This window comes from Pantoea sp. CS_6, from assembly GCF_041954745.1.
In the GTDB taxonomy this organism is placed as follows: Bacteria; Pseudomonadota; Gammaproteobacteria; order Enterobacterales; family Enterobacteriaceae; genus Pantoea; species Pantoea stewartii.
Genome location: NZ_JAVAYG010000001.1, coordinates 401,289 through 458,959 on the forward strand (window position 1 = coordinate 401,289; position 57,671 = coordinate 458,959).

Sequence of the window (57,671 nt, forward strand, 5' to 3'; positions counted from 1 at the left end):
CGGTGTAAATCTCAGCCAGTTTCAGGGCCGTCAGCGGTGTGACCTCGCTGGGTTTGAAAATCATGGCATTGCCTGCGGCGAGGGCCGGGGCAGATTTCCAAAGGGCAATCTGAATCGGGTAATTCCACGCGCCAATACCGGCGACCACGCCTAAGGGTTCACGGCGGGTATACACAAACGCGGTATCACGCAGAGGAATTTGCTGGCCTTCCAGCGCAGGGATCAGCCCAGCGTAATACTCCAGCACATCGGCACCGGTAACGATGTCGACGCTGGCGGTTTCACTGAACGGCTTACCGGTATCAAGCATTTCCAGTTCAGCCAGCTCATCATTGCGCTCGCGCAGAATATCTACGGCCCGACGCAGAATGCGTGAGCGTTCCATGGCGGTCATGGCTGCCCAGATTTTTTGCCCTTTTCTGGCCGCCGCCACAGCGCGATCGACATCCTCGCGCCCGGCAATCTGGACATCAGCCAGTACTTCGCCGTTGACCGGATTAATCGTCTGGAAGGTTTCTCCAGACGTCGCGGCAACATAAGTACCATTGATGTAGAGGTGTTGTTCGGTGAATCGGGACATAATTTCTCCTGGTTCCGTTACGCGTGTTCGCCTGCTAACTGCTGGCGAATAAATTGAGTGGTCAGTGTCCGTGCTGTCGTCGGGTCAAAGGGCTTGCCGCTTAATGCTGCGCGTAGCCACAGGCCATCAATCATGGCGGCCAGCCCGTGAGCGGCAAGCCTGGCCCTGTCCCTCGGCAACTGGCGGCGGAACTCCACGGCCAGCGATGAAAAAAGACGGCGATGACTGACCCGTTCCAGACGTTGAAGCTGAGGCTGGTGCATACTGCTTGACCAAAAGTCCAGCCAGGCTTTCATCACTGCGCGTTCGACCTGACTTTCGTCGAAGTTTCCCTCAACGATTGCGCGCAGTCGTTCTTCGGCGGGGGCGTTGGCTAACGGCTGCAGGCGACGGGCAACTGCCTCACGTAGTTGCCGGGTGACGTCGCGCATCGTGGCTTCCAGCAATCCGTTCTTGTCCTTGAAATAGTGGCTGATGATGCCGGTTGACACGCCCGCGCGTCGGGCAATCTGAGCAATGGTGGCATCATTAATACCTACGTCATTTATCGTTGCCAGCGTCGCATCGATCAACTGTCGACGTCGTATTGGCTGCATCCCTACCTTTGGCATTGCGTTCGCTCCCACCCAAAATCAGTCCCCTATTTAATCTTTTTTTGATTGGATGTTCAATATAAATAGAAACCTTGTTAGGATGCTGTGTCTTAAAAGTTGAGTAAGTGAAGCGGTAAGTGTGGCAGATTCGTTAGTTTTGACCAGAATGTAACGGCAGGAAACGAAGCGTAAAAAACACTTACCCCTCGGGACACCGGATGTTTTTACCGGTTTGAACTCTTGCAAAATTGATAAGCCAACAACCAGAGGTAAACGATGATGAGTCCACCAGCGAGTGAAAAAGACAGAATCAACCCCGTGGTGTTCTACACCTCCGCAGGATTGATTCTGACCTTTTCACTCATCACTATTTTATTCAGCAGCGAAGCCGCCAACTGGATACTGAGGGCGGTAAACTGGGTGTCCGAAGCGTTTGGCTGGTATTACATGTTGGCCGCCACGCTTTATATCGTGTTCGTTGTGTATATCGCCTGTTCCCGTTTTGGCTCCATTAAACTCGGGCCTGAGCAGTCGAAACCGGAATTCAGCATACTGAGCTGGTCGGCAATGCTGTTTGCCGCCGGTATCGGGATAGACCTGATGTTTTTTTCGGTGGCGGAACCGGTTTCGCAGTATATGCAGCCGCCGGAAGGGACAGGGCAAACGCTTGAAGCGGCCCGTCAGGCGATGGTCTGGACCCTGTTCCACTATGGCTTAACCGGCTGGTCAATGTACGCCCTGATGGGGATTGCCCTTGGCTATTTCAGCTACCGCTACAATCTGCCCTTAACCATCCGTTCCGCCCTGTATCCCATTTTTGGTAAACGCATTAACGGTCCCATCGGCCACAGCGTAGACATTGCCGCGGTAATTGGGACGATCTTTGGTATCGCTACCACGCTGGGAATTGGTGTGGTGCAGTTAAACTATGGGCTGAAGGTCCTGTTCGATATTCCGGAAGGATTAACGGCACAGACGGCATTGATTATTCTGTCGGTGATCATTGCCACCATTTCCGTGACGTCGGGCGTTGACAAAGGCATTCGTATTTTATCGGAACTGAATGTGGCGCTGGCTCTCGGCCTGATTCTGTTCGTCCTGTTCGCTGGCAATACCGGCTTCCTGCTTAACGCACTGGTGCTCAACGTAGGTGATTACATCAATCGCTTTATGGGCATGACGCTGAATACGTTTGCCTTTGACCGGCCAACAGAGTGGATGAACAGCTGGACCCTGTTTTTCTGGGCCTGGTGGGTGGCCTGGTCGCCGTTCGTGGGCCTGTTTCTGGCACGTATCTCCCGTGGCCGTACCATCCGTGAGTTTGTGCTCGGTACGCTGGTGATTCCTTTTACCTTTACGCTGCTGTGGCTGTCGGTCTTTGGTAACGCGGCCCTGTATGAAATCCTTCATGGCGATGCAGGTTTTGCACAGGAAGTGATGGGCCATGCGGAACGCGGTTTCTACAGTCTTTTGGCGCAGTACCCGGCCTTCAAGCTGAGTGCTTCCGTCGCGACCATTACCGGTATGTTGTTCTATGTGACCTCGGCGGATTCCGGTTCGCTGGTGCTGGGTAATTTCACCTCCAAACTGAAAGACATCAACAGTGATGCGCCGAACTGGCTGCGTATATTCTGGTCAGTCGCCATCGGCGTCCTGACGCTGAGTATGCTGATGACTAACGGCATTACGGCGCTGCAAAATACCACGGTCATCATGGGGCTGCCGTTCAGTTTCGTCATCTTCTTCGTGATGGCAGGGCTGTATAAATCGCTCAAGGTGGAAGATTATCGCCGCGTGAGTGCGACGCGGGATACGGCACCTTATCTGGCACATGCTACTGACCGCCTGACCTGGAAAAAACGGCTGTCGCGTCTGATGAACTATCCTGGCTCGCGCTACACCCTGAAAATGATGGATGACACGATCTTTCCCGCCATGGAGGACGTGGCAAAAGAGCTGGAGCTGCGTGGCGCGCGCGTCACGCTGGACCGCGTGGCCGCCGACGGGGAGCATCCTCTGGGTTATCTGGACCTGCGCGTACAACTGGGCGAGGAGCAGGATTTCCTCTATCAGGTCTGGCCACAGCAGTATTCCATCCCGGGCTTCACCTACCGCGCGCGCAGCGGGAAATCTACCTATTACCGGCTGGAGACGTTCCTGCTGGAGGGCAGTCAGGGTAATGACCTGATGGATTACAGCAAAGAGCAGGTGATCATCGATATACTCGATCAGTATGAGCGCCACTTGAACTTTATTCATCTGCATCGAGAGGCACCGGGCAGCAACATTACGTTCCCCAGCGCCTGATCCCACAGCCCGTTAGCCGCCAGGTTAACGGGTTTTTTATGGCTGACGGAAAACCCGGCCGCGTAAACATGGTCCACAGCCAGTCAGGTTTTGCCGAAGGCCTACGATACATCCGGGGACAGGGAAATGTGTCATCACTGCCGTCCACGTGACAACGGGAGTTTACTGTCGGAATTGTCCCGACCTAAAGCGGGGCAAATTCAACTATCTTTAAACTTTACAGGACACCAATGACTGTTGTGGACAGGGAGTCGTATGCGAAAAATTCTCAGAACATTTCTGCCGCTTTACACCACCACGTTGTTGATGCTGTTGGGCTCAGGGTTACTCACTACCTACGTGTCACTGCGTCTGGCCCATGATCAGGTTAATGGTGCGCTGATTGGGGCCATCATTGCGGCAAACTATATTGGCCTGGTGATCGGTGGCAAGGTGGGCCACAACCTGATTGCGCGCGTCGGTCATATTCGTGCCTATGTAGCCTGTGCCGGCATTATTACGGCGTCAGTGATCGGACACGGGCTGACAGATTTTATCCCCCTCTGGGTTTTCCTGCGCCTGATCATCGGGCTGTGCATGATGTGCCAGTACATGGTGCTGGAAAGCTGGCTTAACGACCAGGCGGAATCGTCACAGCGTGGGCTAATCTTTGGCTTCTATATGGTGGCGACCTACCTTGGCTTAAGTAGCGGTCAGGTGGTGCTGACCTTACAAAGTGACTTTGGTCTTCAGACGTTGTTAATCGTGGCGCTCTGTTTTGCCCTCTGTCTGGTGCCGATTGCGCTGACGACGCGCACGCATGTTCGCGCGATGTCACCTGCGCCGATGGAGCTGGGCTACTTTCTTCGCACCATTCCTAAATTGCTCAGCACCACCTTATTAACCGGTATGGTCGTCGGCGCCTTTTATGGCCTGGCGCCGGTGTATGCCAGCAGCAAGGGATTCAGCGATGCGCAGACCGGTATTTTTATGAGCCTGACGATCTTTGCCGGGCTGGTATCGCAGTTTCCTTTAAGCTGGCTGTCCGACCGTTACGATCGTCAGCGGCTGCTGTTTTATATTGCGGCGCTGCTGGCGCTGGCCTGTTTGCCGCTGGTGTTGCTGCCCAGGCTGTCATTTCACTGGGTGCTCGGCATCGCCTTTCTTGCCAGCATGGTGCAGTTTGCCCTCTATCCTTTGCAGGTGGCGCTGGCAAACGATCAGGTGGCGGCGGAGCAGCGCGTTTCACTGACGGCCTGTCTGCTGATGGCGTTTGGTATCGGAGCCAGTATCGGCCCGTTGCTGGTGGGCTCGCTGATGCAGCCTTTCGGCAGTAACATGCTTTATCTGTTCTTCACGGTGTGCACCCTGTTGATTGCTGTGCTGAGCTATGTGAAGAAAGCGCCGCTTCCGTTACCGACTACCGAGGTACCTTTGCCCCACGTGGTGTTACCGGACAGCCTGGCTACCTCGCCTTTAGGCGCGGCGCTTAACCCGGTGCTGGAAGACGAGGCGATTCAGGCGGCGATGGTCACCAGTGATGAGGAGGGCGCAGAGGACGAGGGTGAGAATGAGGACGAAGGCGACGTGACCCAGGCGCGCGACGATGGAAGCCGCAGCAGGGCCACGTCAGGTTCCACATCTTCTGACGGATAAGCGTTACGGGCGATGAAAATCCTCGACAAGCAGCATGGGTTTTGCCACGCTGAAAGCCGTCACCGCAAGGGGGAATGTCATGCTAGAACTGCGCCCAAACTGTGAACGTTGTGATATCGATCTGCCTGCGGCATCGCGTGATGCGCGCATCTGTTCGTTCGAATGTACCTTCTGCGCGACCTGCGCTGAGCAGCATCTGCAGGGGCATTGTCCCAACTGCGGGGGAGAATTAGTGCGACGGCCCATCCGGCCCGCCGCCAAATTGCTGACCCATCCGGCGAAAGCGCGCACCGCCTGAGTTATCGCCGGGCATCGCGCCAGAATGCGCAGGCGCGATGCCTGCCGCTTGTGCAGGTCCGTCCGCGCTGAACGACGGTTCTGGCGCTGCTATCAGCAAAACAGCGCCGCATGCGTGACAGTGTCACTTGCAGGATGTGACGGCTTAACGGAACAGCCGACCGTCGCGCACCAGTTCGCGCGGATAGTTGTTTTTAATCCGGCTGCCAACCCGTTTTGCCAGCCCCAGCGGCTGAGCCTGATAGGTCACAATCATCTCATCAACGGTGGGCGGGTTTTCAGGGTAGATATCGCGACCGCGAAACCATGCTTCCGCTTCCGCCTCATTCAGTTCTACTGTCTGCGCTGGACGTGGTGACGCCAGCGCGACAACGGCCTCATGTTGCCAGCGATAACCCTTCGCAAAGGTTTCAGCCAGTTTCAGGCCAATCCGCGAAAAACGGACCTGCCCTAACAGCGGAACGATGTCGGCGGGAAACAGCCAAATTTCTTTATCGCGTTGCCACAGTTGCAGGCGCTCATCCCACTGAAGCGCCACCTTCGCGGCCGCCTGAACAATATCGTTTTCCAGTTTGCGATTTACGGGGGTAAACGGGAGCTTGCCGACTTTGTATGTCGGCGCAGGCAGCCGCTCAACAGAGGCGGTTTTGCGTAACCGCGCGACAAAGAAGCCTTCACTGTCAAACAGCTGAGGAAAGACGTGCAGGTAACCTTCGGGCGTGGCTGCCTGTTCTGCGCCTGGAAACAGCGTCGTCAGCGGCGCAACCTCGACGGCTGCGGGGTAGCGCGCCATCAGCCAGGCCACAACCTGTTGGTTTTCGATCGGATTGAGTGTGCAGGTGGAATACACCAGCGTACCGCCAGGCTTCAGGGCATGAAACGCGCTGTCAATCAGATCGCGTTGGGTCTGGGCGATATCGTGGGTGCTGGCAAGCGACCAGTTTTTCAGCGCATCCGCATCTTTACGTATCACGCCTTCGCCAGAGCAGGGCGCATCCAGCAGGATCGCATCGAACTGTTCCGGCAGCGCAGGCCCAAAGACGCGGGCGTCAAAGTGAGTCAGCGCGGTATTGGTCACGCCACAGCGGGTAATGTTCGCGTGCAGCACTTTTACCCGGCTGGAAGAGAACTCATTAGCAAGGACAATTCCCTGGTTGTGCATTCGGGCGGCAATCTGTGTTGTTTTCGAGCCGGGGGCGGCCGCCATATCCATGACATGCTGTGCATCGGGACAGGCATCAAACAGCGCCGTCACCGGCAGCATTGAGCTGGCTTCCTGAATATAAAACAGGCCACTCAGATGCTCTGCCACGCTACCCAACGGTAAACTTTCATCCTCCCGGCTGATCCAGAAGCCGTCTTCACACCACGGCACCGGCGTAAGCTGCCAGCCGTAGTGAGCCGTTTGGGCCAGAAACGCGCTGACGCTGATTTTTAACGTATTGACTCGGAGGCTGCGGCGTAACGGCTGCTGGCTAATGTCGATAAACTGCTGCAGGCTGGCCTCATCGGGCAGGCTCTGGCGCATAAGGTCAAGGAAATCGGCAGGAAAACGTGAAGCGGCGTCGGACACGGATATGTTCTCTTTGAGGCAAAGGCGGGAGTGTAACACGCGGAAAGAAAACGGGCAGCCTGGCTGCCCGTTTTGGAAGGATTAAGGTTGGTTCGGGTCAGGAATGGCCGTACCCCAGTTACGCCACTCTTTCGGCGGTTCGTCCTGCAGCAGGAAGTGCTTGTTCGCATTCGCCTGCGGGGCCAGCGGGACCGTCGGTGGCGTAGCAAACTGAATGCCGCCGCGGATAAATTGCTGGAAGGTACCGGTTTTCACCACACCGCCAATCAGCCCAAAGTCCAGGTTATAGCCGGAGGCGAGCCAGAACACCGAGTTATTACGTACCAGATGCTGATATTTCTTACTGATGCGCAGGGCGATTTGCACGCGATCCGCCATATTACCCAACGAGGTGCCGGTCACGGTACCGACTTCGACGCCACGGAACAGGACCGGCGTCCCTAATGACAGAGAACCCGCTTCGGTGGCATCCACATAGATGTTCAGGCCGTTGAGGTAACGCGAGTCGGTGATGGTGCTTTCCTGCAGCTCAAAGGTCCGCGCGCCGCGTCCTTTACCCGGGTCAACGTTAACGTAAGGCTGCAGGATCGTTTCCAGATGATTCACCCCGGCGGCCGAAATCTCGGGCGACACCACGGAGAAACGACTGTCAATGCGCGCGAAGTTCTGCACGTATTCCGGGTAAAGTACGGCTTTGGCCACCACCTGATTATTGTCATCACTCAGTGACAGCGATTCGATCTGACCCACGTTAATGCCCAGATAGCGAATCGGCATGCCCGCGGACAGTTTGCTGGCATCATAGGTGTGCAGGGTAATCTGGCTGCCCACCGCGCGAGCGGCCGTTTCGGACGGATAAAGCACGCGTTTTACGCCTTTATCCACTTTCGCCCCGGTCAGGTTGTCAAAGCTGATCGCGCCTTTTAAAGCCCGGTTCAGCGGGGAGGCCTGCACCGTTAATCCGCTGCCGTTAAGCTGCACGCGTGCGCCGCCTTCCGCCCAGAAGACACTTTCGTTGGTGAGGAGCTTACGGTATTCCGGTTTGATATGAACGGCGATATCAAACGCATCCGCGCGCGGTGTGACTTTCGTGATTTCGCCCACCTGGAACTTGCGGTACAGCACGACAGATCCCGCCTGAACATCCGGCAGACTTTTCGCGGTCAGCATCAGCGTGGTCGACGGACCGTCACCCACAATACCTTCCTCCGCACGTTCCGCATCCGCAAACAGTGGATAGGCGGCTTTTGGCGCACCGCGCTTGCCGGGATCCAGACGAATACCGCCATCGACCCATTCACGTGCGCTGGCACCCAATACCTGCATGCCGTCCAGACCGAATTTCACATCAAGACGACTGTTCACGATGAATTTACTGTCGCTGTGCACCAGTTGCCGGTGGTCAGGATTAATTGCCACAACAAAATTCACCCCATTTTCATCCAGATCGCGCGAGATGACCTGGCCGATTTTCATACCGTATAACATCAGCGGTTGCCCCGCATCGATGCCATAGCTCTCCGGCGCGCTGAGTTTTACGGTGAGCACATTGGGTTGCTGCAGCAGCGTTTTGTCAGGCGCAACCACGGTAAAATGCTGTGCGGGTGGACCGTCGCCGGGCACCAGTTCAAAGGTATTGCCGGTCAGCAGACTGCTCAGGTTGGTGTCAGTCAGGCTGAGTTTCGGACTGTGCATTTCAATGCGTGTGCCTTCGCGCATCAGGCCGACCACAGACGGATCAACCGTCATCTCGCCGGTGACTTTGCCGCCGTCCTGCAGATTCAGTTTGGTAAGCGTACCGACTTCCAGACCCTGGTACATCAGCGGCGTTCGGTTAGCCGACAGGTTATCGCCGTTGGGCAGATCGAGGCTAATCAGCACACCGCGCTGGCTGTGAGCCAGGTCAGGATAAAGGGTGTAATTCTGATCGCTCTTTGCGGCTTCCGCGCCTTCGGGCGAGTCAAAGGCAATCGCGCCATTGACCAGCGCCGCCAGGCTCTCCAGCTGCACTTTGGCACCGCTCAGGCTGACATCGGCGTTCAGGCCGGACACGTTCCAGAAACGGCTGTTGGTTTTCACCAGGTTGACGAAGCGACGTTCGATAAGCACGTCAATTGACACGCCGTTGTTTTGACCGTTGATACTGTAGTCGTACACGCGGCCTACCGGAATTTTGCGGTAATAGACCAGTGAGCCGGTATTCAGCGAGCCCAGATCCGGTGCATGAAGGTGAATCATCAGCTCGCCGGTATTAACACGGTATTTCGGTTGCGTATCCAGGGCGGTGAAGGTGTCGCTCTCTTTACCATCGCCCGGCATCATGCCGATGTAGTTACCGCCGACCAGCGCATCAAGGCCGGAAACCCCGGCCAGCGAGGCTTTCGGTGTCACCAGCCAGAATTGCGTATTCTCACGCAGGGCATCACGCATATCACTTTTGATGCTGGCTTTGATCTGGATCTTGCGATAGTCGTCGCTCAGGTTGATGCCCTGCACGGTACCGACTTCCACGCCCTGATAGCGCACAGGCGTGCGCCCGGGCACAATCCCATCTGCCGTCTGGAAATTAATGGTGATTGTGGTGCCGCGTTCCTGAAAATTCGTCCATAGCAGCCAGCCCGCAATCAGCATGGCGATAACGGGCAGCAGCCAAAAAGGGGAAATTTTACGCTTATTACGCAGCGTAGCATTAGTCGGTGTAGTCGGCGTTTCCTGTTGCATGTGCATCCCAGAGCAGGCGGCTATCCAGCCACTCAACGGCCATAATGGTCAGGATCACAGCCGCGCCAAAGTAAAACGCGGCAGGTCCCATGGTAAAAGCCAGTAACTGGTCACGATTGACCAGTGACATGGTTAACGAAATGACAAACAGATCCAGCATAGACCAGCGACCGACCCAGGTTACAAAACGCAGGAGACGGATGCGGGTTTTCAGGCCTTGCTCGCAGCGAAAATGAATGCTGAGAAGCAGCGCCAGCATGACCAGAACCTTGGTAAAGGGCACTAAGATACTGGCGATAAAGACGATGGCGGCGACCGGAATATTACCGGATGCCAGGGAAAGAATGCCGGAGAAGATCGTGTCTTCCCGCCGCGAGCCATTGAGGTACACCACTGAAATGGGCAGCAGATTGGCCGGGATCAGCAGCACAATGGAGGCGATGAGCGCAGCCCAGGATTTTTGCAGGCTGTGACGGCGACGGAAGTCGAGCGGTGTATGGCAGCGGGGGCAACGGCCTCGTGCGTCGGGAACATCGGTATAATGGCAGTTGAGACAAACCTGCAGATCCTCCCGTCGCGTCACCTGAGGCTGTTGCGGATAAAAGTGTTCCCATAGCTGCTCAATATTGAGATGAATCAGCGTCATCACGCTCAGGACAGTCAGGGCAATGTAAGCCACCAGACCGTAGCCCATTTCGAGATCGGCGTATTCCTGAACTTTAATCGACGCCACCGCGATGCCAATCAGGAAAATGTCCAGCATGACCCACTCTTTCAGCTTCTCCAGCATCAGCAGAACCGGGCGCAGATTCATGCCCAAACGCTGGCCCAGCGCCAGGTAGCCAATGCCAGCCACAAGCGTGACGGGCGCACCGATAGTGCAGAACGCCACCATGGAGGCCGTTAACACGTTGCCCTGCAGCGTCATCTGCACAATGCCTTCCAGCAGGCTGGCGTTAATGCGCATACCCAGCAGCCGGATATCAATCAACGGCATGCTGAAGGCGAATGGCATCAGGACCAGCATGGTGGCCGCCATCGCCAGCAGACGCGTCATCGACCAGTCATAGCCGCTGACAATTTGCGCATTACAACGGGGGCAATGTGCCGACTGATGCGATTTCACATCTGGTAAGGAAAAAAGGGTATCGCATTGCGGACAACGCTGATAACGTGCGTGGGGCAATGTCTCGCTAATCGCGTGAATTTTCATAAAGAGTGCAGGGTTCGCTTATTGTTATTTACGCAAAGGGTTGTTAAGACATTGCTGTGTACCTGTTTCGGGTATCACGCTTCGATCCACAGAATGTTAAGGTTATAGTAACTAACGCTATGATTCACCTTATGGCTATGGATTTTTAGTGCTTATTTTTAACTGGCGGAGTGGTTAGCCGCCCGGATGTCACTGGTAACGGTTGAATAATGAACAAAACTGCCTTTTACGCCGATTTAGATCGCGATATGCGCGCCTTGCTGGCGGGAGAAACGGCGTTCCTCGCCGCGATGGGTAACTTTAGCGCGCTGTTGTATGAACGTCTCGAAGGCGTGAACTGGGCAGGCTTCTACCTGCTGACGGAAGCAGACACACTGGTGCTTGGCCCGTACCAGGGTAAAATTGCCTGTGTGCGCATCCCCGTGGGTAAAGGTGTCTGTGGTACAGCGCTGGCGCAAAATCAGGTCCAGCGTGTGGATGATGTGCATGCGTTTCCGGGGCACATCGCCTGCGATGCGGCCAGTAATGCTGAAATTGTGATTCCTCTGAAAGTAAACGGTCACGTTGTGGGCGTGCTGGATATCGACAGTGTGGAATACAATCGCTTTGATAGTGATGATGAAAAAGGGCTGGTAGCCTTGACTGACGGGCTTTGCGACGTGCTCGCGAACACGGACTTAGAAAAATATTTGCAGCTGACGCGTAGCTAATCGACTGGATTGCATGGCATTTAGCGATGTTGTCATTATAATGTCGCCTGTTCATGCCTGCTCTGGTCGGCAAACCCGTAGTAATCAGGAAATTTCATGGAAAATCAACCTAAGTTGAATAGCAGTAAAGAAGTCATTAGCTTTCTGGCGGAGCGCTTTCCGCACTGCTTTAGCGCTGAAGGTGAAGCGCGTCCGCTCAAAATCGGTATCTTTCAGGATCTGGTCGAGCGCGTTCAGGGCGAAATGAACCTGAGCAAAACACAGTTACGTTCAGCATTACGTCTTTATACCTCCAGCTGGCGCTATCTGTACGGTATTAAAGCGGGTGCGACCCGCGTGGATCTCGACGGCAATCCGTGCGGTGTTCTCGATGAGCAGCACGTTGAGCATGCCCGCAAGCAGCTGGAAGACGCGAAAGCGCGTGTTCAGGCGCAACGCGATCAGCAGCGGGCCGCGCGTCGTGAAGCCGGTGAGGGGGAAGAAGGGGCCAGCGCGCCACGTCGTCCACGCAAACCTGCTCCGCGTAAAGCCGCAGAGGGTGACGCCGCGCGTAAGCCGCGTCCGCAGTCTGCTGAGCGTCCTACTGCCTCGCAGCATCGCAAACCGGCACCCCGTCCGGAGCAGCAGCAGGCTAAACCCATCACTGATACCTCAACTTTGCAACCCGGCCAGAGTATTAAAGTTAAAGCAGGCAAAAGTGCAATGGACGCGACCGTTCTGGAAGTTTCTAAAGACGGCGTCCGGGTACAGCTCGCTTCCGGCATGGCAATGATTGTGCGCGCAGAACACCTGCAGTTCTGAAACGGAGGCTGACCCCGGCATGAACACCTTGTTAAAAGTTGGATTGATCGCGGGCCTGCTGTTGTCAGGCCCTTCCTTTGCCGCCGAGAACATCACTCGTGCCGATCAAATTCCTCAGTTGCATGAAGATCCCCAGGATCCTACCGTCAGCGAGCGCGTCACCTCACGGTTCACGCGTTCTCACTATCGTCAGTTCGATCTGGACGGGGCGTTTTCCGCCAAAATTTTTGACCGCTACCTCAACATGCTCGACTACAGCCACAACGTGCTGCTGGCGTCGGATGTAGCACAGTTTGCCAGCAAGAAAACACAGCTGGGTGACGAACTGCGTAGCGGTAAGCTGGATATTTTTTACGATCTTTATAATCTGGCCCAGAAACGCCGCTTCGAACGCTATCAGTACGCGCTCACGGTCCTGGCTCGCCCGATGAACTTTACCGGTAATGACACCATCGATATTGACCGTTCCAAAGCGCCCTGGCCGAAAGACCAGAACGAATTAAATGCGCTGTGGGATGCCAAGGTGAAATACGATGAGTTGAGCCTGAAGCTGGCCGGTAAAGACGAAAAAGAAATTCGTGACGTGCTGACCAAACGCTATAACTTCGCCATCCGTCGCCTGGCACAGAGCAACAGCGAAGATGTGTTCCAGCTGGCAATGAATGCATTTGCCCACGAAATCGATCCGCACACCAACTATCTGTCGCCGCGCAATACCGAGCAGTTCAATACTGAAATGAGCCTGTCGCTCGAAGGGATTGGCGCCGTACTGCAGATGGATGACGATTATACCGTGATCAATTCTATGGTCGCGGGTGGCCCGGCGGCGAAAAGTAAAGCCATCACCGTTGGCGATCGTATTGTCGGCGTCGGTGAGCCAGGCAAGCCAATGGAAGATGTGATTGGCTGGCGTCTGGATGATGTCGTCGCCAAAATTAAAGGACCGAAAGGCAGTAAGGTTCGCCTTGAAATCCTGCCTGCCGGTAAAGGTACTAAAACCCGCATTGTGACACTGACGCGTGAGAAAATCCGTCTGGAAGATCGCGCCGTTAAGATGAGTATTCACAATGTGGGCAAACAGAAAGTCGGCGTACTGGATATTCCGGGCTTCTACGTGGGCCTGACCGATGATGTCAAAGTGCAGTTGCAGAAACTGCAAAAGCAGAATGTCGACAGCATCGTGATTGATCTGCGGACCAACGGCGGTGGCGCACTGACCGAGGCGGTCTCACTGTCTGGCCTGTTTATCCCAAGTGGCCCCGTGGTGCAGGTGCGCGACAATAATGGTCGCATCCGTCAGGACAGCGATAACGACGGCATTGTGTACTATAAAGGGCCGCTGGTGGTGCTGGTTGACCGCTTCAGTGCGTCTGCCTCTGAAATCTTTGCGGCGGCGATGCAGGACTATGGGCGTGCGCTGATTGTTGGCGAGCCGACCTTTGGTAAAGGCACCGTTCAGCAGTATCGCTCGCTGAACCGCATTTACGATCAGATGCTGCGTCCGGAATGGCCTGCGCTGGGATCGGTTCAGTACACGATTCAGAAGTTCTACCGTATTAACGGTGGCAGTACACAGCGTAAAGGCGTCACCCCCGATCTGCTGATGCCTACCGGCGTTGAAGCGGCGGAGACAGGCGAGAAGTTTGAAGATAACGCCTTACCGTGGGACAGCATCACGGCTGCCACCTACGCGAAAACCGGAGATGTGAAAGCGCTGGTGCCGCAGTTGACGAAAGAACATGATGAACGTATCGCGAAAGATCGTGAGTTCCAGTACATCATGAAGGACATTGCCCGCTTTAATGCCATGAAGGACAAGCGCAATATCGTGTCGCTCAATCTTGCTCAACGCGAGAAAGAGAACCACGAAGACGATGCGCTGCGTCTGGAACGCATTAATGCGCGCTATCAGGCCGAAGGCAAAAAGCCGCTGAAGAGCCTGGATGACCTGCCTAAGGATTACAAAGAACCCGATCCTTATCTGGATGAAACCGTCAAGATTGCCAACGATCTGGCGCAGCTGGAAAAGACGCTTCCCGACGCGTCCGCAGCGAAAAGCAACTGATACGTTCTGGTTTAATAAAAAGCACCGCACTGCGGTGCTTTTTTTATGATAAGTCTGGCAAGGATGCGTCACGTTAATGTGTTGTACTGCGCGCATTCAGTAGGGTTGCGGTAAAGGTTATGTCATATTGTAAAGTTATGTCTTTTTAGACACTTAAACGTCAAGGTCGCTTGAAAACCCGCACAATGCTCATAGGATATGTATCCGCGCATGAGCGCATGAACTACTGAGGATGATTAACCGTTATGATGCGTATTGCTCTTTTCCTGCTGACCAACCTGGCAGTGATGTTGGTATTCGGGCTGATTCTCAGCCTGACAGGAATTCAGTCAAGCAGTGTTCAGGGCCTGATGATTATGGCAGGTCTGTTTGGCTTCGGCGGTGCGTTTGTCTCACTGCTGATGTCGAAGTGGATGGCGTTGCGTTCGGTCGGCGGTGAAGTGATTGAACAACCACGCAACGAAACCGAGCGCTGGTTGTTAGAGACCATTAGCCAGCAGGCCCGGCAGGTCGGTATTGCGATGCCGCAGGTCGCGATTTACCACGCGCCTGACATCAACGCCTTTGCAACCGGTGCCCGCCGTAATGCGTCACTGGTGGCTGTATCGACCGGGCTGCTGCAAAACATGAGCCGCGACGAGGCTGAAGCGGTGCTGGCGCACGAAGTCGCGCATATTGCCAACGGCGACATGATCACCATGACCCTGATTCAGGGCGTCGTGAACACCTTCGTGATTTTCGTTTCGCGTATTCTGGCGCAGATTGCGGCAGGCTTCATGTCTGGTAACCGCGATGGGGAAGAAAGCAGCAACGGTAATCCGCTGGTGTACTTTGCCGTTTCTATGGTGCTGGAACTGGTGTTTGGTATCCTTGCCAGCATCATTACCATGTGGTTCTCTCGTCACCGTGAGTTCCATGCGGATGCCGGTTCAGCGAAACTGGTGGGCCGCGAGAAGATGATTGCGGCACTGCAGCGCCTGAAAACCAGCTACGAGCCGCAGGAGCCCAGCAGCATGATGGCGTTTTGTATCAACGGTAAAGGGAAGTCATTCAGCGAGCTGTTTATGTCGCATCCCCCGTTAGATAAACGTATTGAAGCGCTGCGTAGCGGCGAATACCTGAAGTAACCCGGCAAAAAGGCGACTGAGAAGTCGCCTTTTTTATCACTGTACGCGCGGTGTTTTTATGCGCGACAGACTGAGCAGGGCCGCTGCGGTTGAGAATCCAGCCGCCAGTAACAGCGCCGCATGGGTGCCGTCATTGCCCAGCCAGTTGAACATCAGCGCTACCAGTGCGGCACCGCTGCTCTGACCCAGCAACCGTGCCGTGCCCAGCATACCGCTGGCACCACCGCTGCGTTGACGCGGAGCGGAGGTAATAATGGTGTGGTTATTCGGGGACTGAAACAGGCCAAAGCCCGCCCCGCACAGCATCATGCGCCAGATAATGTCCATGTCGTCTGGCTTCGCAGGTAAGTTAGCCAGCAGAAAAAGCCCGATGGCAAACAGGGCCAGCCCTAATCCCCCGAGTAAGCCCGCATGCACTCGTTCAATTAAACGTCCCGCGACCGGTGAGAGCAGCATGGTGGCCAGCGGCCACGGCGTAAGCAATAAACCGGTTTCGACCTCTGTACGCCCCATCACGCTTTGCAGGTAGAAGGGCAGTGATACCATCGCCAGCATCTGCGCGCAGAAAGAGCAGACGGAGGTGCACATCGACAGGGCAAAAATAGGGATGCGCAGCAAATCAACCGGCAGCAACGGCACGGCCATCGTCAGCTGGCGTCGGATAAAAAAGTAGCCCACCACAAGCAGCGTGATAAGTTCTCCTGCGATAAGCCAGATCGATTGTCCCTGGGCAAAGCCACCCAGCGCCGAAATAAGCAGGCCGAAAAAGAGCGCATTCATTACCGCACTGGTGACATCAAACTTCTGTGTTTTGGCCCGTTGCGGGTTATCCGGCAGATAACGTAACGCCAGCCAGAGCGTGACAACGCCCAGTGGCAGGTTGATCAGGAACAACCAGCGCCAGCTGGCAAATGAGAGGATGGCTGCCGCAACCGTGGGGCCGGCCGCCGTCGAGATCGCCACCAGCAGGGCGTTGATCGCGATGCCGCGGCCCAGATAACGTGGGGGATAAATGATACGAATCAGAGCGGTGTTAACGCTCATGATCGCCGCACCCCCCAGGCCCTGAAGCACCCGGCCCAGCGTAAGCAGGGGAAGGGAGGGCGAAAGGGCGCAAAACACCGACGTGATGGCAAACACCACCAGCCCTGCCTGGTACACGCGGCGGTAGCCGACGATATCGCCTAAAAAGGACAACGACAGTAGCGAGGCGACAATGGCAATCTGATAAGCATTAATCACCCAGACTGACTGGGCCGGACTGGCCTGTAGCTCACGTGAGATGGTTGGCAGCGCGACATTGGCAATCGATCCATCCAGTACCGCCATGATAAGGCCGATGGCGATCGTCAGAATAGCCCAGTAGCGTTGGGGTACTGCGAGTCCGCCGTCAGAAGAGGAAAGTGACATAGAGGCTAATATTAAAGAGTGTGAATATCATCATGCTAATCAATTGGCCGCCAAATTGCATCGTACCCACGGAAAAAATATATTTTAGAGATGTTTCAAACCCGGAAGATTGCCGGGATCGGCGCTGTCACTCTATACTGCAACTCTGTTCCAGTTTTTTTGAAACACGTATTCAGGGTGACAAATGGCCGCTGACGAAAAGGATAAACAGCCGGATGCCGTCTCTTCGGTGCAAAAAGTATTCGGGATTTTGCAGGCGTTAAGCGAAGAGCGCGATCACGGTATTACCGAGCTGGCACAACGGCTGATTATGTCCAAAAGTACGGTCTACCGATTCCTGCAAACCATGAAAGCATTGGGTTATGTCGCGCAGGAAGGGGAAAGTGAGAAATATTCGCTGACCTTGAAACTGTTTGAGGTGGGATCCAATGCGTTGCAGCATAGCGATCTTATCCGCAGCGCCGATGTACACATGCGCGAGTTATCGCGTCTGACCAAAGAGACAATCCATCTGGGCGCGCTGGATGATGACAGCGTGGTCTATGTGCATAAAATTGACTCGCTGTATAACCTGCGTATGGCCTCACGTATTGGTCACCGCAATCCACTGCACTCCACCGCACTGGGAAAAGTGTTGTTGGCCTGGCGCAATCGGGAGGAGGTGAATGCCATTCTGGAGCGCATGACGTTCACTATTAACACCGCCAACACCTTACCGGACGCAGGCGCGTTACGCGAAGCACTGGGTCAGGTCAAGGCACAGGGTTATGGTGAGGATAACGAAGAACAGGAAGTGGGCGTGCGCTGCATCGCCGTGCCCATTTTTGATCGCTTTGGTGTCGCCGTCGCCGGACTGAGCCTGTCCTTTCCCACGCTGCGCTTTTCTGCCGCGAACAAGCAACAGTACGTGACGCTGTTACGTGAAGCGGGCCAACGTCTTTCGTCAGAGCTGGGCTATACCGGCAATGACGGGGGTTAAAAAAAGCGGGCCAGTTGGCCCGCTCCTCCGTTATCCGTTGTCGACCACTTCGCTACTTTTCTTTAGCAGCGGGCAATCCGTCACGCCCACCACGCCGCTGTCTGTATGCAGATATTGCGCGGTCACCATCCCTCTGGCGGTCAGATAGTTACATTTCAGCCCCAGTCCCGCGGCATTCTTGTTGCTGCCCGCCAGCACGCCGTAACCTGTGAACAGCATAGCCAGCCAGAGGATGCCGATAACGATAATCGCCCGAATGAAGAGTTTCATTGTATCTCCTTATGATACCCACGCAGCGTTCCAGTGACTGCTGCTTAACATGATGTACAGGATTAGCATGCCTCGCTTTCAGGCAGGATGCGATCAGAGATAACTGAAAGCGCAGAAAGCGCTATATCGCTGACGTCACCATTATCTTTTGCGGCGGCGCGGAGTAGAATAGACGGTCGTCCTTTTTTTGTGATTTCATCAGGTATCTTGAGGCAGTTATGAATGAGTTAGCCGCGAATGCGGGACCGGTAATCAGTTACGGCGTTTTTCTGCTGGCGCTGATTGTGGCATTAATGCTGTGGTTTTACGTTAATCGCGCCAGCGTTCGGGCGAACGAACAGGTTGCGTTATTGACGTCATTGTTAGAAGAGCAAAAGAAACAGAATGCACTGCTGCGGCGGATGATTGAGGCGCAGAATGGTGCAGATGAGCCGTCCCCCGGAGCGCCGTCGGAAAACGACGGACTGATTCGTTTAATCCCGGAACGTTAACCCTGCATGGAGGCCGGATGGCCTGGAAAAATCCCTGGTATGACAGCAGTAAACCCCATCACACCGCTGAGGGGTTTCGTAACCCTGAGCCCGACAGCCGCCAGCAAGGTGACCTGCAGCGCTGGCGACGTGAACGCAAAGCCCAGGGATTACCCCATCCGCCTCGTCAGGGCTATGACCAGTTTATTACGCAGTGGTGGCAACCTGCCGATCTGAACGGGGAGGATGACCGTCTCTGGTGGCTGGGCCATGCGGCGCTGCTGATGCGCATAAACCAACACTATATTCTGATTGATCCCGCGCTGTCCCGGCGGGCTTCCCCTTTGCCGTTTATCGGACCTGAACGTAAAACGCCTTCTCCGCTGGCCATTGACCAGTTACCGCGGCTGGATTACGTCCTGATATCCCATAATCATTACGATCATCTGGATAAGCCCACCATCAAACAGATTGTGCGCCGCTTTCCGGACACTATTTTTCTGGTGCCGCTGGGGCTGGCGGAGTGGTGTAAGCGTTATGGGGTCAAACAGGTGCATGAGCTTGACTGGTGGCAACAGAAAGTGTTTGCGGGAATACAGTTTGATGCGGTCCCTGCGCGCCACTGGAGCATGCGCACCGTTACTAATCGCAACCGAACCCTGTGGTGCGGTTGGGTGATCAGGACCGCTTCGCTGCGATTTTGGTTTTCCGGTGACAGCGGCTACAGCGACAGTCTTCTGGCGATTGCGCAGCATTATGGCCCCTTTAATCTGGCCGCTTTGCCGATAGGCGCTTACGCACCGCGCTGGTTTATGGGGGCACAACACATGGATCCCCAGCAGGCGGTGGCGTTGTGGCGCGCGATAGGTCAGCCACTGACCCTTCCCATTCACTGGGGCGTTTTCGAACTGGCGGATGAGTCACTGGATGCGCCCCCGGCTGAACTCCAGCGAGCACTCGCGCAGAGCGGCGAGGGTCAGCAAAATTTTGCGCCCTGGAAAATTGGGGCGAGCCACAGTCTGAGCGATCTCAATCCGACCTAATCCGAAATACGGGGCCCTGTGTTTGTGAAACGGCAAGGCTCCGGCGTATTCGCTTTTTATTTCTTTTACGCGCTCGGGGCAATTCAAACGTCAGCTGTCAAGAAAATGATTAGTGCGGAGGGAAAGTCTCAACTTTTGATTTTACTAATAATAATTTTTATATTTGTACGAAATAATAAAAGCTGTACAAGCTGAAGCCGTCCGGGGTTACCGTTCCCCTTATCCATTCCTTTATTTGGTGCATTATTGCCATATTAGTGCAATGTAATTTATTTATTGTCATACATCATGATAAAAGCAGGAAAAGTAGTACGTTATCCCATCCGGGATGCAGGAAGCCTTTATTTTATCGTGAAGTTATGACGGTCGCTGGGTTTCGGTTCGCAGCATTTTGTACCATAAAGTACATTCTCTGGGAGCTACCCTGCAATTATGCAAAAACTAACGATCGACATATTAAAAATGGCTTGCCATTATTTAGCGGATATGTGATAACAATTCGTGGGTTAAACGAGGTACAGTTCTGTTTATGTATGGCATCTTCAGTAAAGAAGTTACGAGTAAAGACGTTGACGTTGAATACCGCTTCCTTGCCGAACTTTAATCAGTGCCTCATTCAGTAATGTCTCTGTTTTATCTGTAGGTTAGCCTCCGGGCAAATAAACACTTTAAGGAATTAGTAAAATGGCAAAGATTAAAGGTCAGGTTAAGTGGTTCAACGAGTCTAAAGGCTTCGGTTTTATCACTCCAGCTGACGGTAGCAAAGACGTGTTCGTACACTTCTCTGCTATTCAGGGCAACGGCTTCAAAACGCTGGCCGAAGGCCAAAACGTTGAGTTCGAAATTCAGGACGGCCAGAAAGGCCCGGCAGCTGTTAACGTTACTGCTATCTGATTTCGCCTCAGACGGGTGCCCTGCGCCCGGTCTCAGATATTAAAGCCTTGGCCTTCTGGCCGAGGCTTTTTTTACGCTTTCGCTCGTGTTCCCTGTCGAGTACACTGCTGCGCGTCCATAGATGCCGGAGCGCCTTATGTCCTTGATTTGCCCACTTTGTCACTCTTCCCTGAACCTGACCGAACGCAGCTGGTGTTGCGAAAATCGCCATCAGTTCGATCAGGCGAAAGAGGGCTATGTCAATTTGCTGCCCGTTCAACATAAAGGCTCCCGCGAGCCGGGCGACAGCGCGGAGATGATGCAGGCGCGACGTGACTTTCTGCAGGCCGGTTACTATCAGCCCCTGCGGGACAAGGTGGTTGACGTGCTGAATCAGCATCTGCAGGTACCGGCCGCTCAGATCCTGGATACAGGCTGTGGGGAAGGGTACTACACCGGTGCGCTGGCGGATAACTTTGCGCCAGCGGGCAAGGTCTTTGGCCTGGACGTGGCCAAAATGGCCATTCGGCTCGCGGCGAAGCGCTATCCGCAGGTCCTGTTCTGTGTCGCCTCCAGTCAGCGTCTGCCGTTTGCGGACCATTCCCTTGATGCTGTGGTTCGCATCTATGCGCCCTGTAATGAAGCGGAGCTTAATCGCGTCATCAAACCCGGTGGATACCTGTTAACGGTTACGCCGGGCCCGCACCATCTGGCGCAGTTCAAAGCGCTGATCTATCGCGATGTTCAGCTGCACGCACCGGAAGGGAAAGTGTATCAGGGCTTTCAGCAACGTGCCCGGCATGCATTAACCTATCCGATGGCCCTTACCAGACAGGCCGCCACCACATTATTGCAGATGACGCCCTTTGCCTGGCGCGCGCGGCCAGACGTCTGGCAGACGTTAGCCGAAAGCGCGCAGTTTCACTGCGAAGCGGATTTTGTGATAACCCTGTGGCAACGCGACTAACGCGCTTCGACCAGGGTTTGATAAATCCGCTCAAGATCGTCAAGCTGATGCACGGCGATCAGTAAGCGCCGCTGTTCAAGCTGGATGACTAAAATGCCGTCTTCAGACAGATTCATGCTCTGGATACGGGAATAGGCGATCCAGATACCCGCGAAGAACAATCCCTCCCGTTTCATGACCAGCGTAGGACGGCGGAGCCAGAACAGCCAGAAGGACAAAAAGCACATCATCATCAAGAGCGTGGTGGTCAGCACGGGTCCCTGATGCGTGACGTTGTTCCAGAGCAGGATGACCAGTAAACCAATAAAAATCAGGCTGTCGGCTTTATGACGGCGCTGCAGCGGCACACGTAACAACGTCGGGCCTTTACGTCGGGGCAGAATCGCCTCGTCGTAGATCGCAAACACCAGCAGAGCAGCGATGCAGAGGGCGATGATGATGTCCGTCAATGACATGGGGCTTCCTTTCGAGTTTCAGTGGATGTTACCGCCAAAAAAATCGGGAGCCTTGCTCCCGATTGCGTCAGGATTACAGCCCAAGCAGGCCGATCCAGTAGCCGAAGATACCGATAGCAAAGAAACCAACGATGATCCACAGGGCATTGACCTTACGCCGCAGCAGCCACATACAGGCAAAGGTCAACAGGAGCGGGACGATGCCGGGCATTAACTGATCCAGAATCGACTGGACGGTAGTGACTGTGGTCTTGCCGGTCTGGTCGGTAATGCGTGACACCACCAGCGGAATATTGACGTGCGTCCACTTATTGACCAGCGCGCCCATGACAAACAGCCCAAGGATAGAGGCACCTTCGGTCAGTTTTTGCAGGAAGCCACCGCCCATATCGCTGACGATATCAATCCCTTTACGGTAACCGTAGGCCACACCGTAATAACGGGTGAGCAGACGGGCCAGGTTAAACAGGATGAAGAACAGCAATGGACCGAGCAAACTGCCGCTCATTGCGATGCCCGCACCCAGGGCGGCAAACACCGGACGAACCGTTCCCCAGAAAATCGGGTCACCTACGCCAGCCAGCGGCCCCATCAGGCCCACTTTGATGCCGTTTATTGCACCATCATCAATTGCGGCACCATTGGCGCGCTGCTCTTCCATCGCCATGGTCACGCCCAGGACCGGGGCCGCAACATAAGGATGTGTGTTAAAGAACTCAAGGTGACGTTTTATCGCCTGCTTGCGGTCATCGTTGTTTTCAGGATAGAGACGGCGAATCACCGGCACCATAGAAAAACAGAATCCCAGCGCCTGCATACGTTCGAAGTTCCAGGAACCCTGGAACAGGTTTGAGCGTACAAAAACAGCACGGACATCGCCTGGCGTCAGTTTCTTTTCGACTTTTGTTATATCAACCATGTTGTCACCTGTTCCTTAATCGAGTTCGTTGTCAAGATCGTTAGCTGACGGTGAGGCCGCAGGCGCACCGGCGGTACGGTTATATTTCGGACTGAGCTGGATATAAAGCACGGCCATCACCACGCCAATCACCCCCAGCGCAACCAGGTTGAAACTGGTGAAAGCCGCCGTCACGAAACCGAGATAGAAGAACGGCATCAGGTAACCGGCCCGCATCATATTGATGACCATGGCGTAACCCACCACCACAATCATGCCGCCCGCAATGTTGAGTCCGTTCGTCACGACTTCAGGAATCGAACTGAGCAGAGAGTGCACCGCGTCCGTGCCAACCGAAATCGCAACGATCAACGCCGGAATGGCGATGCGCATGGCCTGAAGCAGCAGGGCGGAGACATGGATCCACGAAATGGCCGTAAGATTGCCTTTCTCTGCGGCTTTGTCCGCCGCATGCTGGAATGCCACGGTCAACGTGCGCACGATAATGGTCAGCACCTGGCCGGCGGCAGCGAGCGGAATAGCCAGCGCGATACCGGCACCGACGCTTTGCCCACCTGCAATGACCAGAATGGTGGAGATAATGGACGCCAGCGCCGCATCAGGGGCGACCGCCGCGCCAATGTTCATCCAGCCCAGTGCAATCATCTCCAGCGTCCCGCCGATGATGATACCTGTCTTCATGTCCCCCAGTACGATCCCAATCAGGGTACAGGCCACCAGAGGGCGGTGAAACTGGAACTCATCCAGGATGGATCCCATACCGGCAATACAGGCGATAATAAAGATCAAAATAATTTGAAGTGTGGTTATTTCCATCATACTTCGTGTCCTCTACAGGATAGAAAAGAGTGCTGACCCGTTAAGCGCCTACTTTGGCTATCAGATCCATCATTTTAAGTTTGGGATCACCTGAAACCTTGCGTACCTCAAGCTCAATATTGCGTTCATTGAGCTTTTGGAACGCGGTGATATCTTTCTCATCAACGGACACGGCATTGTTGACCTGCGTTTTGCCCTGCCGGAAGGCCATGCCGCCAATGTTGACGCTTTTGATATCGACGCCCTGTTCCACAACCCGCAAGACATCGGTGGGATTGGTGAACAGCAGCATGACGCGCTCACGGGCATATTTGGGGTTATTCCAGACGCGCACCATTTTATCGACGCCAACCACGTGCGCGGTCACGCCCGGCGGCGCGACCTGGGTTAAGAGTGTCTTGCGCACATTGTCGTTTGCCACCTCATCACTGACGACAATGATGCGGCTGACATTGGTCTCTTTGGTCCAGCGCGTGGCGACCTGGCCATGAATCAGGCGGTCATCAATACGGGCCAGGCAGATAACCATGTGTTCGTCAGGCGAGAGGGGTCTGGCAGCGGCGGGAGTGCGAGGTGGAGTCGGTGCGGCAGCAACGGGCGCGGGTTTGACTTCAGGTTGGGCTTTCAGCGCTTTGACGCCTTCACGACCGGTTTCAACCGCAATCGCCACCAACTCATCGAAGGTCGGATTGTCATCCCGCGCCATCAGGGTTTCCACTAACATGGGAATATTCACCCCGGCCACGACCTCATAGCTGGCGTGATCCATGACCAGCCGACTTGCCGCATTAAAAGGACTTCCGCCCCAGGTATCTACCAGAAAAAGAACCCCTTTAGAGGTGTCCAGTTCGGCCAGCTTTGCCTGATATTTTTCAATCAGCGTTTCTGCATTTTCGCCCGGTACAAAATCAATCCATTTGACGTTTTCCTGTTCGCCTAAAAGCATCTCTGCCGTTTTAAGCAGCTGTTCTGCTGCCCAGCCGTGTGTACCAATGATCAGAGCAATGGTCACGTGCTACCTCCGTTCGCTTGTTGATTCCATAAGGTGAGGAACCGTTAAGAATTATCGCGTTAACAATGCTGACTTCTTTATTGAGCCTGCCGGCCCGATATCCACATTGCAGGGATAACCAACTCACTACGTGCATGCCGGATTTATTTTAGTGACCGAAAAAATAAATTTTGTGATGTCGGTTGGCTATTTACAGCATAAAAGCGTGAAATTACGTTTTAATGGCGCATAAACGAAGTGATGACAGAATGTAAAAATAAGAAAATTTTTTGACCTTGTTGACCGAACTGATACATTAGCGATCTGTTAATTATTCAGGAGTAATGGGCTTCAGCCCCCCCTTATGGACCGTCACCGACGTTGCTTAACCTTGTCTTTGCGCTCCTCAGCGCGTCAATTTACGCCAGACCGCGTTTTCTTTGCTTTTACACCTTGCTCACCGTCACGTCATCAGACGCTGGTACGTTTTAGCGTAATCACATCCTTTTTCAGGAGTCACTAATGGAATTTCTGTTCGACCCCTCAAACTGGGCGGGATTGCTCACGCTCATCGTGCTCGAGATTGTGCTCGGCATTGATAACCTGGTATTTATTGCCATCCTGGCCGATAAGTTACCGCCGAAGCAGCGCGATAAAGCGCGTTTGATTGGCCTCTCGCTGGCGCTGGTTATGCGTCTGGGCCTGCTGTCGCTGATCTCCTGGATGGTCACACTGACGCGGCCGCTGTTTAGCGTGGGCGGGTTTAGTTTCGCCGGACGCGATCTTATTTTGCTGGCGGGCGGTATCTTCCTGCTCTTTAAAGCCACGATGGAACTGCATGAGCGGCTGGAAAACCGTCAGCTGGAAAACAGCGGCAACCGCAGCTATGCCAGCTTCTGGGCCGTTGTGGCACAGATCGTCATACTTGATGCGGTCTTCTCACTGGATGCGGTGATTACGGCCGTGGGGATGGTGAATAACCTGCCGGTCATGATGACGGCGGTCGTGATCGCCATGATTGTGATGTTGCTGGCCTCTAAACCGTTAACAAAATTTGTTAACGCCCATCCTACGGTCGTTGTCCTGTGTCTCAGTTTCCTGCTGATGATCGGTCTGTCGCTGGTGGCGGAAGGGTTTGGCTTCCATATTCCTAAAGGCTATCTGTATGCGGCGATTGGTTTCTCGATCCTGATCGAGCTGTTTAACCAGATTGCGCGTCGCAACTTTCTTCGCCATCAGTCGCATCGTCCTATGCGTGAGCGTACCGCTGAGGCCATTTTGCGCCTGATGGGGGGCCGCAACCGGGTACAGACGGCCCCGGCCAGCACTGAAGAGCAGGCGATAGCCGTCGCGATCCCACAGGAAGCCTTTAAGGATGAAGAGCGCTATATGATTAACGGCGTACTGACGCTGGCTTCCCGTTCAATTCGCAGCATCATGACGCCGCGTGGCGATATCTCCTGGGTGGATGCCAGTCGTCCGGTAGACGAGATTCGTATCCAGTTGCTGGACACACCGCACAGTCTGTTCCCGGTCTGTCGGGGAGAACTGGACGAGATTATCGGCGTTGTCAGGGCCAAAGAGCTGCTGGTCGCACTGGATCATGGTGTGGATGTTGCCACCTTTGCGGCAAACACGCCGATTATCGTGGTGCCGGAAACGCTCGATCCGATTAACCTGCTGGGCGTACTGCGTCGTGCCAAAGGGAGCTTTGTGATCGTCACCAACGAGTTTGGTGTGGTACAGGGACTGATTACCCCGCTGGATGTGCTGGAAGCGATAGCAGGTGAATTCCCGGATGAAGACGAAACGCCGGATATCATCATGGACGGCGACGGCTGGTTAGTGAAGGGGGGAACCGATCTCCACTCGCTCCAGCAGCTGCTTGATTTTCATGAGCTGGTGAAACCGGACGACGATCATGCGTCACTGGCAGGATTGCTGATTGCTCAGAAAGGACAATTACCGAAGCCGGGTGACGTCATTGATATCGCGCCGCTTCACTTCCAAATTATTGAAGCGACCGAATACCGCATTGATCTGGTTCGTGTGACCCGCGATCCGCAGCATGACGAGGACGAAGAAGGTTAACCTCCCCGGAAAACGCAAAACGCATCACACTGTGATGCGTTTTTTTTGCCCCAGGCATGGCACTACAGGTCGCTGATCAGTTGATGTTGCCGTAACCACGCGGGGAAATCCTCCAGCGGCATGGGGCGGGCAAAATAGTAGCCCTGCAGGTGATCCACGCCGCGGTCGCGCAGATAGTCAGCCTGCTCCGGGGTTTCCACGCCTTCCGCCACCAGGCTGATATTCAGCCGTTGCGCCAGTGAGATCACCATATCCGTTACGGTCGCGTTAATCGCATCCGTGCCGATCGAGGCGGTGAAGATTTTATCCAGCTTCAGCACGTCCGGTTGCAGGTCCTTCAGGTAAGACAGTGAACTGTGGCCTGTGCCAAAATCATCAATTGCCAGCCGTACGCCAATCTCATGCAGTTGTGAAATGACCGTTTGATCGACCACCGGCAGCGCATCACGTTCGGTAAGCTCGACGACCAGCTTTGGCACCGGATTGGCAGGCCACCAGATAGTTTGCAGATCTTCCAGAATGGCGCGGTCACGAAAATGACTGGCGGCGACGTTCACAGCAATGTGAAAATCCGGGCTGTGAGGCAGATCCGGCAAGGCTTCGACAACGCGATTTAACACGAAACGGGTTAAAGGCTTAATCAGATTCTGACGCTCAGTCAGCGGAATAAACACATCGGGCGGGATCCAGCCCTGGCGCGGGTTATGCCAGCGCAGCAGGATTTCAATGCCGTCACACTGACCGTTTCGGGCATTGATGAGCGGCTGGCAGTAAACAATAAACTCCCTGGCGGTGATGCCATAGCTGATTTGCCAGCTCAGACTCATGCGGTTGGCGGTTGCCAGCCACATGACATAGCCTATTAACAAACTCAGCATTAGTGCCAGCGGCAACTGAGAAGGCAACGAGGCCAGTGCCAGACGGGATGGGGAAGGGCCATAAAGCGTTACCGTGTAGGGATAACGCAGTGACGCTTCGTTATAGGTGACTTCATCTTCCGAAGGGACCGCCGACTCAATAAGCGGATTGCCGTATTCCAGGCTCTTGCCGTTGACGTTAAAGATGGCGCGTTCCACCCAGGGCGACTGCGGCTCCAGCAGATAACTGCTCATCAGTTCAATATTGATGGCCTGCAGGATGCCTGAGCGGTTATCCAGCGTTGTTGGCGTCCAGAGTAATAAGACCGGCGAACCTTTAAGCAGATAGTCATCTGTAGACAGGATCATGCGCTTATCGTTAAGCGCCAGTTCAGGGTAGGTCTGACTAAAGGTGATATCCCGTGAGCCGAAAATACTGGAGCAGTACAGTAAGTCATCGTTCACCAGCAGAATCGCCCGCACGGTTTGTAAGGACGCAATCTTTTCGATTAAGGGAAAACGCGCGTCCTCACAGGGCATGCCCACTAAACCCAGCGTGTTATTGGCTGCCACATCCAGCGGAGAAAACATGCGATCAAAACGCGTAATCGCGTTATCGGCAAAGCTAATTGCACGCTGCTGAATCCGTGATTTTTCTTCGAAATAGCGCAAAGCCAGCGTTAACGTAAGAACAATAGAAGCAATCACCACAGCAATAAGCAAACGCTTACGTCTGTACTGTCCAACATATTGCTGGGCCATGAACATCAAGAATCACCTTCCCAAAACCAGAAAAATAGATATAGCTGGGTTGTTATCGGCACGGCCTGGAGCAAATTTAGGACCGGTGCGTAAAATGAAAGGCTGTGAAGAACTCGCTAAAGCGACTGTCGGGTCGCTTTAGCGTCGTTAATATTTATATCAGGCAGGACTTGCTAATGCACTGTTTAACGGGCGCAATTTAAAAATAAACAGACTGAATGATTAGTCACATTGAACTTTTATCGCCAGTCCGCCCCGTGATGTCTCGCGGTATTTCGCGTTCATGTCTTTGCCGGTCTCGTACATGGTTTCAATGACCTTATCCAGTGAGACGCGCGGTTCGCTGGTACGGCGCAGGGCCATACGTGCCGCGTTGATCGCTTTCACCGAGGCGATTGCGTTACGTTCAATACAGGGCACCTGAACCTGGCCGGCAACCGGATCGCAGGTCAAACCCAGATTATGTTCCATCCCGATTTCGGCGGCCACGCACACCTGCTCAGGGCTGGCGCCCAGCAGTTCGGCCAGACCTGCCGCAGCCATTGAGCAGGCAACGCCGACTTCCCCCTGACAACCGACCTCCGCGCCGGAAATAGAGGCATTCATTTTATACAAAATGCCAATGGCACCGGAGGCGAGGAAATAGCGAATAAAAATGTCGGGCGTGACGGGTTCAATGAAGTGATCATAGTAAGCCAGGACGGCGGGGACGATACCGCAGGCTCCGTTGGTCGGTGCGGTCACCACCCGACCGCCCGCCGCGTTCTCTTCATTAACCGCCAACGCAAACATGTTGATCCAGTCAATCACCACCATCGGATCGTTAGAGTGTTTGGCTGAGGAGATCAGCAAACGCCGCAGTGACGCCGCCCGGCGCGGTACCCGCAACGGCCCGGGCAGCACACCTTCAGTATTCAGACCGCGGTCAATACAGGCCTGCATGGTTTGCCAGATGGTCGCAAAATATGCATTGATCTCTTCACGTGAGTGCAGTGCCAGCTCGTTTTTCATCACCAGCCCGGACAGGGAAAGTCCGGTCTCGCGACAGTGGGCCAGTAGTTCTTTGGCCGAGTGGAAGGGCCAGGGTACCGTGACTTCGTCCAGGGCCGACTGACCAAAATGCTCTTCATCGACAATAAAGCCGCCGCCGACAGAGTAATAGGTTTTAGACAGCACCAGCAGGTCGCCGGAGAACGCCAGCAGGCGCAGGCCATTTTCGTGCAGGGAGAGATTTTCGCTGCGGAACACCATACCGCCTTCACGCGGAAAATCGACTTCATGCGCGCCTTTGGCAAGGGGCAGGCGTTCACGTTGTTGCACATCCTTAATAAACGCGGGGATGGCGTCGATATCGACGCTGTCAGGCGATTCGCCGGCTAAGCCCATAATAATCGCTATATCCGTATGGTGACCTTTACCGGTCAGCGACAGGGAACCATAGACATCGACCGCAATGCGTGTCACCTCATGCAGCTTGCCTTGTTCAGACAACAACTCCACAAACTGTTTACCCGCTTTCATCGGACCGACCGTATGAGAGCTGGATGGGCCGATGCCCACTTTAAACATGTCAAAAACCGAAATCATGGGTGACACTCCTCACAAAAACTTGCAGACTGCCGTGGCAGTTAATGGCGCTAATAGTAAACGGCGAGGCAGGGTAAACGTGCTGCTTTTCGCATGAAATAAACTAATTAATTCCACCAGAAAAAATTATAGTGTGACATGGCGCAAAAGGCTGAATTCAGGCGCAGAAATGGGCTCGCCCTCAACTAAAATGCAATTTGCTGGCTCAGGGCACGAATAATGCCTGCTGTCATTCCCCACACCAGATAGCCCTGATAATGGGAAAGCCACACCGGGTGGCGAATGCCGGCACGATAATAGTCAAGTTCGGCGTAGCGGCTAAGACGAAGCGCTTCGGTCAGGGGCATTTCGAAGGCGCTCTGAACCTCGTCAGGATTAAGGCGCAATTCGAGGGTTGCAGGCACAATGCCGACCACCGGTGTGACCTGAAAACCTGTGCTGCTGGTCACCGGAGGCAGGCAGCCGAGCACCTCAACCCGATCGGGTGCGATGCCCACTTCCTCCTGCGCTTCTCGCAGCGCTGTCGCCACCAGTGAGCTGTCGTCGTGATCCTGCATCCCGCCGGGAAAGGCCACCTGACCGGCATGTTTACGTAAGGCGTGCGAACGTTGCGTCAGCAGCAAGCCGGGCTGTTGACGGGCAACGACGGGGATTAACACAGCGGCATGTCGCCCCGACAGCGGCTGGGCGTTATGCAGCGGCTGCTGCAGGAGAAAACGGGTGCGAAAATCAGCCAGCGTCAGCGCCATTCAGGCTCCTTTTTCCAGTGCAGGCAGAATGCGACTGACCTTATCCAGCGTTTCCTGATATTCCGAGGCCATATCACTGTCGGCGACCAGGCCGCCGCCCGCAGCGCAGTAAAGATGCTGACGCTCAGCAATCAGCGTACGAATGGTGATGCTGGTATCCATTCTGCCGCAGACACTGAGATAACCAATGCTGCCGCACCAGGCATTGCGGCGGTGAGGCTCCAGTTCATCAATGATCGCCATGGCGCGAATTTTAGGCGCACCGGTAATCGAGCCGCCGGGAAAACAGGCACGCAGCAGATCGCAGGCATGAAGATGATCCGGCAACGTGGCCTGAATAGTGCTGACCAGATGATGGACTGCCGGGAACGGCTCGACCACAAACAGTTCGGGCACGTGCACGGAGCCCGCGACGGCGACCCGACCGATATCGTTGCGCAGCAGGTCGACTATCATCAGGTTTTCTGCGCGGTCCTTCGCCGCCGTGCGCAGACTTTCAGCCTGGGCCGCATCCGCCTCAGGATCGGCCGCACGCGGACGCGTACCCTTGATGGGACGGGTGGTGATAACCTGCTGATCCAGTGCCAGGAAGCGCTCGGGAGACAGGCTCAGAATGGCGCTGTCGGGCAGGCGCAAAAATGCGCTGAACGGGGCGCGATTGGCCTGGTTGAGCATACAAAATGCCCGCCATTCATCCCCCTGATAGCTGGCGCTGAAGCGCTGTGCCAGATTGACCTGATAGCAGTCACCGGCCTGAATATAGGCCTGTACCTTATTAAAACGTTCCGCGTAGTCGTCTATGCTGAGGTTTGACCGCCAGTCACTGGTAAGGGAAAACGCCGCCGCGTCACGTTCGGGCCAGTTTTCCAGCCAGGCAAGGCGCGAGACGATATCGTCCAGGGCGACCAGGGTGAGTTTACCGAGGTGATGGTCGGCAATCAGTGCCCAGTTATAGATGCCCACGGCCATGTCTGCCGTAGTCAGATCGTGAAGGGCGGTGTCGGGCAGCGTTTCAAAGCGTCGCCCCAGATCATAGCCAAACAGCCCCAGCGCCCCGCCCTGAAAGGGCAAATCGGGGTGACGCGGTGGCTTAGCGCCTAGCGCGTCACACTCCTGTTGTAATAAGGAGAGCGGATCGTCAGTACGCATTTCAACGCGATCGCCCTGCTGAATTTCTGTTATGCTGCCACGGGTTGTCAGGGTGGTAAGCGGGTCCGCCGTCAAAATATCAAAACGGTTATCACTGTGACTGGCCTGGCCGGACGAAAGCAGCATCGCCCAGGGTAAATGCGCAATGCGCGAAAAATAGTGGGTGATAGCGTCGGGCGAATAACACAGGTTATGAGTTTGAACGATCATTGAGCACGAAATTTGACATCAGTAAGGCCGTTAGACTGACATATTTTTCCCTGACTGGCACCTGTTTGTTCCCCATGAAATAATGACAGCCCTTAACAGGAGAAAATGATGATGACAGGATTACCCGCACTCTCACACGATCAGCAGCAGCGCGCCGTAGAGCGCATTCAACAGTTAATGGCCGAAGGGATGTCCAGCGGTGAAGCGATTACCGTTGTGGCACAGGAGATACGTGAAAGCCATACAGGTGAAATGATCCGGGCGCGCTTCGAAGAGGACGATGAAGGCTGACGCCCGGGGCTCGGGATCAGCGGGCCGCGATAATTTTTATTTCAACTTTATACTTCGGATTCATCAACCCGGCCTGGACCGTACAGCGAACCGGGGCGTTATCGGGTGAAACCCACGCATCCCAGGCGCGATTCATCGCGGCGAAATCCGCCTTGTCGACCAGAAAAATGGTAGCGTCAAGGATTTTGCTTTTGTCGCTGCCTACGCGCGTTAGCAGGGCATCGATCACCGCTAACGCATTAGCCGTTTGCGCCTCGGCATCAGCGTCGAGGTTTTCGGGCACACTGGTGTAATAAATGGTGTCGTTATGAATAACGGCTTCGGACATACGGTGTTCGGGATCAACGCGCGTAATGCTCATTTTCTTCTCCTGATTTTCTGAACGCCTAGCCTGACATATTCCCGGTACGATTGTCATCCCTTGCAGAAGACGGTCGCCGTCAGTCGCGCAACCGTCAGCGAAAAGTGGTATAAAGCGTCGCTTACTTGTTCAGAACAATCAGGATTAACGCATGGCCAATACGCACTATCTCTTTTGGGTAATGTTCGGGGCACTGACGCTGCTGTTTATTGTGATCGCCACGTTTGTCGGTATGTCGCGTACCGCAAAACACGGTTTTTTTACGCTTGTCGTCCTGATGGCGATACTGGTTGCGGGTGCGCTCTACATCAGCCCGTGACGATAACGGGCGGCCTGGCCCGTCAGACTGACTGAACGCATCCGGTCAGCAGACTTCATGCAGAATACTGCCGTTTGTGATTTCCTTCGGGGCTGCAATGCTGACATAATATACAGTGTTTTCGGCCGTAATTGAGAGGGTACGTGGCAGACGATTTTGCAATTGATGGCGCGCTGGCAAAAGGCATTGCGGGCTTTAAACCGCGTGAGGCCCAGCGTGAAATGGCGCAGGCGGTCACCGAGGCCGTACAGAATCAGGGGGAACTGGTCGTCGAAGCGGGGACCGGCACCGGTAAAACCTATGCTTATCTTGCCCCGGCGCTGCGGGCGAAGAAAAAGGTGATCGTGTCAACGGGCTCAAAAGCCCTGCAGGATCAGCTCTACGCGCGCGATCTTCCCACCATTGCGAAAGCGCTTACGTTTACCGGTAAAACTGCGCTGCTTAAAGGCCGGTCAAACTATCTGTGCCTGGAGCGTATGGAGCAGCAGTCCGCGACCGGGGCCGATATGAGCGTTCAGGCTCTCACGGATTTTGTCACGCTCCGCAACTGGGCCTCGCAAACCCCGGATGGCGATATCAGTACCTGTGCCGGCGTCACCGAAGACAGTCCGCTCTGGCCGCTGGTTACCAGCACCAACGACAACTGTCTGGGCAGCGACTGCCCCCTTTATAAAGACTGTTTCGTCGTTAAAGCACGTAAAAAAGCGATGGACGCCGATGTCGTCGTGGTCAACCACCATCTTTTCCTGGCCGATCTGGTGGTAAAAGAGGGCGGATTCGGGGAACTGATCCCTGAAGCGGACGTCATGATTTTTGATGAAGCGCACCAACTGCCGGATATCGCCAGTCAGTATTTTGGTCAGCAGCTGTCGAGTCGTCAGTTAGCCGATCTCGCCAAAGACATCATTATCGCCTACCGCACGGAAGTGCGGGACGTTCAGCAGTTGCAAAAATCCGCTGACCGTCTGGCCCAGTGTGCCCAGGACTTTCGCCTGACGCTGGGAGAACCGGGCTACCGCGGCAACCTGCGCGACCTCCTCAGCGATAACAACATCATGCGCATGTTTACGCTGCTGGATGATGCGCTGGAACTCTGTTACGACGTGATCAAACTTTCGCTTGGACGTTCTGCCCTGCTGGATGCGGCCTTTGAGCGCGCGGCGCTCTATCGCACGCGACTGAAACGGATTCGTGCCATCAGCGAACCGGGCTTTAGCTACTGGTATGAATGTACATCGCGTCACTTTGTGCTGGCGCTGACGCCTTTGTCGGTTGCCGAACGTTTCCGCGAGGTCATTGATAACCGTAAAGCGGCCTGGATTTTTACCTCTGCCACCCTGGCTGTAGATGAAAAGATGGACCACTTTGCTGAGCGACTGGGCGTCAGTCAGGCAAAAAACCTGATTCTTAACAGCCCGTTTGACTATGCGCGGCAGGCGTTGCTGTGTGTGCCACGCAATCTGCCTGAGCCCAATCGCCCCGGTGGCGCGCGTCAGCTGGCAAAAATGATGAAGCCGCTGATCGAGGCGAACAAAGGCCGCTGCTTCTTTTTATGCACTTCTCATCTGATGATGCGTGAGCTGGCCGCCGAGTTCCGGGCCTCCATGACATTGCCGGTGCTGGTGCAGGGCGAAACCAGCAAAGGACAGTTGCTCAAAGAGTTTATCGATAAAGGGAATGCTTTGCTGGTGGCGACCAGCAGCTTCTGGGAAGGCGTGGATGTGCGGGGAGATGCGCTGTCGCTGGTCATTATCGATAAGCTGCCGTTTACGTCGCCAGAGGACCCGCTGCTTAAGGCCCGGATGGAAGATTGCCGCATCCGCGGCGGCGATCCCTTCAGCGATGTGCAACTGCCGGATGCCGTGATTACGCTAAAACAGGGCGTGGGCCGGTTGATTCGTGATACGGACGACCGCGGCGTTCTGGTCATCTGCGACCAGCGGCTGGTGTCACGGCCCTACGGCGCACTTTTTCTGAGCAGTCTTCCGCCCACACCACGCACGCGTGATCTTGCGCAAGCTATTGCCTTTATTCATCAGCAACCTGGCGCGTAATTGTGTGCTAAGATGCGCGCCGTTTTGAATCTTCAGAGGTCGATATGTCGGTCCGAATTTTAGCGCTGGATACAGCGACAGAAGCCTGTTCTGCGGCATTGCTTAACGGGCAAGAGAGTGACGCACGTTTTGAAATTGCGCCGCGCGATCACACACAGCGCATTTTGCCGCTGGTCGCCGAGCTGCTGCAGGCTCAGCAACTGGAACTCACCGAACTCGATGTGCTGGCCTTTGGTCGCGGGCCCGGCAGTTTTACGGGCGTGCGTATCGGGATTGGTATTGCCCAGGGGCTGGCACTCGGCGCGGCGTTACCGATGGCGGGTATTTCCACCCTGGCCACGCTGGCGCAGGGCGCCTGGCGTCAGCACGGTGCCTGTCGGGTACTCACCGCGATTGATGCGCGCATGGGTGAAGTGTACTGGGCAGAATATCAGCGCGATGAGGACGGTATCTGGCAAGGTGAAGCAACGGAAAGCGTGCTTACGCCCGAGGCCGCGTTGGAGCGCATGCAGGCGCTGAGCGGGGAGTGGTATACCGCCGGTACCGGATGGCAGGCCTGGCCGGTACTGCAGCAGGGCCATGCACTCCAGCTCAAAGACAGCGGCGTTTTGCTGCCAGCGGCTGAGGACATGTTGCCCCTGGCGGCGCGCGCCTTAGCACAGGGGCAAACCGTGTTGCCCGAACAGGCAGAGCCAACCTATCTGCGTAATGAAGTGGCATGGAAAAAACTGCCGGGCCGCTGACAGGCAACGCAACTTATTGTTATCGGGGCACTCTAAACATCAACCTTCAGGAGAATGTCTATGTCAATGTGTCGTAGAGGCGTTGCCGGTGTGATGTTGGTCTGCGCCCTGGTGTTAAGTGGTTGTGTTTCCGTACCGGATACGATTAAAGGTCACTCAGCGTTGCCCCAGCAGGATTTACTGCGGGTGATGAGCAATCCGGCCCTCTATGTCGGCCAGGAGTCGCGCTTTGGCGGTAAAGTGGTCAACGTAATTAACCGCAATGGCAAAACCCGGCTGGAAATTGCGGCCCAGCCGCTGGATGACGGCGCGCGCCCGGTGCTGGGGGCCAGCTCGGTAGGGCGTATCTATGCCGACATTCCCGGTTTTGTTGACCCGACGGATGTCAAAGACCAGTACGTCACCGTTCTCGGCACGATTAAGGGAACGGAGCCCGGTAAAATCGGCGAAGCAAACTACTCGTTTGTGGTCGTTGACGTTCGGGGTTACCAGCGCTGGCATTTGACCCGTCAGATCGTGTCACCGCCAGAGCCTCTCGATCCCTGGATCTGGTATGGCCCCACGCGCCATCGTGGTGGTTACTGGGGGCCGAATCCTTACTGGGGCATGTACAACCCCGGTCCGGCTCAGGTCGAGACCATCCTCACGCAATAGTGTGACATCCGTTTTGAACAGGCCCGGTCGCGGTGCTCGCAACCGGGCTTTTTATTTGCATCATTAACCAACACGAAATTTAGTGATGGGCTTCGCAACCTCAACATGCCAATAAGAGCAAACTGGTACAATCAGTTAAAATATTGTTAACAAATACGATTGTTGAGGCGGCGATGAGTACACAACAAGATTATCGGGGTGAATCCTTGAATAAGGTTTGGCTGAAACGCTACCCGGCAGACGTCCCTGCCGAAATTAATGCTGATCGTTATACGTCTCTGGTCGATTTATTTGAGCAGGCTGTCGTGCGTTACGCCGGACAGCCCGCATTTTACAACATGGGTCAAAAAATGACCTACCGCCAACTGGACGAGAAAAGCCGGGCGTTTGCGGCATATTTGCAACACGAACTCAGGTTACAACCGGGCGCGCGCGTCGCGCTCATGATGCCGAACCTGCTGCAATACCCGGTCGCGCTGTTTGGTGTGCTCCGGGCCGGCATGGTCGTGGTTAACGTCAATCCGCTTTATACCCCGCGTGAACTGAAGCATCAGCTAAATGACAGCGGTGCCAGTGCGATCGTCATCGTGTCGAACTTTGCACATACGCTGGAAAAAGTCGTCGCTGATACGGCGGTCAAACATGTGGTGCTGACCCGGATGGGGGATCAACTGGCACCGGTAAAAGCCACGCTGGTGAATTTTGTGGTGAAGTATGTGAAGCGGCTGGTGCCCAAGTATCATTTGCCGGGGGCGATATCGTTTCGCCATGTGCTGGAAACGGGCGCGTCAATGCCGTATCGACGTCCACAGGTCAGTAATGATGATTTGGCATTCCTGCAATACACGGGCGGGACGACCGGCGTCGCGAAAGGTGCGATGCTGACGCACCGAAACATGCAGGCAAACCTTGAGCAGACCAAGGCGACGTATGGCAAGTTACTCCGCGACGGCAAAGAGTGCGTCGTGACGGCCTTGCCGCTCTACCATATCTTTGCGCTGACCGTGAACGGCTTGCTGTTCGTGGAACTGGGTGGGCAAAACGTATTGATCACCAATCCGCGCGACATCCCCGCTTTTGTGAAAGAAATGGCGAAGTATCCTTTCACGGCGATAACCGGCGTGAACACGCTGTTCAATGCCTTACTCAACGATGATAATTTTAACAAACTTGACTTCTCGACGTTACGTCTGTCCGCGGGCGGGGGGATGGCGGTGCAAAAAGCAGTGGCGGAACGTTGGGAAAAACTGACCGGGCACTATCTGCTGGAAGGCTATGGGCTGACGGAATGTTCCCCACTGGTGTCGGTTAATCCCTACGACATTAACTGCCACACCGGCAGTATTGGTTTGCCGGTTCCCTCAACGGATGTCATTATTCTGGATGAAAACGGTAATGAAGTCCCCACTGGTGAGCCCGGCGAATTATGCATTCGTGGGCCGCAGGTAATGTTGGGTTACTGGCAGCATCCGGAGGCCACGGCAGAGGTCCTGAAAAATGGCTGGCTCCACAGCGGCGATATTGTTACCGTTGATCACGAAGGATTTATCCGCATCGTTGACCGCAAAAAGGATATGATTCTGGTTTCGGGCTTCAACGTCTATCCTAATGAGATAGAAGATGTCCTGATGCAGCATCCGAAAGTGCGTGAAGCGGCAGCCATTGGTGTGCCGAGTGAGTTGTCCGGTGAAGCGGTGAAGGTTTGTGTGGTCAAGAAAGATCAGTCGCTGACCAAAGAAGAGCTGCTGGACCATTGTCGCCGTCAACTGACAGGCTACAAAGTGCCCAGGATTGTTGAGTTTCGTGATGAACTGCCTAAAACGAATGTAGGAAAAATTCTGCGTCGTGAACTGCGCGACGAGGTGAAAACCAGCGCAAGCTGATTCGCCGTCAGGATTCAGGTTGAACGCCGGCACTGTCCGGCGTTTTTATTGCTTTTAACATGGAGCACCGCACGTTGTCAGCTGCGGTGGAAACTGAACGTGAACTATTCTCTGATCGATAACGATGATCACCTGGCCGAGGTGTGTCAAAAAGCACGCCAGCATACGGCTGTCGCCCTGGATACCGAATTTGTCCGTACCCGGACCTACTATCCTCAGCTGGGGTTAATCCAGCTGTTTGATGGCGAGCAGTTAGTCCTGATCGATCCGTTACCTGTCCGTGACTGGTCACCGTTTATTGCGCTCTTAACGGATACCCGCGTGACCAAATTTTTGCACGCCGGGGGGGAAGATCTGGAAGTGTTCCTGCACCGCTTTGGGGTACTGCCACAGCCCATGATCGATACACAGATTCTGGCGGCGTTCAGCGGTCAGCCACTTTCCTGGGGTTTTGCCTCAATGGTGGCGCATTTCACTCAGGTGGAATTAGACAAAAGTGAAGCCCGGACCGACTGGCTGGCCCGTCCGCTGACTGAGCGGCAGTGTCAGTACGCCGCAGCGGATGTGCATTACCTGCTGCCCATTGCGCATCAGCTGATGGCGCAGGTGGAGCAGGTGGGGAACGTGACGGCGGCACTGAGCGAATGTGAAAACCTGTGTCAGCGCCGTTTAGATGTGCTTGATCCCGAGGACGCATGGCGGGACATCACCAACGCCTGGCAACTGCGTCCGCGTCAACTGGCCGCGCTGCAGCGCCTGGCGGCATGGCGGCTTAACGTTGCCCGCGAAAAAGACATGGCGGTCAATTTTGTGGTGCGTGAAGAAAACCTGTGGAAAGTGGCGCGCTTTATGCCGGGCTCGCAAGGGGAGTTAGACCATCTGGGCCTGTCCGGTCACGAGATCCGTTTCCACGGCAGGGCAATGCTGGCGCGGGTTGCTGAAGCCGCCGCGCTGGAGGACAGTGCGTTACCACCGCCGTTAGCGAATCTGGTGGATCACGTGCATTACAAACGGGCTTTTAAAGCGATTAAAGCACTGGTACAGCAGGTCAGTGAACAGAGCGGATTAAGTCAGGAACTGCTGGCATCACGTCGACAGATTAATCAGGTGTTGAGTCAGCACTGGGGATTAAAGCCACAGAACCGTGAGCCCGAACTGCTGGCAGGCTGGCGCGGTGCGCTTCTGAAACCCGGCATTAGCGAGATACTTGCCGAGATATAAAAAAATTCCCCTGCTACTGCGCAGGGGAATCTCAGGAAACCAGACGCGTCATTTCGTTACGTCTTCCGTTTCAGGTAAGGTGACGTTCAGTTCCAGAATCGAGATATCATCTCCTTTCTGATCAAGCTGAACTGTCACCATGTCCGGATCAATCTTCACGTACTTGCAAATCACGTCCAGTATGTCGCGCTTGAGTTGCGGAAGATAGTGGGGCTCACTGTCGCCCCTTCTCCGTTCTGCCACAATAATCTGCAGCCGTTCCTTGGCTATGTTGGCAGTGTTCTTCTTCCGGGATAAAAAGAAATCGAGTAATGCCATGGTTTATCCCCCGAACAGGCGTTTCAGGAAACCCTTCTTCTCTTCTTCAATAAAGCGGAAGGGGCGAACTTCACCGAGCAACCGTTCAACGGTATCGGCATAGGCTTTACCCGCATCGGACTCCGCGTCCAGAATCACGGGTTCACCCTGGTTTGAGGCACGCAGCACAGACTGGTCTTCCGGGATGACGCCGACCAGCGGTATGCGCAGAATTTCCAGCACATCTTCCATGCTCAGCATATCGCCACGGTTAACACGACCCGGGTTATAGCGGGTCAGCAGCAGATGCTCTTTAACCGGCTCCTGGCTGGTTTCCGCACGGCGTGATTTGGACGAAATGATACCGAGAATACGGTCAGAGTCGCGAACCGAAGAGACTTCCGGGTTGGTGGTGATGATGGCTTCATCGGCAAAATAGAGCGCCATTAACGCACCGGTTTCAATGCCCGCAGGGGAGTCACAAACAATGAAATCGAACTCCATCTCCGCAAGGTCATTCAGGACTTTCTCGACGCCTTCGCGGGTCAGCGCGTCTTTGTCACGGGTTTGTGAGGCAGGCAAAATATACAGCTGCTCAGTGCGCTTGTCGCGGATAAGGGCCTGATTCAGCGTGGCATCACCCTGAATAACATTCACGAAATCATAAACAACCCGGCGCTCGCAGCCCATGATCAAATCAAGGTTACGCAGGCCGATATCAAAGTCGATGACAACCGTTTTCTTGCCTTTCTGCGCTAAACCGGTGGCGATGGCCGCGCTTGACGTGGTCTTACCAACGCCCCCTTTACCGGATGTAACTACAATAATGCGTGCCATAAATATTGATTTCCTTAACGAAAGAAAAGGGGCCTAATTAAGTGTCTGGATAGTCAGCGCGCCATCCTGAAGGCAAAGCCGCGCTGCTTTAGCAAAATATTCTTCGGGGATCTGATCCATAATCCAGTACTCCCCGGCGATAGAAACCAACTCTGCGGACAGGTTGGTACAAAAAATCTGGCATTCTCTGTCGCCGCTGGCGCCTGCCAGCGCCCGACCACGCATCATGCCGTAAATATGGATATTGCCGTCAGCGACCAGTTCTGCACCGGCACTGACGCTACTGGTCACAATCAAATCCGCATTACGGGCATAGATTTGCTGGCCTGAACGGACCGGTGTATTGACGATGCGTGTCTTCGCGGCCAGAGGTTCCGCAGCAACCAGTTTGAGTTCAGGTTTTGGCTCCTCACGTTTCTGGCTCTCTTTCCCCTCTGCCAGCACCGGCAGACCGGCACGGGCGATCAGCTTTTTCAACGCCTCGTCTTTGCAGCCACTGACACCGACAATACGCAGTCCCGTAGCGCTTACCGCCTGCAGCATCTGTTTCCAGTTTACGGCGGCATTGAGTGCCGCAACATTCAGCACCACTGGTGCGTTTTTCAGGAAATCGGGTGCCTGGTCAATTTTGTCCTGAAGCGCTTTGCGGATCACCTCTGGCTCATGGTGATGCAAATGAACAACAGACAAGGTAAAACTGCTTCCCTTAAATTCGATTGGCGATTGCGGCATCTGTCCCGACTCAGTCCTGTTTTACTACCCTGTGCTAAGCGATGATAAAAGCATCGTTAAAGCGCGATCGGCGAATATTCGAAGTACTGCAAGCATGTTATAGTTAGCGCTATATTCAAACAAGCCTCAGCGCGGGTTAATTCGAGTAAAAAATATGTTTTGTGTGATCTACAGAAGTCCCGTCCGTGACCAGACTTATCTTTATGTTGAAAAAAAAGACGATTTTTCGCGCGTGCCTGACGCGCTGTTGAAAGGCTTTGGTAAACCGCAGTTGGCCATGGTGATTAACCTTGCCCAACGCGACAAGCTGGCCAACGCCGACATCAATAAAGTTAAGCAGGGGTTAAGCGAGCAGGGATATTATTTGCAAATTCCTCCGCCGATTGAAAGTTTGTTAAAAACCCATCTTGAGGCGGACAAAAAAGATTAACTCGGATTGTTCCGTTAATATTATTGATGTGCGGCAGTGAACGGCAAATTTATATTTTGCACCCGCGCTGAATATTAATTGTGCAGCGCCGCTGTTTTCCCCTCCCCGGTAACCTGCCGCACCGCGTTTTCCTGTACTGACGCACAAATAGCCTGGCGGGCAGGTTGACAATTCCTGCGCATCTGTCAGGTTAAATCATCGCAATGGCTACGCAGGGGAGCGCTGTGCGGTGCTGCCCTGTATGCTTTTTAATCGTCGGAGACTGACCGTCCGGCATCATGAAACAGGGGATTAGCATGTATCAGCATCGTAACTGGCAAGGCGCTTTGTTAGATTATCCCGTCAGCAAAGTGGTTTGCGTGGGCAGCAACTATGCGAAACACATTAAAGAAATGGGCAGTGCGACGCCGACCGAACCGGTTATCTTTATTAAACCGGCTTCGGCCTTGTGCGATCTGCGGCAGCCTTTATCCATTCCTGATGCCTTTGGTGAAGTGCATCATGAAGTCGAGCTGGCGGTGTTGATCGGCACCACGCTAAAACAGGCCAGCGAAGCGCACGTGGCGCAAGCCATTGCCGGTTATGGTGTGGCGCTGGATTTGACGCTGCGCGATCTGCAGGCGGGCTTAAAAAAAGCCGGACAACCCTGGGAAAAAGCAAAAGCGTTTGATAACGCCTGTCCGCTGTCAGGTTTCATACCGGTCGCGGAGTTTGCGGGCGATCCCCAGAATACCGATCTGGAGCTGGTGGTAAACGGGGAAGTCCGTCAGGATGGCAATACGTCAGATATGATTCACAAAATCCTGCCGCTGATTGCCCATATGAGTCAGTATTTTACGCTACATGCTGGCGACGTCATTTTGACCGGTACGCCAGAAGGGGTGGGCCCAATGCGGTCAGGCGACACGCTGGAAGTCTCCTTTGCCGGTCACGGAATCAGTACGCGCGTGTTGTAAAACTTGCATCAGCGTGCTGATCGCTTTATAAGGTGCGGTTTACGCTAAATCTGGACAATCATCATGACTGAAACCCCTTTCTGGCAACACAAACGCCTGGCACAAATGAGCGATGAGGAATGGGAATCCTTGTGTGATGGTTGTGGTCAGTGTTGTCTGAACAAGCTTCAGGACGCGGACACGGATGAAATTTATTTCACGAATGTCGCCTGTAATCAGCTCAACATCAAAACCTGCCAGTGCCGTAACTATGCGCGTCGCTTTGAATATGAAGAAGACTGTATCAAGCTGACGCGCGAAAATCTGACCACCTTTGACTGGTTACCGCGCACCTGTGCCTACCGTTTACTGGGCGAGGGGAAGCCGCTGCCTGCCTGGCATCCGCTGCTGACGGGCTCAAAAAATGCGATGCATGCGCAGCGAATTTCTGTACGTTACATTGCAGTGCGGGAAAGTGAAGTGCGCGACTGGGAAGATCATATTATCGATCGCCCTGACCGGAATGGCTAAGTCCTGACGATAAAGGCTGCCCCTGGCAGCCTTTTAACGGATTAACGACCGAATAAGTCGCGGCGTTTAGGTTTAAACGGCTGAGCAAGCAACACCAGCACACCCACCAGCAGATAAGCCGCGAAGATGCCGATCATCCACTGTGGCATGGCGAGTGATAAGAAGCGCCAGGCCTGTTCCGAACAATCGCCGCTGGCGACAAATACCGATGGCAACCATTTATCCAGCGGCAACCAGGCGGGGAAGCGGGCGGCAAAGTCACAGGTTACAAAGGGATTCGGATGCAGCAGGATCATGGTGTGTTCGTAAGAAAGGCGCAGGCCTTCCCATGCGCTGTATATCCATAACACAATCGCCACCAGTCGAACCGGCGAACGTGGCATCAGGAAGCCAAGGATGCCTACGCCCATCACGCCAAAAAGCGCGCAACGCACGTAAATACACATGACGCAGGGTTTATAGCCCAGACCATGCTGAAACCATAATGCTGTCAGTTCCAACGCCAGAGCGGAAAGGGCCAATAATAACCAGGCACCGCGACCCCGCGAACATTGGTTTAAATATCGCAACATAGTGCATTCCCTGTAAACGTTAATGCCCCGCAGTGTAAACCAAAAGACGCGGCGCGCCATCCTGTGGTAAGAAAAAATCGTGTGCAAACCTAACCTGGCCCTGATCCAGATTAATTCTTTGTTTGTTTGCGAATGCGGCTGGCACCTTCTGCCTCATTCGGCGGATTATTCATCAACGCGCTGCTGCCCGAGGCGGTTTTCAGGGCTTAACCTAAGGCATCCTCGCACGAATGGCGCAGCACGGTAATCTGTCTTATTTTTGTGCTGAACCGCATTTTTAATCGTTGACAAGGCTATATCCGCTATAGGCGCTCTGGTATGATGAGTGCCCATTACGATCCAGAAAGCAATGAGAACACACAGTTATGGTTATTAAGGCGCAGAGTCCAGCCGGATTTGCTGAAGAGTATATTATTGAAAGCATCTGGAACAGCCGTTTTCCACCCGGATCGATCCTTCCTGCCGAACGTGAGCTTTCTGAACTGATTGGCGTAACGCGTACAACGTTACGTGAAGTGTTACAACGCCTGGCGCGAGACGGCTGGTTAACCATCCAGCATGGCAAGCCCACGCGCGTTAACGATTTCTGGGAAACGTCGGGTCTGAACATTCTGGAAACCCTGGCGCGTCTGGACCACGATAGTGTACCGGCTTTGATCGATAACCTGTTGTCGGTGCGCACCAATATTTCTTCTATTTTTATCAGCCGCGCGCTGCGCCACTATCCTGAGAAGGCGCGTGAGGTGCTGCAGGCCGTCGCGCAAACCGACGATCAGGTGGACAGCTATACGGAACTCGATTATCGGGTGTTTCGCGGCCTGGCGTTCGCCTCGGGCAATCCGATTTATGGCCTGATCCTGAATGGGTTGAAAGGGCTGTATACGCGCGTTGGGCGGCATTATTTCTCCAATCCGGAAGCCCGTAAAGTCGCCCGCGAGTTTTATCTGACACTGCTCGACCTGTGTGACAAACAGCCCACTCAGGATGAAATCGTGGAGTGTGTCCGGCACTACGGACGCCAGAGTGGAGATATCTGGCATTCGATGCAAAAGAGTATGCCGAACGACTTAGGCGCTAAGCGCTAAAAAAAACCGGACTGCGCGTCCGGTTTTTTTATGCCTGTTTTAGAGGGGAACATTGCGCGGCGGATTGCGATCCAGCAGTTCGACGCTGCCATCTTCATTCTGCTGTTCCAGAATCACATCAAAGCCCCACAGGCGGTGCACGTGCTTAAGCACCTCCCGACGGCTCTTATCGAGTGGTGCACGGCTTTGTGGCACGTAGCGCAGCGTCAGGGAACGATCACCCCGTAAGTCCACATTGTAAACCTGAATATTGGGCTCCAGATTACTCAGGTTGTACTGTGCCGAAAGCTGCTGCCGAATGGCCCGATAGCCGGACTCGTCGTGGATCGCGGCGATTTCCAGATAATTGTTGCGGTCGTCGTCCAGCACAGTGAACAGCCGGAAGTCACGCATGACCTTAGGCGACAGGAACTGACTGATAAAGCTTTCATCTTTAAATTCACGCATCGCGAAATGCAGGGTTTTCAGCCAGTCAGAACCGGCAATATCCGGGAACCAGTAGCGATCCTCTTCCGTCGGCGACTGACAAATACGTTTAATATCCTGGAACATGGCAAAGCCCAGTGCATACGGATTGATACCGCTGTACCACTGGCTGTTGTAAGGCGGTTGATAGATTACGTTGGTGTGGCTGTGCAGGAACTCCATCATAAAGCGTTCTGATACTTTGCCTTCATCATAGAGGTGATTCAGGATGGTGTAATGCCAGAAGGTCGCCCAGCCTTCATTCATCACCTGAGTTTGTTTCTGCGGATAAAAATACTGGCTCACCTTACGCACAATGCGCAGAATTTCACGCTGCCACGGCTCCAGCAGCGGCGCGTTCTTTTCCATAAAGTAGAGCAGGTTTTCCTGCGGTTCAGAAGGGTAGCGCGCCGCTTCAAAATGCGCGGCTTCTTTTTCACGCCGCGGTAAGGTGCGCCATAAGGTATTGACCTGGCTTTGCAGATACTCTTCGCGGCTTTTTTGCCTGGCCTTCTCTTCCTGCAGGGAAATTTTTTGCGGACGCTTATAGCGGTCCACACCGTAATTCATCAGGGCGTGACATGAATCGAGCAGGCGCTCCACTTCTTCAACGCCATAGCGCTCTTCGCAGTCAGCAATGTAATTTCTGGCAAATAACAGGTAATCCACAATGGAGCTGGCATCGGTCCAGCTGCGGAAGAGGTAGTTATTTTTGAAAAAGGAATTATGCCCATAGCAGGCGTGCGCCATAACCAGCGCCTGCATGGTCATGGTGTTCTCTTCCATCAGATAGGCGATGCAGGGGTTAGAGTTAATCACGATCTCATAAGCCAGACCCTGCTGCCCATGCTTGTAACGTTGCTCAGTCTCAATAAATTTTTTGCCAAACGACCAGTGCGAATAGTTGATGGGCATACCGACGCTGGAGTAGGCGTCCATCATCTGCTCGGAGGTAATCACTTCAATTTGGTGCGGGTAGGTATCCAGACCGTAGTGTTTCGCTACGCGGTCGATTTCAGCGAGATAGACATCCAGTAACTCGAATGTCCAGTCGGGCCCGTCGCTGAGTCGTTTGCTGTCCATGATGGAATCGTCAAAGATTGTTGTCATAGCGCACCTCTGTTTTGGCGAACGGACTCACCCTGACGCGTTGTCCGTTACGATTTATTTAAGGCTCTTCCTGAGAAAGGAACCCAAAAAAACTGAGTGAACAGATCAATGATAGTTCACTGTCGCTTATCCGATCCGGGAACTCAAACGAATTCTTTGGCAGAAAAATCATTTCAGGTTTACCGCGCTGGGATTAAATAGCTCCATACACTGAATATTTGTCACTTTTCAGCATTAAATGCTGACTTTTTTCAGAGGGGGAGATTATGAAGGATTCTCCTGTGAAAGGCATAATTAACCAGAACCGGTGTCATTTATGCCTGATTTTTTAATAAAGGACGCATAATTCTCTGAATTTGAGGGCGTGAAATGATTTTAGTTACCTGTAGGCGCAAAAAGAGGTGAAATGGATGGATTGTGTAAAGGATGTTTCTACTTTGTGAACACTCTGAATGTTAACCGGTGAGTAGTGGATTATGCTTTTTATTTTCGCGGGGGACTTATGCACGTAGTTATTCTTGGTAGTGGCGTTGTGGGCGTAACCAGCGCGTGGTATCTGGCGCGCGCCGGCCATCAGGTCACCGTGATCGATCGTCAGCCTCAACCCGCCATGGAAACCAGCGCGGCAAATGCCGGGCAGATCTCGCCAGGCTATGCGGCGCCCTGGGCTGCACCCGGTGTGCCGCTTAAGGCGATGAAATGGATGTTTCAGCGTCATGCGCCTCTGGCCATCCGGCTGGATGGCAGCCGCTTTCAGCTTGAGTGGATGTGGCATATGCTGCGTAACTGTGACATGCAGCACTACCAGCAGAATAAAAGTCGCATGGTCCGGCTTGCTGAATACAGCCGCGATTGCCTGAAGGCCCTCCGCGCCGAAACGGGCATTGCCTATGAAGGCCGACAGGGCGGCACGCTCCAGCTATTCCGTACGCAACAGCAATTCGAGAGCGCAAGCAAAGACATTGCCGTTCTGCGCGAGGCCGGCGTGCCCTATGAATTACTGGAGTCGCATCAGCTGGCCAGCGTTGAGCCTGCCCTTGCGGCGACGCAGCATAAACTTACCGGCGGTCTGCGGTTACCAAATGATGAAACCGGCGACTGCCAGCTTTTTACCCAGCGTCTGGCCAAAATGGCCGAGGAAGCCGGTGTGGTCTTCCGCTTCAATACACCCATCGATCAGCTGCTGCGCGACGGTAACCGGATTTACGGTGTGAAGTGCGGCGATGAGGTGATTAAAGCCGACAGCTACGTCGTTGCGCTGGGCTCCTGGTCCACCGCGTTGATGAGAAATATTGTGGATATCCCGGTCTACCCTCTGAAAGGCTATTCCTTAACGATTCCGGTGACGAATGCCGATGCGGCACCCGTCTCCACCATCCTGGACGAAACCTACAAAGTGGCCGTCACACGTTTTGATAACCGTATTCGAGTCGGCGGTATGGCAGAAATTGTGGGTTTTAACACCAAACTGCCTGAAGCGCGTCGCGAAACGCTGGAGATGGTGGTTACAGATCTTTATCCTGAAGGGGGTGATGTCAGCCAGGCCAGTTTCTGGACAGGCCTGCGTCCTATGACGCCAGACGGTACGCCGGTTGTCGGGGCGACGCCGCTGTCCAATCTTTATCTGAATACCGGACACGGCACACTGGGCTGGACAATGGCCTGTGGCTCCGGTCAGTTACTAGCTGATGTCATTTCCGGCACGTCGCCAGCGATTGCATCGGACGATCTCACGGTCTTCCGTTATTTGCCTGGTTTTGCGGCCAGCCGATCACCGCTTCGTAACGTTAACGCTACACGTTAAGCCTTCAGGGAGAGGAAGTATGTCACGTCCAATTGTCGCAACCATCAATCAACAGGCGTTGCGACATAACCTGGCCATTGTGCGTCGTGCGGCCCCCGCATCACGTGTCTGGTCTGTGGTGAAAGCCAATGCCTACGGCCATGGCATTGCCCGCGTGTGGGAAAGTCTGTCCAGCACCGATGGCTTCGCGTTACTGAATATGGAAGAAGCCATTCTGCTGCGGGAGCAGGGGTGGAAGAAACCCATCCTGCTGCTTGAAGGCTTTTTTCACCCTGACGATCTGACCTTAATCGATCGTTACCGTCTGACGACCAGCGTGCACAGCAACTGGCAGATTCATGCCCTGGCCAATGCGACGCTCTCGGCGCCTGTCGATATTTACCTGAAGATAAACAGCGGTATGAACCGACTGGGCTTTCGCCCTGAACAGGTAAATGGCATCTGGCATAAACTGCGTGCGCTGGAAAACGTCGGGGATATTACGTTGATGGCGCATTTCGCTGATGCCGAGAATCCCGACGGCATTGTAGCGCCGCTACAGCGAATCGCTGACGCCACCGAAGGGCTGGACAGCCCGGTCTCGCTGTCCAATTCGGCCTGTACGTTGTGGCATCCTGAGGCGCACCGGGACTGGGTGCGACCGGGGATCATTTTGTATGGTGCGTCACCCAGCGGTGACTGGCAGGACGTGGCCAGCAGTGGACTTCAGCCGGTGATGACGCTGTCCAGTGAAATCATTGGTGTGCAGCAGCTTCAGGCCGGAGATGGCGTGGGTTATGGCTATCGCTACCGGGCATCCCAGCCGCAGCGAATAGGTGTTGTCGCCTGTGGCTATGCCGACGGTTATCCTCGCCATGCGCCTAATGGGACGCCGGTTTTTGTTGATGGCGTGCTGACGCAGGTCGTGGGTGCGGTTTCGATGGATATGATTACCGTTGATTTAACACCCTGCCCACAGGCGGGCATTGGTTCACCTGTCGAGCTGTGGGGAAACAATGTCAAAATCGATCAGGTAGCAAAAGCGGCCGGAACGGTAGGTTATGAGCTGATGTGTGCCCTGGCCCCACGCGTTCCGGTGAACGTTATTTAATCGCTGTAATCCGGCTGTGCATGTTTTTACTGCAGCGCCAGGCGAGGAACGCCAGCGCTGCACCCAGCAGCATCATCAACGCCAGCGACATTTTCTCTGCCAGTGGCAGGGCGACAATAAGCAAACTCCCCGCTGCACCGCCTGCCATCTGAATAAAACCCTGTAACGCCGATGCGACACCAGCCTGCTGTTGGTAAGGTTCCAGCGCATAGCTGGTGGCCGGGCCGACGGTGAAGGCCAGTCCGGCTACGGCTACGGCGACAGGGAACATATACAGCGCCCAGTGTGACTGCAGGCTGTCAGGCAGCAGTGTCATACCGGCCAGCAGCAGGCCAGCACCCAGTAGCATGGTCAGGCAACCCATCGCCAGGCAAAATGGCCTGCCCGCCTTACGAATCGCCTTGTTTACCACCACGCTCACCAGCATGATCCAAAAGCCATTCGCGCCAAAGGCAAAAGAGAATGCCAGAGGCGACAGGCCGCCCTCGGTCATCAGAATGTGGGGGGCCAGCGAAACATACGTCAGCACCATGCCCAGTGCGCCCGCATTCGCAAAGGCAAAGGCCAGAAAGCGCGGCTGACGAAAAATGGCGGCATACTGATTAACGGGAAGCCCTTTTACACGCAGCGTATCGGCCGGACGGGTTTCCGGCAGCCAGATAATGACCATCAGCATCACGACGGCGGCATAAGTACACAGGAACCAGAAGGGCGCGCGCCAGTCAAAGGCGCTGGCCAGCAGTCCACCCAGCAACGGTGCCAGTGCGGGCACGATATTCAGTGCGCCATTCAGAAAGCCATAAGCCCGGGCGGCGTCATCACCACTTAACCGGTCGCGTACGCCGCTGAACGCGACGACGGCACTGCAACATACCGCACAACCCTGTACGACGCGGGCCAGCAGGAACAGCGGGAAGGAGGTGGCGGTGGCCGCAATGGCGCTGCCCGCTATGTAGAGCGTCAGGCCCAGCAGCGCAATAGGTTTACGCCCATAGTTATCGACCAGCGGGCCGCTCACCAGCTGACCCAGTCCCATTATCAGCAGGAAAAGGGGGATCGTTGTTTGTATCAGCGTCACCGGTGTTGACAGACCTTCTGCGATCTGCGGCAGCGTGGGTAAATAGAGATCGATGCCTAAAGGCGCCAGGAGCACCAGGCTTAACAGCAACAGGGTATATTTTTGCATAGCAACCAGAGGGTAAACGTACGATAAAGCGAGGGAAGAGGGTAATGATTAATAAAGCAAAAGGAAAGCGAATTACCAGGGAAATGGCGATGCCTGTCTGAAACAGGCAACGCAGGCTAAATCAGTACGCGCCGTCGCGGCGTAATACCACACCGGCTGTTTTAAACAGGATGGCAATATCCGTCCAGAGTGCCCAGTTTTTGACATACCAGGAATCAAAGTAGACACGGGTATCGTAGTCAATGTCGTTACGTCCGCTCACCTGCCACAGGCCGGTCATCCCGGGCTTCGCCATCAGATAGTAATCCACGTCGCCGGCATAACGTTCCAGTTCCGCTTCGATAACCGGACGTGGGCCGACCAGGCTCATTTCACCCCGAATCACATTCCAGAGCTGAGGTAACTCATCCAGGCTGGTTTTGCGCAGGAAGCCCCCGATGCGAGTAATGCGCGGATCATTTTTCAGCTTGAAGTCTTTGTCCCATTCGCGACGCGCTTCTTCGCTGGTCGCCAGCAGGTTTTCCAGCACCTCTTTGGAATTGGTAACCATCGAACGGAACTTCAGACATTTAAATTTCTTGCCATCCTGACCCACGCGCTCGTGACCATAAATGGCATTACCGCCATCACGCTTCACCATATAGCAAAGTAAGGCAAAAACCGGTGCCAGGAAGAGCAGCAGCAGCGATGCTACCACAATATCAAATCCCCGCTTCAGGAAGCGTGACGAATGCTTCGCCAGGTTATTGCTGACGCGCAGAATCATCACTTCATGGCTGAAGATAAAAGACATGTCTGTGCCGTAAAGCGGTACACCGCGTAATGTTGGGATAACCGACACGGAACGGCAGTTCATTTTGGACAAGAATTTCAGCCAGCGGTCGCGCTCAGGCTGCTGTTCGTATTCCATTGCCACAATGAACTGCACATTGTCACGGTCGATGGTCTGCCAGTTAATATCGTTGGCGGAGATAACAGGCACACCATTAACGCTCTGCTGCAGCGGTGCGTCTTCAACGGAAATAAACGCCTGAACGTTATACCCGAGAATCTCCTCGCTTTGTAATGCGGCGTAAGCTTCGGTAGCGTTACGGCCCGAGCCAATGATGATGGTTTCTTTTTGCCATTGTCCGGCCCGGTTAATCGCGCTTTTCACGCCTGCACGCATTAACGGCAGCAACAGCAGGGCATAGCTCCAGCTGAACACCCAGACCATGCGGGAGAAGTCCCATTTGGAGAAGGCGATTAACGCCAGATCCAGCAGAGAGAACACGACGAGGGTTTTAACAATCTCTTTCAGTTCAAACCAAAAGGGTTTGCGGTAGGTATAGTGACGCAGGCGCATCCAGAACCAACCGGTGCAAAGCACCGACATAATAAACTGCGCAATAAAACGGTTCTCAATTTGATGGGGTGGAATAAAGGCATCAAGGTCGCCCCAAATTCCCTGCACGGTCGCGGCAGAGAGAAACAGCGCTAAATTCAGCGCAATGAGATCTGAAAAACTTAACGCAAGCTTTACAAGAATATTTTTACGAAGACCGCTCCACGAGCGAGTCGCATTGTTCATTACAATTGTACTTGCCATAAAACCTGCTCTCTTTAATGAAGTAAAAGATGGCCTGACCAGAATCAAGTACGCGTTCAGGGGTTAACGACTGAAAACCCGAAACCGGGACGTTTTCAGTTTGTTACAGTCATTAGAGCCATTGATGCTGCAAAAAACAGATTCTCTAAACGTGAGACAAGTCACGTAAAAATGCAGCAATGGAGAAGAGTATGCAGGAGATGTTTGACAGAGTTAATACGGAATAATTCTTAAAAAGTCAGGGGATAATCGCGCGGGTTTTGTTTAAGTTATTGATATGCAGAATAATGTATCAGAGATAAGCGTGATGCACGAAGATATTCAGGTCCATTTTTAGGAATTACCGCCAAACGGGCTGACTGACGGTAATCCTCCGGGCTTACGCGGGTTTTTTTAATACCCAGCGGTCTTGTTGTTTATCGTAATGACCGATCGCTAATATCACTTCTTTACCGTCGATCCAGGCCGGTACGCTGGTTTCCTGATCCCAGCCGTCAAGCTGATAACTCAGGCCGGGATTGGTGTGGCAGGGAATACTCACCGTCACCGGGTCTTCGCTGCTGAATTCCGCATCAACAATTTCATAGCGACCAATTTTAACCACGTGACTCATGGATAACTCCCGTTTTAACTGAATGTTATAAAAGCGTAGTGCAATTCAGCTAATTAAACCGCGCTATTTAAATAAGATTATTCTTTGTCTTCATTGGGGCGCACGCCAATTTTAACAATATGATTATCTTCTTTCTCCGCTACCGTCCATGTCAGTTGATTCCATTCTATCTGGTCACCGACCACAGGTGCCCCGCCTAACATACTCATCATCAACTGACCCAGCGACTGTTGCGCGTTCGTATCTTCGTCGAGTTCAAGGCCATAAATCTGCGCGACATCATGAAGTCGCGCGTCGGCATCCAGAATAAAGTCGCCGAAGAAACGTTGATCCAGCGAGACAGGCGGCGACTGACTGAACATTTTGCCCAGCGCAGGCAGATCGCGCTCACGGCCAATCACACAAATCACGTCATTCTCTTTTAAACGCGTTGCGCCGTTGGGGTGCATTAACACGTTATCCCGAAACAGCGCGGCGATACGGGTTTCACGTGGCATCTGTAAATCCCGCAGCGCCGCGCCAACGCACCATTTGTCGGCGCTGAGCTGATAGACGAACTGCTCCCACGGATTCTCCGGATGAATATCCAGCCCGATACGGCTAATCGGAGAGGCGGTAGGCGGAACCACTACTTTGGCTTTCTTCGCCGCAAAGCCCAGCGAGGTGCCCTGTAGCATCAGGGAAACCAGCACCACGAAAAACGCAATATTAAAATAGAGTGAGGCATTCTCCAGACCGGCCATCATCGGGAAGACGGCCAGGATAATCGGCACTGCTCCCCGCAGACCGACCCAACTGATAAAGATACGCTCCCGCGCCGTGAAGCCACGGAACGGTAACAGGCCGATAAACACCGACAGCGGACGTGCCACCAGAATTAACCACAGGGACAGAATCATCGCCGGAACAGCGATATGCCAGAGGTCGGAGGGCGTGACTAACAATCCCAGTACTATAAACATGCCGATCTGGCTGAGCCAGGCCATACCGTCAAAGGTCTGCAAAATGCCGAAACGGTTGCGGATAGGGCTGTTACCCAGTAAGAAGCCGCACAGATAGACGGCGAGGATGCCGCTGCCTTCCAGCACGGTGGTCAGCGCAAAGACCAGAATGCCGCCGCTCAGTGCCAGTAAGGGATACAGGCCGGGAGCCAGATTCATGCGGTTAATCAGTTGCTGTAGGGCCCAGCCACCGCCCAGACCGAGGACAATCCCCAGACCGAACTGCTGAATCAGATGCACCACGAACATCCAGTCCAGACCGGTTCGTCCCTGCTCAATCATTTCGATCAGCGTAATGGTCAGAAACACCGCCATCGGGTCGTTGCTGCCGGACTCAATTTCCAGCGTGGCACTGACACGTTCATTCAGACCTTTGTCACCGAGCAGGGAAAATACCGCAGCCGCGTCGGTGGAGCCGATAATCGCACCAATCAGGAAGCCCTGCATCATATCGAGCCTGAACAGCCAGGCCGCGACCATGCCAGTCAGGCCTGCCGTAATGATCACACCTACGGTTGCCAGTGATAAGGCCGGTCCGAGCGCCACCTTAAAGGAGCTGGCTTTGGTGCGCATGCCGCCGTCCAGCAGGATGATTGCCAGGGCAAGGTTAGAGATCAGGTAGGCCGCCGGATAGTTATCAAATGCGATGCCGCCAATACCGTCAATGCCGGCCAGCATGCCCAGCGCAAGAAAGATCACCAGGATAGGAATGCCTAATCGGGACGAAAAGGAACTGAGCAAGATACTCGACGCAACCAGCACGGACCCAATAATGAAAAGACTATAAACAATAGTGTGGTTCAAACGCGGTCTCCTGAGATACGGCAGCCAATGTCAACTAAGGTGTAGAAACATCCATGCTATGTCTGCAAGATAATGTTTTATCAATGAGTTGTCATTGTCATTTTGCAATTTATCTTAATTGCTAATGCCCTGGATAATCCCAGTTAACAAGGCTAATAGGGGAGTTAGATAGCTTGTAGCAGGCAAGACCGCATTTTAAGAGGTTATAAATACAATAAAAAAAGCCGACTGGGCGTCGGCTTAGTGTCTCAGGCTTCCATTGCCTGTTTGTGAAACAGCTCACGAAACACAGGATAAATATCTTCGGGCTCCCGAATGTGCTGAATCGCAAAGTTGTCGAACATTGACTGCAGATGTTCGTATTCGCGCCATAAGGTCTGATGCGCGCGACGTGTTATCTCGATGTAGGTGTAGTAACGCACCACCGGCAACAGGTTTTTTGCCAGAATCTCGTGGCAGAGCGGTGAATCATCTGCCCAGTTGTCACCATCCGACGCCTGCGCGGCGTAGATATTCCATTGCGCCGGATCGTAGCGCTCCTTCACAACCTCATCCATCAGTTTCAGTGCGCTGGAGACGATGGTGCCGCCGGTTTCCTGCGAATAGAAGAACTCCTGCTCATCGACCTCTTTGGCCTGAGTATGATGGCGGATGTAGACCACCTCGACGTTTTTATAAGTCCGGCTGAGGAACAGATAGAGCAAAATATAAAAGCGTTTTGCCATATCTTTCGTCGCCTGATCCATTGAGCCGGAGACATCCATCAGGCAAAACATGACCGCCTGGCTGGAAGGCTCGGGCCGCTTCTCGAAGTTTTTATAGCGCAGGTCAAAGGTGTCAATAAAGGGCACTCTGTCAATGCGCGCGCGCAGTTCGGCAATCTCCTTGCGCAGGCGTTCCTCTTCGAGTAACTGAGCGGGCTCTGACTTTTCTACGTCGCTGAGGGCATCCTCAAGCTCATGGAGCTGGCGGCGCTTACCTGCCGTCATCGCTGTACGTCGGGCCAGGGAATTTTGTAAAGAACGGACCACGCTGATGTTGGCGGGAACGCCATTCGAGGTAAAACCGGCACGGTGCGTTTTGTATTCATTCAACTGGCGGTGCTGATTTTTCCGCAGATTGGGCAGCGCAAGATCCTCAAACAGCAGATCCAGATATTCATCTTTGGAAATTTGAAAAACAAATTCATCCTCACCTTCACCATCCTGACTGGCATTTCCCTGACCTGAACCGCTACCGCCCCCGCCTTGTGGGCGTTCAACACGGTCATTTTGCACGAAGTGATCATTGCCTGGATGAACGCGATGACGTTGTCCACCCCGCCCCTGATGAAAAATGGGTTCATTGATATCATCTACGGGAATAGAGACGGATTCGCCACTGCTGACGTCGGTTACCGAGCGTTTGTTAATGGCCTCGGAAATCGACTGCTTAATCTGCGACTTGTAACGACGTAAGAAGCGCTGGCGATTAACCGCACTCTTGTTTTTACCGTTCAGTCGGCGATCGATAAAATAGGCCATGATGTTCCCCCAAACTACATTGCAAGCAGGCCGGGCTGACCCGACCTTAATATGACCGGTGCTGTCCCGCACCGGTTTGCTTACAGACTTTGATCAGGACGATTTACGCACGCGCAGATACCATTCACACAGCAGGCGAACCTGTTTGCGGGTATAGCCTTTTTCCATCATGCGATCGACAAAATCGTCGTGTTTCTTCTGCTCATCCGTAGAGGTTTTGGTGTTGAACGAGATAACCGGCAACAGCTCTTCGGTATTGGAGAACATCTTTTTCTCAATGACCGTACGGAGTTTTTCATAGCTGGTCCAGTTGGGATTTCTGCCATTATTATGCGCTCTTGCACGCAGCACAAAATTGACAATTTCATTACGGAAATCTTTAGGGTTACTAATCCCGGCAGGCTTCTCAATTTTCTCCAGCTCGGCATTCAGCGATTCACGGTCAAATAATTGTCCGGTATCCGGATCGCGATACTCCTGATCCTGAATCCAGAAATCCGCATAGGTTACATAACGGTCGAAAATATTCTGACCATATTCGGAATAGGATTCCAGATAAGCTGTTTGAATCTCTTTGCCAATGAACTCCGCATATTTAGGAATTAAATAGCCTTTGAGATGCTCAAGGTATTTTTCCGCCTGATCCTGTGGGAACTGCTCACGTTCAATCTGCTGTTCCAGCACATAGAACAGGTGCACCGGGTTGGCGGCAACTTCAGCATGGTCGAAGTTAAATACGCGTGACAGGATTTTAAAGGCGAAACGCGTTGACAGGCCATTCATGCCTTCGTCCACGCCCGCATAATCGTGGTACTCCTGCCAGGATTTCGCTTTCGGGTCGGTATCCTTCAGGCTTTCACCATCGTAAACGCGCATTTTCGAGTAGATGCTCGAGTTATCGGGATCTTTCAGACGCGACAGGATAGAGAAGCGCGCCAGCGTCTCAAGCGTGCCAGGAGCACAAGGCGCAGTGGACAGCTCACTGTGATTCAGCAGCTTTTCATAAATCTTAATTTCCTCAGAGACGCGCAGGCAGTAAGGCACTTTAACGATGTAAACACGGTCGAGGAAAGCCTCGTTGTTTTTATTGTTGCGGAAGGTCACCCATTCGGATTCGTTTGAGTGCGCCAGGATGATGCCGTTAAACGGCAGGGCTGAAATCCCTTCCGTACCGTTGTAGTTTCCTTCCTGCGTGGCAGTGAGGAGGGGATGCAAAACTTTAATCGGCGCTTTAAACATCTCAACGAATTCCATGATGCCCTGGTTGGCCCGGCACAGTGCGCCAGAGTAACCGTAGGCATCAGGATCGTTTTGCGCGT

Annotated in this window: 53 protein-coding genes and 1 pseudogene (2 of these 54 cut by a window edge); 27 read left to right on the forward strand and 27 right to left on the reverse strand. The window is 54.1% G+C overall.

What is annotated here, in order from left to right:
* Positions 1 to 580, reverse strand: the beginning of a protein-coding gene (gene betB, locus RAC90_RS01750) for a betaine-aldehyde dehydrogenase (RefSeq protein ID WP_006120301.1). Its footprint begins 893 nt before the window's first position; 580 of the gene's 1,473 nt are visible here — the first part of the coding sequence; the start codon lies at positions 578 to 580; its stop codon lies off the left edge, out of view.
* Positions 581 to 597: 17 nt separating this feature from the next.
* Positions 598 to 1,191: a transcriptional regulator BetI gene (gene betI, locus RAC90_RS01755; RefSeq protein ID WP_006120302.1), complete on the reverse strand. Its 594-nt coding sequence runs from the start codon at positions 1,189 to 1,191 to the stop codon at positions 598 to 600.
* A 258-nt stretch (positions 1,192 to 1,449) separates the two neighbouring features.
* Here betI and RAC90_RS01760 point away from each other — a divergent pair, with 258 nt between their 5' ends.
* The 3 genes from RAC90_RS01760 (at position 1,450) to RAC90_RS01770 (ending at position 5,413) form a co-directional block, all read left to right on the forward strand.
* Positions 1,450 to 3,480: a choline transporter gene (locus tag RAC90_RS01760; protein WP_033741948.1), complete on the forward strand. Its 2,031-nt coding sequence runs from the start codon at positions 1,450 to 1,452 to the stop codon at positions 3,478 to 3,480.
* Between the two features lie 255 nt (positions 3,481 to 3,735).
* Entirely contained in the window at positions 3,736 to 5,115 is a 1,380-nt protein-coding gene (locus RAC90_RS01765; RefSeq protein ID WP_058708057.1) for an MFS transporter, read from the forward strand.
* 79 nt (positions 5,116 to 5,194) lie between these two features.
* Positions 5,195 to 5,413, forward strand: a complete 219-nt coding sequence (locus RAC90_RS01770) for a DUF1272 domain-containing protein (protein ID WP_054633659.1) — start codon at positions 5,195 to 5,197, stop codon at positions 5,411 to 5,413.
* Positions 5,414 to 5,557: 144 nt separating this feature from the next.
* On the opposite strand, the gene rsmF is transcribed toward RAC90_RS01770, so the two are convergent.
* From rsmF to yebS, 3 genes are all read right to left on the reverse strand, one after another.
* Positions 5,558 to 6,985, reverse strand: coding sequence for a 16S rRNA (cytosine(1407)-C(5))-methyltransferase RsmF (gene rsmF / locus RAC90_RS01775; RefSeq protein ID WP_193751020.1), 1,428 nt, complete (start codon positions 6,983 to 6,985; stop codon positions 5,558 to 5,560).
* An 81-nt stretch (positions 6,986 to 7,066) separates the two neighbouring features.
* Positions 7,067 to 9,706 carry an MlaD family protein gene (locus RAC90_RS01780; RefSeq protein WP_375123873.1) on the reverse strand — a complete coding sequence of 880 codons (2,640 nt, stop codon included), beginning with the start codon at positions 9,704 to 9,706 and terminating at the stop codon, positions 7,067 to 7,069.
* The gene (gene yebS, locus RAC90_RS01785; RefSeq protein WP_033741942.1) at positions 9,675 to 10,919 is read right to left on the reverse strand and encodes a membrane integrity lipid transport subunit YebS; all 1,245 of its coding nucleotides are present in this window, start codon (positions 10,917 to 10,919) and stop codon (positions 9,675 to 9,677) included. The genes RAC90_RS01780 and yebS overlap by 32 nt, the downstream gene beginning before the upstream one ends.
* A 209-nt stretch (positions 10,920 to 11,128) precedes the next feature.
* Here yebS and RAC90_RS01790 point away from each other — a divergent pair, with 209 nt between their 5' ends.
* The 4 genes from RAC90_RS01790 (at position 11,129) to htpX (ending at position 15,622) form a co-directional block, all read left to right on the forward strand.
* Positions 11,129 to 11,629: a GAF domain-containing protein gene (locus RAC90_RS01790; protein ID WP_375123874.1), complete on the forward strand. Its 501-nt coding sequence runs from the start codon at positions 11,129 to 11,131 to the stop codon at positions 11,627 to 11,629.
* Between the two features lie 96 nt (positions 11,630 to 11,725).
* Entirely contained in the window at positions 11,726 to 12,430 is a 705-nt protein-coding gene (gene proQ, locus RAC90_RS01795; protein WP_006120309.1) for an RNA chaperone ProQ, read from the forward strand.
* 19 nt (positions 12,431 to 12,449) lie between these two features.
* A complete protein-coding gene (gene prc, locus RAC90_RS01800; protein WP_033741935.1) occupies positions 12,450 to 14,495 on the forward strand; it encodes a carboxy terminal-processing peptidase in 2,046 nt (681 codons plus the stop codon).
* A gap of 245 nt (positions 14,496 to 14,740) precedes the next feature.
* The gene (gene htpX / locus RAC90_RS01805) at positions 14,741 to 15,622 is read left to right on the forward strand and encodes a protease HtpX (RefSeq protein WP_033741934.1); all 882 of its coding nucleotides are present in this window, start codon (positions 14,741 to 14,743) and stop codon (positions 15,620 to 15,622) included.
* A 36-nt stretch (positions 15,623 to 15,658) separates the two neighbouring features.
* Here htpX and RAC90_RS01810 read toward each other — a convergent pair whose 3' ends face one another.
* Entirely contained in the window at positions 15,659 to 17,032 is a 1,374-nt protein-coding gene (locus RAC90_RS01810; RefSeq protein WP_375123875.1) for an MFS transporter, read from the reverse strand.
* 184 nt (positions 17,033 to 17,216) lie between these two features.
* On the opposite strand from RAC90_RS01810, the gene kdgR reads away from it, so the two are divergent.
* Entirely contained in the window at positions 17,217 to 18,011 is a 795-nt protein-coding gene (gene kdgR / locus RAC90_RS01815; RefSeq protein ID WP_375123876.1) for a DNA-binding transcriptional regulator KdgR, read from the forward strand.
* Positions 18,012 to 18,041: 30 nt separating this feature from the next.
* Here kdgR and RAC90_RS01820 read toward each other — a convergent pair whose 3' ends face one another.
* Positions 18,042 to 18,281 carry a YobH family protein gene (locus tag RAC90_RS01820; protein ID WP_033741931.1) on the reverse strand — a complete coding sequence of 80 codons (240 nt, stop codon included), beginning with the start codon at positions 18,279 to 18,281 and terminating at the stop codon, positions 18,042 to 18,044.
* Between the two features lie 218 nt (positions 18,282 to 18,499).
* Between RAC90_RS01820 and RAC90_RS01825 the strand changes: the two genes are divergently transcribed.
* From RAC90_RS01825 to rlmA, 5 genes and pseudogenes are all read left to right on the forward strand, one after another.
* Positions 18,500 to 18,772: a YebO family protein gene (locus tag RAC90_RS01825; protein WP_375123877.1), complete on the forward strand. Its 273-nt coding sequence runs from the start codon at positions 18,500 to 18,502 to the stop codon at positions 18,770 to 18,772.
* 17 nt (positions 18,773 to 18,789) lie between these two features.
* Positions 18,790 to 19,794, forward strand: coding sequence for an MBL fold metallo-hydrolase (locus RAC90_RS01830; RefSeq protein ID WP_375123878.1), 1,005 nt, complete (start codon positions 18,790 to 18,792; stop codon positions 19,792 to 19,794).
* 529 nt (positions 19,795 to 20,323) lie between these two features.
* Positions 20,324 to 20,442: pseudogene (locus RAC90_RS01835) on the forward strand (DUF2627 domain-containing protein).
* A 36-nt stretch (positions 20,443 to 20,478) separates the two neighbouring features.
* Complete coding sequence (cspE, locus tag RAC90_RS01840) at positions 20,479 to 20,688, forward strand: transcription antiterminator/RNA stability regulator CspE (RefSeq protein WP_001062678.1); 210 nt, start codon at positions 20,479 to 20,481, stop codon at positions 20,686 to 20,688.
* A gap of 136 nt (positions 20,689 to 20,824) precedes the next feature.
* Positions 20,825 to 21,634, forward strand: a complete 810-nt coding sequence (gene rlmA / locus RAC90_RS01845) for a 23S rRNA (guanine(745)-N(1))-methyltransferase (protein WP_375123879.1) — start codon at positions 20,825 to 20,827, stop codon at positions 21,632 to 21,634.
* On the opposite strand, the gene RAC90_RS01850 is transcribed toward rlmA, so the two are convergent.
* The 4 genes from RAC90_RS01850 to manX form a co-directional block, all read right to left on the reverse strand.
* Positions 21,631 to 22,089 (reverse strand): DUF986 family protein, encoded by a 459-nt coding sequence (locus RAC90_RS01850; RefSeq protein ID WP_375123880.1) that lies wholly within the window; start codon positions 22,087 to 22,089, stop codon positions 21,631 to 21,633. The two genes, rlmA and RAC90_RS01850, sit on opposite strands and share 4 nt — an antisense overlap.
* A 73-nt stretch (positions 22,090 to 22,162) precedes the next feature.
* On the reverse strand, positions 22,163 to 23,008 hold the full coding sequence (locus RAC90_RS01855; RefSeq protein ID WP_006119465.1) for a PTS mannose transporter subunit IID: 846 nt from the start codon (positions 23,006 to 23,008) through the stop codon (positions 22,163 to 22,165).
* Positions 23,009 to 23,023: 15 nt separating this feature from the next.
* Entirely contained in the window at positions 23,024 to 23,824 is an 801-nt protein-coding gene (locus RAC90_RS01860) for a PTS mannose/fructose/sorbose transporter subunit IIC (protein ID WP_033742216.1), read from the reverse strand.
* 43 nt (positions 23,825 to 23,867) lie between these two features.
* Positions 23,868 to 24,839 (reverse strand): PTS mannose transporter subunit IIAB, encoded by a 972-nt coding sequence (gene manX, locus RAC90_RS01865; RefSeq protein ID WP_375123881.1) that lies wholly within the window; start codon positions 24,837 to 24,839, stop codon positions 23,868 to 23,870.
* A 501-nt stretch (positions 24,840 to 25,340) separates the two neighbouring features.
* Here manX and RAC90_RS01870 point away from each other — a divergent pair.
* A complete protein-coding gene (locus tag RAC90_RS01870) occupies positions 25,341 to 26,909 on the forward strand; it encodes a TerC family protein (protein WP_375123882.1) in 1,569 nt (522 codons plus the stop codon).
* Between the two features lie 62 nt (positions 26,910 to 26,971).
* On the opposite strand, the gene RAC90_RS01875 is transcribed toward RAC90_RS01870, so the two are convergent.
* From RAC90_RS01875 to pabB, 4 genes are all read right to left on the reverse strand, one after another.
* Positions 26,972 to 28,534, reverse strand: coding sequence for an EAL domain-containing protein (locus RAC90_RS01875; protein ID WP_006119461.1), 1,563 nt, complete (start codon positions 28,532 to 28,534; stop codon positions 26,972 to 26,974).
* Between the two features lie 216 nt (positions 28,535 to 28,750).
* Positions 28,751 to 30,115, reverse strand: coding sequence for an L-serine ammonia-lyase (locus RAC90_RS01880; RefSeq protein ID WP_033741913.1), 1,365 nt, complete (start codon positions 30,113 to 30,115; stop codon positions 28,751 to 28,753).
* Positions 30,116 to 30,300: 185 nt separating this feature from the next.
* The gene (locus tag RAC90_RS01885) at positions 30,301 to 30,864 is read right to left on the reverse strand and encodes a CoA pyrophosphatase (protein WP_006119458.1); all 564 of its coding nucleotides are present in this window, start codon (positions 30,862 to 30,864) and stop codon (positions 30,301 to 30,303) included.
* Positions 30,865 to 32,223, reverse strand: coding sequence for an aminodeoxychorismate synthase component 1 (gene pabB, locus RAC90_RS01890; RefSeq protein ID WP_054687690.1), 1,359 nt, complete (start codon positions 32,221 to 32,223; stop codon positions 30,865 to 30,867).
* A gap of 108 nt (positions 32,224 to 32,331) precedes the next feature.
* Between pabB and RAC90_RS01895 the strand changes: the two genes are divergently transcribed.
* The gene (locus RAC90_RS01895; RefSeq protein ID WP_006119456.1) at positions 32,332 to 32,514 is read left to right on the forward strand and encodes a YoaH family protein; all 183 of its coding nucleotides are present in this window, start codon (positions 32,332 to 32,334) and stop codon (positions 32,512 to 32,514) included.
* Positions 32,515 to 32,530: 16 nt separating this feature from the next.
* Here RAC90_RS01895 and RAC90_RS01900 read toward each other — a convergent pair whose 3' ends face one another.
* A complete protein-coding gene (locus RAC90_RS01900) occupies positions 32,531 to 32,875 on the reverse strand; it encodes a RidA family protein (RefSeq protein ID WP_006119454.1) in 345 nt (114 codons plus the stop codon).
* A 151-nt stretch (positions 32,876 to 33,026) separates the two neighbouring features.
* Between RAC90_RS01900 and RAC90_RS01905 the strand changes: the two genes are divergently transcribed.
* The 6 genes from RAC90_RS01905 to rnd all read left to right on the forward strand — a co-directional run bounded on the left by RAC90_RS01905 (position 33,027) and on the right by rnd (position 39,749).
* A complete protein-coding gene (locus tag RAC90_RS01905) occupies positions 33,027 to 33,194 on the forward strand; it encodes a hypothetical protein (RefSeq protein WP_006119453.1) in 168 nt (55 codons plus the stop codon).
* A gap of 143 nt (positions 33,195 to 33,337) precedes the next feature.
* Entirely contained in the window at positions 33,338 to 35,248 is a 1,911-nt protein-coding gene (locus tag RAC90_RS01910; protein ID WP_375123883.1) for an ATP-dependent DNA helicase, read from the forward strand.
* A gap of 44 nt (positions 35,249 to 35,292) precedes the next feature.
* On the forward strand, positions 35,293 to 35,991 hold the full coding sequence (gene tsaB / locus RAC90_RS01915) for a tRNA (adenosine(37)-N6)-threonylcarbamoyltransferase complex dimerization subunit type 1 TsaB (protein ID WP_006119451.1): 699 nt from the start codon (positions 35,293 to 35,295) through the stop codon (positions 35,989 to 35,991).
* Between the two features lie 60 nt (positions 35,992 to 36,051).
* The gene (locus RAC90_RS01920; RefSeq protein ID WP_375123884.1) at positions 36,052 to 36,645 is read left to right on the forward strand and encodes a Slp family lipoprotein; all 594 of its coding nucleotides are present in this window, start codon (positions 36,052 to 36,054) and stop codon (positions 36,643 to 36,645) included.
* A gap of 206 nt (positions 36,646 to 36,851) precedes the next feature.
* Positions 36,852 to 38,528: a long-chain-fatty-acid--CoA ligase FadD gene (gene fadD, locus RAC90_RS01925; protein WP_155489650.1), complete on the forward strand. Its 1,677-nt coding sequence runs from the start codon at positions 36,852 to 36,854 to the stop codon at positions 38,526 to 38,528.
* Between the two features lie 99 nt (positions 38,529 to 38,627).
* A complete protein-coding gene (gene rnd, locus RAC90_RS01930) occupies positions 38,628 to 39,749 on the forward strand; it encodes a ribonuclease D (RefSeq protein WP_033741901.1) in 1,122 nt (373 codons plus the stop codon).
* A 48-nt stretch (positions 39,750 to 39,797) separates the two neighbouring features.
* Here the strand turns inward: rnd and minE are convergent, their stop codons facing one another.
* From minE to minC, 3 genes are read right to left on the reverse strand one after another with little or no spacing between them, the layout of a single operon-like run.
* Positions 39,798 to 40,067, reverse strand: a complete 270-nt coding sequence (gene minE, locus RAC90_RS01935; protein WP_006119446.1) for a cell division topological specificity factor MinE — start codon at positions 40,065 to 40,067, stop codon at positions 39,798 to 39,800.
* A 3-nt stretch (positions 40,068 to 40,070) separates the two neighbouring features.
* On the reverse strand, positions 40,071 to 40,883 hold the full coding sequence (gene minD, locus RAC90_RS01940) for a septum site-determining protein MinD (protein WP_006119445.1): 813 nt from the start codon (positions 40,881 to 40,883) through the stop codon (positions 40,071 to 40,073).
* Between the two features lie 33 nt (positions 40,884 to 40,916).
* Positions 40,917 to 41,615, reverse strand: coding sequence for a septum site-determining protein MinC (gene minC / locus RAC90_RS01945; RefSeq protein WP_006119444.1), 699 nt, complete (start codon positions 41,613 to 41,615; stop codon positions 40,917 to 40,919).
* 154 nt (positions 41,616 to 41,769) lie between these two features.
* Between minC and RAC90_RS01950 the strand changes: the two genes are divergently transcribed.
* The 3 genes from RAC90_RS01950 to RAC90_RS01960 all read left to right on the forward strand — a co-directional run bounded on the left by RAC90_RS01950 (position 41,770) and on the right by RAC90_RS01960 (position 43,511).
* On the forward strand, positions 41,770 to 42,045 hold the full coding sequence (locus tag RAC90_RS01950) for a YcgL domain-containing protein (RefSeq protein WP_006119443.1): 276 nt from the start codon (positions 41,770 to 41,772) through the stop codon (positions 42,043 to 42,045).
* A gap of 296 nt (positions 42,046 to 42,341) precedes the next feature.
* A complete protein-coding gene (locus RAC90_RS01955) occupies positions 42,342 to 43,001 on the forward strand; it encodes a fumarylacetoacetate hydrolase family protein (RefSeq protein ID WP_375123885.1) in 660 nt (219 codons plus the stop codon).
* Positions 43,002 to 43,064: 63 nt separating this feature from the next.
* Complete coding sequence (locus RAC90_RS01960; protein ID WP_033741898.1) at positions 43,065 to 43,511, forward strand: YcgN family cysteine cluster protein; 447 nt, start codon at positions 43,065 to 43,067, stop codon at positions 43,509 to 43,511.
* 41 nt (positions 43,512 to 43,552) lie between these two features.
* On the opposite strand, the gene dsbB is transcribed toward RAC90_RS01960, so the two are convergent.
* Entirely contained in the window at positions 43,553 to 44,083 is a 531-nt protein-coding gene (gene dsbB, locus RAC90_RS01965; protein WP_375123886.1) for a disulfide bond formation protein DsbB, read from the reverse strand.
* A gap of 365 nt (positions 44,084 to 44,448) precedes the next feature.
* Here dsbB and fadR point away from each other — a divergent pair, with 365 nt between their 5' ends.
* Positions 44,449 to 45,168, forward strand: coding sequence for a fatty acid metabolism transcriptional regulator FadR (gene fadR / locus RAC90_RS01970; protein ID WP_033741897.1), 720 nt, complete (start codon positions 44,449 to 44,451; stop codon positions 45,166 to 45,168).
* A gap of 39 nt (positions 45,169 to 45,207) precedes the next feature.
* On the opposite strand, the gene RAC90_RS01975 is transcribed toward fadR, so the two are convergent.
* Complete coding sequence (locus RAC90_RS01975) at positions 45,208 to 46,743, reverse strand: SpoVR family protein (RefSeq protein WP_033741895.1); 1,536 nt, start codon at positions 46,741 to 46,743, stop codon at positions 45,208 to 45,210.
* 502 nt (positions 46,744 to 47,245) lie between these two features.
* Here RAC90_RS01975 and RAC90_RS01980 point away from each other — a divergent pair.
* Complete coding sequence (locus tag RAC90_RS01980) at positions 47,246 to 48,547, forward strand: D-amino acid dehydrogenase (protein WP_375123887.1); 1,302 nt, start codon at positions 47,246 to 47,248, stop codon at positions 48,545 to 48,547.
* A gap of 19 nt (positions 48,548 to 48,566) precedes the next feature.
* The gene (gene dadX, locus RAC90_RS01985; protein ID WP_006119432.1) at positions 48,567 to 49,637 is read left to right on the forward strand and encodes a catabolic alanine racemase DadX; all 1,071 of its coding nucleotides are present in this window, start codon (positions 48,567 to 48,569) and stop codon (positions 49,635 to 49,637) included.
* Here the strand turns inward: dadX and RAC90_RS01990 are convergent.
* The 6 genes from RAC90_RS01990 to yeaG form a co-directional block, all read right to left on the reverse strand.
* Positions 49,630 to 50,823 (reverse strand): multidrug effflux MFS transporter, encoded by a 1,194-nt coding sequence (locus tag RAC90_RS01990; RefSeq protein WP_110267442.1) that lies wholly within the window; start codon positions 50,821 to 50,823, stop codon positions 49,630 to 49,632. The two genes, dadX and RAC90_RS01990, sit on opposite strands and share 8 nt — an antisense overlap.
* 121 nt (positions 50,824 to 50,944) lie before the next feature.
* Entirely contained in the window at positions 50,945 to 52,411 is a 1,467-nt protein-coding gene (gene wbaP / locus RAC90_RS01995; protein WP_033741889.1) for an undecaprenyl-phosphate galactose phosphotransferase WbaP, read from the reverse strand.
* Between the two features lie 379 nt (positions 52,412 to 52,790).
* A complete protein-coding gene (locus RAC90_RS02000; RefSeq protein WP_033741887.1) occupies positions 52,791 to 53,024 on the reverse strand; it encodes a DUF1480 family protein in 234 nt (77 codons plus the stop codon).
* A 77-nt stretch (positions 53,025 to 53,101) separates the two neighbouring features.
* Complete coding sequence (locus tag RAC90_RS02005; protein ID WP_033741886.1) at positions 53,102 to 54,829, reverse strand: potassium/proton antiporter; 1,728 nt, start codon at positions 54,827 to 54,829, stop codon at positions 53,102 to 53,104.
* Between the two features lie 248 nt (positions 54,830 to 55,077).
* Positions 55,078 to 56,352 carry a YeaH/YhbH family protein gene (locus RAC90_RS02010; RefSeq protein ID WP_054633680.1) on the reverse strand — a complete coding sequence of 425 codons (1,275 nt, stop codon included), beginning with the start codon at positions 56,350 to 56,352 and terminating at the stop codon, positions 55,078 to 55,080.
* 93 nt (positions 56,353 to 56,445) lie between these two features.
* Positions 56,446 to 57,671, reverse strand: the 3' portion of a protein-coding gene (gene yeaG, locus RAC90_RS02015; protein ID WP_006119423.1) for a protein kinase YeaG. It continues 709 nt past the right edge of the window; 1,226 of the gene's 1,935 nt are visible here — the last part of the coding sequence; its start codon lies off the right edge, out of view — the gene reads right to left on this strand; it ends in the stop codon at positions 56,446 to 56,448.

Excerpts from the sequence above, each read along its gene's own strand:
- betI (WP_006120302.1), bottom strand. The coding sequence starts at position 1,191 with ATGCCAAAGGTAGGGATGCAGCCAATACGACGTCGACAGTTGATCGAT.
- RAC90_RS01760 (WP_033741948.1), top strand. The coding sequence starts at position 1,450 with ATGATGAGTCCACCAGCGAGTGAAAAAGACAGAATCAACCCCGTGGTG.
- RAC90_RS01765 (WP_058708057.1), top strand. The coding sequence starts at position 3,736 with ATGCGAAAAATTCTCAGAACATTTCTGCCGCTTTACACCACCACGTTG.
- RAC90_RS01770 (WP_054633659.1), top strand. The coding sequence starts at position 5,195 with ATGCTAGAACTGCGCCCAAACTGTGAACGTTGTGATATCGATCTGCCT.
- RAC90_RS01780 (WP_375123873.1), bottom strand. The coding sequence starts at position 9,706 with ATGCAACAGGAAACGCCGACTACACCGACTAATGCTACGCTGCGTAAT.
- yebS (WP_033741942.1), bottom strand. The coding sequence starts at position 10,919 with ATGAAAATTCACGCGATTAGCGAGACATTGCCCCACGCACGTTATCAG.
- RAC90_RS01790 (WP_375123874.1), top strand. The coding sequence starts at position 11,129 with ATGAACAAAACTGCCTTTTACGCCGATTTAGATCGCGATATGCGCGCC.
- proQ (WP_006120309.1), top strand. The coding sequence starts at position 11,726 with ATGGAAAATCAACCTAAGTTGAATAGCAGTAAAGAAGTCATTAGCTTT.
- prc (WP_033741935.1), top strand. The coding sequence starts at position 12,450 with ATGAACACCTTGTTAAAAGTTGGATTGATCGCGGGCCTGCTGTTGTCA.
- htpX (WP_033741934.1), top strand. The coding sequence starts at position 14,741 with ATGATGCGTATTGCTCTTTTCCTGCTGACCAACCTGGCAGTGATGTTG.
- RAC90_RS01810 (WP_375123875.1), bottom strand. The coding sequence starts at position 17,032 with ATGTCACTTTCCTCTTCTGACGGCGGACTCGCAGTACCCCAACGCTAC.
- kdgR (WP_375123876.1), top strand. The coding sequence starts at position 17,217 with ATGGCCGCTGACGAAAAGGATAAACAGCCGGATGCCGTCTCTTCGGTG.
- RAC90_RS01820 (WP_033741931.1), bottom strand. The coding sequence starts at position 18,281 with ATGAAACTCTTCATTCGGGCGATTATCGTTATCGGCATCCTCTGGCTG.
- RAC90_RS01825 (WP_375123877.1), top strand. The coding sequence starts at position 18,500 with ATGAATGAGTTAGCCGCGAATGCGGGACCGGTAATCAGTTACGGCGTT.
- RAC90_RS01830 (WP_375123878.1), top strand. The coding sequence starts at position 18,790 with ATGGCCTGGAAAAATCCCTGGTATGACAGCAGTAAACCCCATCACACC.
- cspE (WP_001062678.1), top strand. The coding sequence starts at position 20,479 with ATGGCAAAGATTAAAGGTCAGGTTAAGTGGTTCAACGAGTCTAAAGGC.
- rlmA (WP_375123879.1), top strand. The coding sequence starts at position 20,825 with ATGTCCTTGATTTGCCCACTTTGTCACTCTTCCCTGAACCTGACCGAA.
- RAC90_RS01850 (WP_375123880.1), bottom strand. The coding sequence starts at position 22,089 with ATGTCATTGACGGACATCATCATCGCCCTCTGCATCGCTGCTCTGCTG.
- RAC90_RS01855 (WP_006119465.1), bottom strand. The coding sequence starts at position 23,008 with ATGGTTGATATAACAAAAGTCGAAAAGAAACTGACGCCAGGCGATGTC.
- RAC90_RS01860 (WP_033742216.1), bottom strand. The coding sequence starts at position 23,824 with ATGGAAATAACCACACTTCAAATTATTTTGATCTTTATTATCGCCTGT.
- RAC90_RS01870 (WP_375123882.1), top strand. The coding sequence starts at position 25,341 with ATGGAATTTCTGTTCGACCCCTCAAACTGGGCGGGATTGCTCACGCTC.
- RAC90_RS01875 (WP_006119461.1), bottom strand. The coding sequence starts at position 28,534 with ATGTTCATGGCCCAGCAATATGTTGGACAGTACAGACGTAAGCGTTTG.
- RAC90_RS01880 (WP_033741913.1), bottom strand. The coding sequence starts at position 30,115 with ATGATTTCGGTTTTTGACATGTTTAAAGTGGGCATCGGCCCATCCAGC.
- RAC90_RS01885 (WP_006119458.1), bottom strand. The coding sequence starts at position 30,864 with ATGGCGCTGACGCTGGCTGATTTTCGCACCCGTTTTCTCCTGCAGCAG.
- pabB (WP_054687690.1), bottom strand. The coding sequence starts at position 32,223 with ATGATCGTTCAAACTCATAACCTGTGTTATTCGCCCGACGCTATCACC.
- RAC90_RS01895 (WP_006119456.1), top strand. The coding sequence starts at position 32,332 with ATGATGACAGGATTACCCGCACTCTCACACGATCAGCAGCAGCGCGCC.
- RAC90_RS01900 (WP_006119454.1), bottom strand. The coding sequence starts at position 32,875 with ATGAGCATTACGCGCGTTGATCCCGAACACCGTATGTCCGAAGCCGTT.
- RAC90_RS01905 (WP_006119453.1), top strand. The coding sequence starts at position 33,027 with ATGGCCAATACGCACTATCTCTTTTGGGTAATGTTCGGGGCACTGACG.
- tsaB (WP_006119451.1), top strand. The coding sequence starts at position 35,293 with ATGTCGGTCCGAATTTTAGCGCTGGATACAGCGACAGAAGCCTGTTCT.
- RAC90_RS01920 (WP_375123884.1), top strand. The coding sequence starts at position 36,052 with ATGTCAATGTGTCGTAGAGGCGTTGCCGGTGTGATGTTGGTCTGCGCC.
- minE (WP_006119446.1), bottom strand. The coding sequence starts at position 40,067 with ATGGCATTACTCGATTTCTTTTTATCCCGGAAGAAGAACACTGCCAAC.
- minD (WP_006119445.1), bottom strand. The coding sequence starts at position 40,883 with ATGGCACGCATTATTGTAGTTACATCCGGTAAAGGGGGCGTTGGTAAG.
- minC (WP_006119444.1), bottom strand. The coding sequence starts at position 41,615 with ATGCCGCAATCGCCAATCGAATTTAAGGGAAGCAGTTTTACCTTGTCT.
- RAC90_RS01950 (WP_006119443.1), top strand. The coding sequence starts at position 41,770 with ATGTTTTGTGTGATCTACAGAAGTCCCGTCCGTGACCAGACTTATCTT.
- RAC90_RS01955 (WP_375123885.1), top strand. The coding sequence starts at position 42,342 with ATGTATCAGCATCGTAACTGGCAAGGCGCTTTGTTAGATTATCCCGTC.
- RAC90_RS01960 (WP_033741898.1), top strand. The coding sequence starts at position 43,065 with ATGACTGAAACCCCTTTCTGGCAACACAAACGCCTGGCACAAATGAGC.
- dsbB (WP_375123886.1), bottom strand. The coding sequence starts at position 44,083 with ATGTTGCGATATTTAAACCAATGTTCGCGGGGTCGCGGTGCCTGGTTA.
- fadR (WP_033741897.1), top strand. The coding sequence starts at position 44,449 with ATGGTTATTAAGGCGCAGAGTCCAGCCGGATTTGCTGAAGAGTATATT.
- RAC90_RS01975 (WP_033741895.1), bottom strand. The coding sequence starts at position 46,743 with ATGACAACAATCTTTGACGATTCCATCATGGACAGCAAACGACTCAGC.
- RAC90_RS01980 (WP_375123887.1), top strand. The coding sequence starts at position 47,246 with ATGCACGTAGTTATTCTTGGTAGTGGCGTTGTGGGCGTAACCAGCGCG.
- dadX (WP_006119432.1), top strand. The coding sequence starts at position 48,567 with ATGTCACGTCCAATTGTCGCAACCATCAATCAACAGGCGTTGCGACAT.
- RAC90_RS01990 (WP_110267442.1), bottom strand. The coding sequence starts at position 50,823 with ATGCAAAAATATACCCTGTTGCTGTTAAGCCTGGTGCTCCTGGCGCCT.
- wbaP (WP_033741889.1), bottom strand. The coding sequence starts at position 52,411 with ATGGCAAGTACAATTGTAATGAACAATGCGACTCGCTCGTGGAGCGGT.
- RAC90_RS02000 (WP_033741887.1), bottom strand. The coding sequence starts at position 53,024 with ATGAGTCACGTGGTTAAAATTGGTCGCTATGAAATTGTTGATGCGGAA.
- RAC90_RS02010 (WP_054633680.1), bottom strand. The coding sequence starts at position 56,352 with ATGGCCTATTTTATCGATCGCCGACTGAACGGTAAAAACAAGAGTGCG.